The 56,543-nt window shown below is 69.0% G+C and carries 51 protein-coding genes and 3 pseudogenes (1 of these 54 running past the window's edge); 18 read left to right on the top strand and 36 right to left on the bottom strand.

The genetic code is table 11. The features are described 5' to 3' along the window. The 4 genes from OHA11_RS24950 to OHA11_RS24965 form a co-directional block, all read right to left on the bottom strand. Positions 1-502 carry the beginning of an FG-GAP and VCBS repeat-containing protein gene (locus OHA11_RS24950; protein ID WP_266499861.1) on the bottom strand. Its footprint begins 905 nt before the window's first position, so only the first 502 of its 1,407 coding nucleotides appear in the window; its start codon is at positions 500-502; the stop codon falls past the left edge of the window. A gap of 11 nt (positions 503-513) precedes the next feature. Then, complete coding sequence (locus OHA11_RS24955) at positions 514-1,971, bottom strand: FG-GAP-like repeat-containing protein (RefSeq protein WP_266499864.1); 1,458 nt, start codon at positions 1,969-1,971, stop codon at positions 514-516. Between the two features lie 98 nt (positions 1,972-2,069). After that, positions 2,070-3,548 carry a VCBS repeat-containing protein gene (locus OHA11_RS24960; protein WP_266499866.1) on the bottom strand — a complete coding sequence of 493 codons (1,479 nt, stop codon included), beginning with the start codon at positions 3,546-3,548 and terminating at the stop codon, positions 2,070-2,072. 554 nt (positions 3,549-4,102) lie between these two features. Then, complete coding sequence (locus OHA11_RS24965) at positions 4,103-4,396, bottom strand: hypothetical protein (RefSeq protein WP_266499868.1); 294 nt, start codon at positions 4,394-4,396, stop codon at positions 4,103-4,105. Positions 4,397-4,514: 118 nt separating this feature from the next. Here OHA11_RS24965 and OHA11_RS24970 point away from each other — a divergent pair. Then, a pseudogene (locus tag OHA11_RS24970) lies at positions 4,515-4,752 on the top strand (IS1380 family transposase); the annotation flags it as partial. A 97-nt stretch (positions 4,753-4,849) separates the two neighbouring features. On the opposite strand, the gene OHA11_RS24975 reads toward OHA11_RS24970, so the two are convergent. The 6 genes from OHA11_RS24975 to OHA11_RS25000 all read right to left on the bottom strand — a co-directional run bounded on the left by OHA11_RS24975 (position 4,850) and on the right by OHA11_RS25000 (position 11,865). Next, complete coding sequence (locus tag OHA11_RS24975) at positions 4,850-5,122, bottom strand: FG-GAP repeat protein (RefSeq protein WP_266499869.1); 273 nt, start codon at positions 5,120-5,122, stop codon at positions 4,850-4,852. Continuing rightward, complete coding sequence (locus tag OHA11_RS24980; protein ID WP_266499871.1) at positions 5,091-6,110, bottom strand: FG-GAP and VCBS repeat-containing protein; 1,020 nt, start codon at positions 6,108-6,110, stop codon at positions 5,091-5,093. The genes OHA11_RS24975 and OHA11_RS24980 overlap by 32 nt, the downstream gene beginning before the upstream one ends. After that, positions 6,110-7,426, bottom strand: coding sequence for a VCBS repeat-containing protein (locus OHA11_RS24985; RefSeq protein ID WP_266499872.1), 1,317 nt, complete (start codon positions 7,424-7,426; stop codon positions 6,110-6,112). The genes OHA11_RS24980 and OHA11_RS24985 overlap by 1 nt, the downstream gene beginning before the upstream one ends. Before the next feature lie 213 nt (positions 7,427-7,639). Beyond that, entirely contained in the window at positions 7,640-8,809 is a 1,170-nt protein-coding gene (locus OHA11_RS24990) for an RNA polymerase sigma factor (RefSeq protein WP_266507429.1), read from the bottom strand. 71 nt (positions 8,810-8,880) lie between these two features. Further along, positions 8,881-9,288 (bottom strand): YciI family protein, encoded by a 408-nt coding sequence (locus OHA11_RS24995; protein ID WP_266499873.1) that lies wholly within the window; start codon positions 9,286-9,288, stop codon positions 8,881-8,883. 261 nt (positions 9,289-9,549) lie between these two features. Continuing rightward, complete coding sequence (locus OHA11_RS25000; RefSeq protein WP_266499875.1) at positions 9,550-11,865, bottom strand: (Fe-S)-binding protein; 2,316 nt, start codon at positions 11,863-11,865, stop codon at positions 9,550-9,552. Between the two features lie 419 nt (positions 11,866-12,284). On the opposite strand from OHA11_RS25000, the gene dnaK reads away from it, so the two are divergent. The 4 genes from dnaK (at position 12,285) to OHA11_RS25020 (ending at position 16,595) form a co-directional block, all read left to right on the top strand. Further along, entirely contained in the window at positions 12,285-14,153 is a 1,869-nt protein-coding gene (gene dnaK, locus OHA11_RS25005) for a molecular chaperone DnaK (RefSeq protein WP_266499877.1), read from the top strand. Continuing rightward, positions 14,150-14,830 carry a nucleotide exchange factor GrpE gene (gene grpE / locus OHA11_RS25010; RefSeq protein ID WP_266499878.1) on the top strand — a complete coding sequence of 227 codons (681 nt, stop codon included), beginning with the start codon at positions 14,150-14,152 and terminating at the stop codon, positions 14,828-14,830. The genes dnaK and grpE overlap by 4 nt, the downstream gene beginning before the upstream one ends. Positions 14,831-14,917: 87 nt before the next feature. After that, on the top strand, positions 14,918-16,120 hold the full coding sequence (gene dnaJ, locus OHA11_RS25015; protein WP_266499880.1) for a molecular chaperone DnaJ: 1,203 nt from the start codon (positions 14,918-14,920) through the stop codon (positions 16,118-16,120). Between the two features lie 7 nt (positions 16,121-16,127). Next, complete coding sequence (locus OHA11_RS25020; protein ID WP_266499881.1) at positions 16,128-16,595, top strand: helix-turn-helix domain-containing protein; 468 nt, start codon at positions 16,128-16,130, stop codon at positions 16,593-16,595. 459 nt (positions 16,596-17,054) lie between these two features. On the opposite strand, the gene OHA11_RS25025 is transcribed toward OHA11_RS25020, so the two are convergent. The 3 genes from OHA11_RS25025 to OHA11_RS25035 form a co-directional block, all read right to left on the bottom strand. After that, positions 17,055-17,978, bottom strand: a complete 924-nt coding sequence (locus OHA11_RS25025) for a serine protease (protein WP_266499882.1) — start codon at positions 17,976-17,978, stop codon at positions 17,055-17,057. A 152-nt stretch (positions 17,979-18,130) separates the two neighbouring features. Next, positions 18,131-18,331, bottom strand: a complete 201-nt coding sequence (locus OHA11_RS25030; RefSeq protein ID WP_266499883.1) for a DUF397 domain-containing protein — start codon at positions 18,329-18,331, stop codon at positions 18,131-18,133. 9 nt (positions 18,332-18,340) lie between these two features. Beyond that, positions 18,341-19,222: a helix-turn-helix transcriptional regulator gene (locus OHA11_RS25035; protein ID WP_266499886.1), complete on the bottom strand. Its 882-nt coding sequence runs from the start codon at positions 19,220-19,222 to the stop codon at positions 18,341-18,343. A gap of 254 nt (positions 19,223-19,476) precedes the next feature. Here OHA11_RS25035 and OHA11_RS25040 point away from each other — a divergent pair, with 254 nt between their 5' ends. Together OHA11_RS25040 and OHA11_RS25045 are read left to right on the top strand one after the other, a co-directional pair. Further along, on the top strand, positions 19,477-19,908 hold the full coding sequence (locus OHA11_RS25040) for an ATP-binding protein (protein WP_266499889.1): 432 nt from the start codon (positions 19,477-19,479) through the stop codon (positions 19,906-19,908). Positions 19,909-20,038: 130 nt separating this feature from the next. Then, positions 20,039-20,704: a Uma2 family endonuclease gene (locus OHA11_RS25045; protein WP_266499890.1), complete on the top strand. Its 666-nt coding sequence runs from the start codon at positions 20,039-20,041 to the stop codon at positions 20,702-20,704. Positions 20,705-20,754: 50 nt separating this feature from the next. Here the strand turns inward: OHA11_RS25045 and OHA11_RS25050 are convergent, their stop codons facing one another. Then, entirely contained in the window at positions 20,755-21,009 is a 255-nt protein-coding gene (locus tag OHA11_RS25050; protein WP_266499892.1) for a hypothetical protein, read from the bottom strand. A 468-nt stretch (positions 21,010-21,477) separates the two neighbouring features. On the opposite strand from OHA11_RS25050, the gene OHA11_RS25055 reads away from it, so the two are divergent. Beyond that, entirely contained in the window at positions 21,478-22,011 is a 534-nt protein-coding gene (locus OHA11_RS25055) for a helix-turn-helix transcriptional regulator (RefSeq protein WP_266499894.1), read from the top strand. A 23-nt stretch (positions 22,012-22,034) separates the two neighbouring features. Next, positions 22,035-22,403, top strand: coding sequence for a hypothetical protein (locus OHA11_RS25060; RefSeq protein WP_266499896.1), 369 nt, complete (start codon positions 22,035-22,037; stop codon positions 22,401-22,403). A 164-nt stretch (positions 22,404-22,567) separates the two neighbouring features. Here the strand turns inward: OHA11_RS25060 and OHA11_RS25065 are convergent, their stop codons facing one another. Beyond that, entirely contained in the window at positions 22,568-23,065 is a 498-nt protein-coding gene (locus OHA11_RS25065) for a hypothetical protein (protein ID WP_266499898.1), read from the bottom strand. A gap of 425 nt (positions 23,066-23,490) precedes the next feature. Here OHA11_RS25065 and OHA11_RS25070 point away from each other — a divergent pair, with 425 nt between their 5' ends. After that, entirely contained in the window at positions 23,491-24,603 is a 1,113-nt protein-coding gene (locus tag OHA11_RS25070; RefSeq protein WP_266499901.1) for a sugar ABC transporter substrate-binding protein, read from the top strand. A gap of 58 nt (positions 24,604-24,661) precedes the next feature. Here OHA11_RS25070 and OHA11_RS25075 read toward each other — a convergent pair whose 3' ends face one another. The 8 genes and pseudogenes from OHA11_RS25075 to OHA11_RS25105 all read right to left on the bottom strand — a co-directional run bounded on the left by OHA11_RS25075 (position 24,662) and on the right by OHA11_RS25105 (position 34,887). After that, entirely contained in the window at positions 24,662-25,504 is an 843-nt protein-coding gene (locus OHA11_RS25075) for a transglutaminase family protein (protein WP_266507431.1), read from the bottom strand. A 56-nt stretch (positions 25,505-25,560) separates the two neighbouring features. Further along, on the bottom strand, positions 25,561-26,493 hold the full coding sequence (locus OHA11_RS25080) for an alpha-E domain-containing protein (RefSeq protein ID WP_266499903.1): 933 nt from the start codon (positions 26,491-26,493) through the stop codon (positions 25,561-25,563). Between the two features lie 101 nt (positions 26,494-26,594). After that, positions 26,595-28,139, bottom strand: a complete 1,545-nt coding sequence (locus tag OHA11_RS25085; protein WP_266499905.1) for a circularly permuted type 2 ATP-grasp protein — start codon at positions 28,137-28,139, stop codon at positions 26,595-26,597. Between the two features lie 217 nt (positions 28,140-28,356). Further along, a pseudogene (locus OHA11_RS48555) lies at positions 28,357-28,503 on the bottom strand (DUF418 domain-containing protein); the annotation flags it as partial. Positions 28,504-28,545: 42 nt separating this feature from the next. Next, entirely contained in the window at positions 28,546-31,416 is a 2,871-nt protein-coding gene (locus OHA11_RS25090) for an SGNH/GDSL hydrolase family protein (RefSeq protein WP_266507432.1), read from the bottom strand. Then, positions 31,316-32,992 (bottom strand): hypothetical protein, encoded by a 1,677-nt coding sequence (locus OHA11_RS25095; protein ID WP_266499906.1) that lies wholly within the window; start codon positions 32,990-32,992, stop codon positions 31,316-31,318. Before OHA11_RS25095 ends, OHA11_RS25090 begins: the two co-directional genes overlap by 101 nt. Before the next feature lie 483 nt (positions 32,993-33,475). Further along, complete coding sequence (locus tag OHA11_RS25100; RefSeq protein ID WP_266499908.1) at positions 33,476-34,162, bottom strand: hypothetical protein; 687 nt, start codon at positions 34,160-34,162, stop codon at positions 33,476-33,478. A gap of 248 nt (positions 34,163-34,410) precedes the next feature. Beyond that, positions 34,411-34,887, bottom strand: coding sequence for a hypothetical protein (locus OHA11_RS25105; protein WP_266499910.1), 477 nt, complete (start codon positions 34,885-34,887; stop codon positions 34,411-34,413). Positions 34,888-35,540: 653 nt separating this feature from the next. Between OHA11_RS25105 and OHA11_RS25110 the strand changes: the two genes are divergently transcribed. Beyond that, on the top strand, positions 35,541-36,584 hold the full coding sequence (locus tag OHA11_RS25110) for a helix-turn-helix transcriptional regulator (protein ID WP_266499912.1): 1,044 nt from the start codon (positions 35,541-35,543) through the stop codon (positions 36,582-36,584). Here OHA11_RS25110 and OHA11_RS25115 read toward each other — a convergent pair. Together OHA11_RS25115 and OHA11_RS25120 are read right to left on the bottom strand one after the other, a co-directional pair. After that, the gene (locus OHA11_RS25115; protein ID WP_266507434.1) at positions 36,538-37,470 is read right to left on the bottom strand and encodes a helix-turn-helix transcriptional regulator; all 933 of its coding nucleotides are present in this window, start codon (positions 37,468-37,470) and stop codon (positions 36,538-36,540) included. The genes OHA11_RS25110 and OHA11_RS25115 overlap by 47 nt on opposite strands. Positions 37,471-37,534: 64 nt before the next feature. Then, positions 37,535-38,515 (bottom strand): helix-turn-helix transcriptional regulator, encoded by a 981-nt coding sequence (locus OHA11_RS25120; protein ID WP_266499915.1) that lies wholly within the window; start codon positions 38,513-38,515, stop codon positions 37,535-37,537. A 363-nt stretch (positions 38,516-38,878) separates the two neighbouring features. On the opposite strand from OHA11_RS25120, the gene OHA11_RS25125 reads away from it, so the two are divergent. Continuing rightward, on the top strand, positions 38,879-39,214 hold the full coding sequence (locus OHA11_RS25125) for a hypothetical protein (protein WP_266499917.1): 336 nt from the start codon (positions 38,879-38,881) through the stop codon (positions 39,212-39,214). A 244-nt stretch (positions 39,215-39,458) separates the two neighbouring features. Here OHA11_RS25125 and OHA11_RS25130 read toward each other — a convergent pair whose 3' ends face one another. After that, the gene (locus tag OHA11_RS25130; RefSeq protein WP_266499920.1) at positions 39,459-39,872 is read right to left on the bottom strand and encodes a pyridoxamine 5'-phosphate oxidase family protein; all 414 of its coding nucleotides are present in this window, start codon (positions 39,870-39,872) and stop codon (positions 39,459-39,461) included. A gap of 137 nt (positions 39,873-40,009) precedes the next feature. On the opposite strand from OHA11_RS25130, the gene clpB reads away from it, so the two are divergent. Continuing rightward, positions 40,010-42,616, top strand: a complete 2,607-nt coding sequence (gene clpB, locus OHA11_RS25135) for an ATP-dependent chaperone ClpB (RefSeq protein WP_266507436.1) — start codon at positions 40,010-40,012, stop codon at positions 42,614-42,616. 170 nt (positions 42,617-42,786) lie between these two features. Here clpB and OHA11_RS25140 read toward each other — a convergent pair whose 3' ends face one another. Next, complete coding sequence (locus OHA11_RS25140; protein WP_266499923.1) at positions 42,787-43,305, bottom strand: DUF2617 family protein; 519 nt, start codon at positions 43,303-43,305, stop codon at positions 42,787-42,789. A gap of 966 nt (positions 43,306-44,271) precedes the next feature. Here OHA11_RS25140 and OHA11_RS25145 point away from each other — a divergent pair. Further along, the gene (locus OHA11_RS25145) at positions 44,272-45,489 is read left to right on the top strand and encodes a pyridoxal phosphate-dependent aminotransferase (RefSeq protein WP_266499924.1); all 1,218 of its coding nucleotides are present in this window, start codon (positions 44,272-44,274) and stop codon (positions 45,487-45,489) included. A gap of 85 nt (positions 45,490-45,574) precedes the next feature. Here OHA11_RS25145 and OHA11_RS25150 read toward each other — a convergent pair whose 3' ends face one another. From OHA11_RS25150 to OHA11_RS25175, 6 genes and pseudogenes are all read right to left on the bottom strand, one after another. Next, positions 45,575-45,829 carry a toxin-antitoxin system, toxin component, PIN family protein gene (locus tag OHA11_RS25150; protein WP_266499927.1) on the bottom strand — a complete coding sequence of 85 codons (255 nt, stop codon included), beginning with the start codon at positions 45,827-45,829 and terminating at the stop codon, positions 45,575-45,577. Between the two features lie 26 nt (positions 45,830-45,855). Next, a pseudogene (locus OHA11_RS25155) lies at positions 45,856-45,960 on the bottom strand (toxin-antitoxin system, toxin component, PIN family protein); the annotation flags it as partial. Further along, complete coding sequence (locus OHA11_RS25160) at positions 45,950-46,606, bottom strand: DUF433 domain-containing protein (protein ID WP_266499928.1); 657 nt, start codon at positions 46,604-46,606, stop codon at positions 45,950-45,952. The gene OHA11_RS25160 and the pseudogene OHA11_RS25155, both read right to left, overlap by 11 nt. An 85-nt stretch (positions 46,607-46,691) precedes the next feature. After that, complete coding sequence (locus OHA11_RS25165; RefSeq protein ID WP_266499929.1) at positions 46,692-47,588, bottom strand: hypothetical protein; 897 nt, start codon at positions 47,586-47,588, stop codon at positions 46,692-46,694. A gap of 281 nt (positions 47,589-47,869) precedes the next feature. After that, the gene (locus OHA11_RS25170) at positions 47,870-48,148 is read right to left on the bottom strand and encodes a DUF397 domain-containing protein (RefSeq protein WP_266507438.1); all 279 of its coding nucleotides are present in this window, start codon (positions 48,146-48,148) and stop codon (positions 47,870-47,872) included. Beyond that, complete coding sequence (locus OHA11_RS25175) at positions 48,045-48,962, bottom strand: helix-turn-helix transcriptional regulator (protein WP_266507440.1); 918 nt, start codon at positions 48,960-48,962, stop codon at positions 48,045-48,047. The genes OHA11_RS25170 and OHA11_RS25175 overlap by 104 nt, the downstream gene beginning before the upstream one ends. A gap of 193 nt (positions 48,963-49,155) precedes the next feature. Here OHA11_RS25175 and OHA11_RS25180 point away from each other — a divergent pair, with 193 nt between their 5' ends. Continuing rightward, positions 49,156-49,674 carry an ATP-binding protein gene (locus OHA11_RS25180; protein WP_266499931.1) on the top strand — a complete coding sequence of 173 codons (519 nt, stop codon included), beginning with the start codon at positions 49,156-49,158 and terminating at the stop codon, positions 49,672-49,674. A 178-nt stretch (positions 49,675-49,852) separates the two neighbouring features. Here the strand turns inward: OHA11_RS25180 and OHA11_RS25185 are convergent, their stop codons facing one another. Both OHA11_RS25185 and OHA11_RS25190 read right to left on the bottom strand, forming a co-directional pair. Further along, complete coding sequence (locus OHA11_RS25185; protein ID WP_266499933.1) at positions 49,853-50,500, bottom strand: dihydrofolate reductase family protein; 648 nt, start codon at positions 50,498-50,500, stop codon at positions 49,853-49,855. Between the two features lie 151 nt (positions 50,501-50,651). Further along, positions 50,652-51,206 (bottom strand): Uma2 family endonuclease, encoded by a 555-nt coding sequence (locus OHA11_RS25190; protein ID WP_266499935.1) that lies wholly within the window; start codon positions 51,204-51,206, stop codon positions 50,652-50,654. A gap of 284 nt (positions 51,207-51,490) precedes the next feature. Here OHA11_RS25190 and OHA11_RS25195 point away from each other — a divergent pair, with 284 nt between their 5' ends. After that, on the top strand, positions 51,491-52,591 hold the full coding sequence (locus OHA11_RS25195) for a hypothetical protein (RefSeq protein ID WP_266499937.1): 1,101 nt from the start codon (positions 51,491-51,493) through the stop codon (positions 52,589-52,591). Between the two features lie 122 nt (positions 52,592-52,713). Here OHA11_RS25195 and OHA11_RS25200 read toward each other — a convergent pair whose 3' ends face one another. Then, positions 52,714-53,241 carry a YbjN domain-containing protein gene (locus tag OHA11_RS25200; protein WP_266499939.1) on the bottom strand — a complete coding sequence of 176 codons (528 nt, stop codon included), beginning with the start codon at positions 53,239-53,241 and terminating at the stop codon, positions 52,714-52,716. 511 nt (positions 53,242-53,752) lie between these two features. Here OHA11_RS25200 and OHA11_RS25205 point away from each other — a divergent pair. Together OHA11_RS25205 and OHA11_RS25210 are read left to right on the top strand one after the other, a co-directional pair. Continuing rightward, entirely contained in the window at positions 53,753-55,384 is a 1,632-nt protein-coding gene (locus tag OHA11_RS25205; protein ID WP_266507442.1) for a polyamine aminopropyltransferase, read from the top strand. A gap of 132 nt (positions 55,385-55,516) precedes the next feature. Next, positions 55,517-56,533 carry an SRPBCC domain-containing protein gene (locus OHA11_RS25210; protein ID WP_266499940.1) on the top strand — a complete coding sequence of 339 codons (1,017 nt, stop codon included), beginning with the start codon at positions 55,517-55,519 and terminating at the stop codon, positions 56,531-56,533. The last annotated feature ends 10 nt before the right edge of the window (positions 56,534-56,543 follow it).

The raw sequence follows: 56,543 nt of genomic DNA on the forward strand, positions 1-56,543 counted from the left end.
CGTTGAAGTCGCCGACGGCGATGTCGAGCGCGAAGCCGCGGTCCCTGTACTGGGGGTTGTGGTACGAACTCCCCTTCTTCAGGCCGGACTTCGAGCCCCACAGGACGGTGAACGTGCCGTTGTAGGAACCGTCGTTCTCGCCGGGCGCGGTGGCGATCACGTCGGCGTAGCCGTCGGAGTTCAGGTCCACCGTGGTGATGTCCGTGCCGAAGTAGTCGTTCGTCTCCGCCGCGCCCGGGATGCCCGCGCTGCTCTGGGAGACGACCGTGCGGCTCGCGGGGGCGAGGCCGGTCGCCGAGCCCCAGATGACGACGACGGCGCCCGCCTTCTTCTTGCCGCCCACGGTGGCGCCGTCGTTGCCGATGGCCAGGTCCCGGTAGCCGTCTCCGTTGAAGTCGTCGTAGTGCTTGGCGGGCGCCGCGGCGGCGGGGGTGGTGAGGGTCAGCGGGGCGACGCCCGCCGCCAGGACGGCGGTGAGGGTCAGCATGGTGCGGATACGCATGTGACGTCCCGTCAGTCGGTGAGGCCGGCGCCGAACGCGCCGTACGTGTAAGGCAGGTTGAACGCGCCGGGGCCGAAGCCGCGGTCGCCGTCCGGGGAGATGCCCGTGCCGTCGGAGAGCATCGCGGTGACCGCGCCGACGCCCTCGCCCTCGAAGGTCGCGGAGACCGTGTAGTCGGCCTTGCCGTCGGCCGTGACGTCGGTCAGCAGGACGTCGGAGCCGAAGTAGTCCATGGCCTCGGCGCCGCCGGGGACACCGGCGGAGGCCTGGGAGAGGGTGCGGCCGCCGGTCTCGGAGACGCCGTCCGCCGAGCCCTGGAGGAGGACCGTGGAGCCGGTGTCCTCGATCGTCTCGATGTCCTCGAAGATGACGCCGATGGCCAGTTCGCCGTAGCCGTCGCCGTTCACGTCACCGATGGAGAGCGCGCTGCCGAAGCCGTCGCGCTCCTCGTCCGCGCCGGGCACGCCCGGGGAGTCCTGGGTGAGTTCGGCCATGGGAGCGTCGCCGTTGACCGGGCCGCCCGCCGAACCGCGGATGACCGTCACCTTGCCGCCGAGGCTGCCGGAGTGGTCGTCCTCCGCGGTGAAGACGTTGCCGAGGGCGATCTCGCCGTAGCCGTCCCCGTCGATGTCACCGATCGCGATGGAGGTGCCGCCGTTCAGGCCGCGCGGCACGGAGGTGTCCAGGCCGGCGGACGTGCCGAGATACGCGACCCCCTTGGACCAGCTGTTGGGACCGTCCCCGGTCAGCTCGGTCCGGTACGTCAGCACGAGGTCGGCCTTCCCGTCGCCGTTCGTGTCGCCGGCCTTGATCGCGTCGACACCGTACGGGGAGGTCTCGGGCAACGCGATCCGCTGGGCGGCGCCGGTCGTGCCGGAGCGGGTGAAGCCGCCCTTGACCACGTACGCGTGCGAGACGGTCGTGCCCGCGGCCAGGTCGGCCTTGCCGTCGCCGTCGAAGTCGCCCGCCGTCAGGACGCGGCCGAACTCGTCGTGCGTGGTGGCCGCCGGGTCCGCGACCGTCGTACCGCCCGCGAGGCCGCTCGCGCCGCCCCACAGGATGGCGACCGTGCCGCCGTCGACGTCGCTGCCGACGTCCTCGCCGGACGCGCCGACCGCGAGGTCGGCAAAGCCGTCACCGTCGAAGTCGGCGACCGCGAGTGCCGAGCCGAAGGCGTCCTCGGCCTCCGGGGTGCCGGGCACACCGGCCGAACTCTGGTCGATCACCGTGCGGTTGGCCGGGTCGAGGCCGGTGGCGCCGCCGTAGACGACGGCCACGTACCCGGCCATGACCTGGTCGCCGACCTTGGCGTACGGCGCGGCGAACGCCACGTCGCCGTAGCCGTCGCCGTTGAAGTCGCCCTTCAGGCCCGAGGGGGCGGCGGAGGCGGTGACGGGGAGCGCCACCAGGAGCCCGGTCGTGAGGGCGGTGGTGAGCGTCGTGGCGAGGAGGAGAGTGCGCTTGCGCAAGAGAGGTCTCCGGTAGTGGGGACGACGGGCCCCGCACCTGTGTGGTGCGGGGCCCGCCGGATGGTGAAAGAGGGAAGGGACGTGCTCGGTCGGCGAACTCAGTCGGCGAAGTTGACGCCGAACGACGGGGTGCCGGTCGTCGACACACCCGCGCTGCTCGGCGAGACGGACCGCGAGCCGGACGTGGTGATCTTCGTGCCGTTCGACGGCAGGTACAGCACCGCGCCGTTGCCCGCGTTCTCGTACGAGCCGACCAGCAGGTCGGCCCGGCCGTCGCCGTTGACGTCGTCGAGCTTCGCGTCCGAGCCGAGCTTGTCGTTCTTCTCGTCGCTGCCGGGCACACCCGCCGTGCTCTGCGCGAAGTACTGGGTGCCGGAAGCGGTGTTGAGGCCGTTCGCCGAGCCGTACAGGACGGTGACCGCGCCCGTGTCCGTGATGCTGTTCAGGTCCTCGCCGGCGGAGCTGACCACGATGTCCTGGTAGCCGTCGCCGTTGATGTCGCCGAGGTCCAGCTCGTAACCGAAGAGGTCGTTCTTCTCCGAGGAGCCGGGGACGTTGCCGGTGTTCTGGGTGATGCCCGCGGTGGCGCCCGGGCCGTCGGCGGTGCCGTAGGTGACGTTCACCTTGCCGCCGAAGGCCGAGTCCGGGACCGTCGTGCCGTCGCTCAACGTGCTGTCCCAGTACGCGCCGGAGACGATGTCGCCGAAGCCGTCGCCGTTGACGTCGCCGATCGCGGTGATCGCGCCGGCCTTCACGATCTGCGCCGACGAGATGGCGAGGCCGCTCGCGGCGCCGGGCACGAAGTAGTTCCTGGCCCAGCCGTATTCGGTCCCGGTCTCGAAGCCGTCGATGACCAGGTCGGTCTTCTTGTCGCCGTTGACGTCGCCCGCGGTGAGGTTGATCGGGCCACGGGCGTCGCCGCCCGACTGGATCGGGGGCTTGAGCGTGTACCGGCCGCCCACGGCGGTGCCGGACGCGCTGATGCCGCCCTTGTAGACGTAGACCGTGCTGGAGGAGTTGCCGACGGCCAGGTCGGCCGTGCCGTCGCCGTCGAAGTCGCCGGCGGCAAGGTTCTTGCCCCAGTAGTCGTGCGCGGAGACGGCCGGGTCGGCGACGGTGACGCCCTTGCCGGTCAGGCCGCTCGCGGAGCCCCACAGCACGGCGAGAGTGCCGCCGTTGGTGTCGCTGCCGACCTTCTCCCCCGGGGAGGACACGGCGAGGTCGTCGTACCCGTCGCCGTTGAAGTCGGCGTACGCGGTCTCCGCGCTGAAGGCGTCACCGGCCTCCGCGGTGCCGGGGACCCCGGCGCTGTTCTGGCTGAGCGTGGACCGCTTGGCGGAGGACACTCCGGTGGCGGTGCCGTAGAGGGTGACGAGCTGGCCGGCGGTCGCGCGGCCGTTCACGTAGGCGCCCGCGGCCGAGAAGGCCACGTCGCCGACGCCGTCGCCGTTGAAGTCGGCGTGCGGCACGGTCGTCGAGTCGGCGGCCGTTGCCGTCACCGCCGAGAAGGTGAGCAGACCGCCCGTCAGCGCGGCAACGGACGCCGTCGCGAGGGTGAGTCGCAGATGCTTGTGCATGCGGGATTCTCCTGCTGCATGCGGGGACGCCTGGCGGGCGCCCGCAGTCAATGGGGTGCGTTCCGCTCGCGTTCGCCCGGAGTTCTCCTGGGCTTTACGGGCGGTTGGCGATCAGAAGACCCGTGGGGAGGGGGCAGGGTTGTACGGGGGTCGAGAGTTTTTGCAGAAGACTTCTGAGGTCAGAGGGCTAATTGGGGCATACGGGGAGGGATCGGTCCCTTTGGAGGCCCACAACGACCGCACCACGCAACCACAGAGTCCCCGTCAGTGAACTGACGAGGACTCATGAGCGATCGGGGCCGGCGGCCAGCCGCCGGCCCCGCGCAAGCGTGCCGTGCAAACCCGGGGGTTGCTATCCGTTTGCCGGAGGGGGAGCAACCGGATTGGCGTCTGGCGGAGGAGGGGCGACCGGATCGGCACCAGGGGCGCCAGAAACGGCGTTCTGAGTCACAATGTCGAAACCCGCTATGACGTCACCTCCACTGCCATCGAGGTGCTCTTCTTGGAACGGCTTCATGTAAACTGTCCGCCATATCGCGGGCGCTCCGTTGAATTTATAGATCACCCGGATGTAGTTGTTGCCCGAGTGGATGCTTACTGCGTTTGTCCCATCCCCGGTTGATGCTGCCATCACCGGTTAAGCATGCGTACGAATTGGCCATCGCGACTTGGCCGATGCCGCTCCTTATTCCGTTGTACCCGATGGTGACATGTCCGTCATTGGCCGAGTAATCCGTGTCCACCATGCCGTCTGCCTGCGCGGATGGCATGAAGATCACCGCAGAGCCCAGCCCGATCACGGCCCCCAATGCCATCACTGGCATCCGCACTCGCTTACCCTTTGACATGTTGCTCACCTCTCTGGGTCGAAATTAACTACGCAGCTACTTCGGACTCGCCTTTCATTGGATCTGTCGGCATTGACAGTGTCGCCAATCGTCCAGACCGTGGAAACGGTGCTGCAAATCGGCGGCACTCACGCCGTGGCGCAAGCCGCGGGCCGGACACGATCCAGGCAAGATCCTGCTGGATGTGGCCCTGGCCGTCGCACTCGGCGGAGACTGCCTGGCCGACATCGGCATGCCGCGGGCCGAGCCGGATGTGTTCGGCCCGGGGGCTTCCGATCCGGACGGTCTCCCGTCTTGTCGACACACTCGCCGCCTTCGGCCCGAATGCCCTTGCGGCGATCCGGGACGCACGTTCCCAAACGCGCGGGCGGCTCTGCCGCCTGGGCGCGACAGCCACAACCGGTCCGCAGCCAACACACGACCTCCGCCATGGCTCCCGTCCGGTCGGTCCGCTCAGGACAACCGCAGCGGCACCCCAAGCTCCCCCGGCGTAAGGAGCTGTACCTTCTCCGCATCGAACCCGCCATCCGTCCCCCGCAACACCAGGAACGCCCCCGCCCGCTTCTCCCACAACGGCGCGAACGCCACCGCATCGTCATGCCCGTCACCATCCACATCCAGCAACGGCGGCTGATAACCGAACTCGTTCCACTTGTACGGGTTGGGCGTCCCCGGCAACCCGTCGGTCAGGGGATCAACGGCCTGCTCCCCGTCCGCGGACGGCACCCCCGACGCCCCGCCCGGCAGCAACGTCGTGCCCCCGATAGCCCGGCGTGTTCACGACGGCATCCGGCTTCCCGTCGCCGTCGACGTCCCCGACGGCCGGCGACGACCCGAAGTCGATCCGCCGCTTCTCTCCGCCCCTGCCCTCGATGACGGACTCCGAACGCCCGTTCCCGAGCCCGGACTTGGCCCCGTACAGGATGGTCAGCGCACCACCCTCCGCGGGCATGTCGGCGGGCGCCACGGTGAGCTGCGTGGGCAGCAGCAGGTCGTCGACGCCGTCGCCGTCCGCGTCACCGGCGGCAGGCGTACGCGGCCCCTCGAAGGTGCCCACGGCCTTGCTGATGCGCGGTTCGAGCGCGGTGTCGCGTACGAGCCCGTCCGCGCCGCCCTCGTAGGAGCCGACCATGTACAGGCTCTCGGGCGCGCTCTCGTCCTCCTCCGCGTCGAAGTCGTACGTGAACACCACCTCCGCCTTCCCGTCGGCGGCGGCGCGCGGCTGGAAGCCGTCGGGCAGGGCCAGCTCGGTGGCCTTGCCCAGACCGCGGGGGCCGCCGAAGAGGGCGAGGGTCCCGAGCGGGGCGCCGGCGTTCCCGCGGGCGACGACCAGGTCGGTGAAGCCGTCGCCGTCGAGGTCGGTGCGCAGCGGGCCCGAGACGAAGCCCGTGCCCTTCTCGCTCGCCTTCCGGCCCGCCGAAGCCCGTTGAGCCGAGGCCTTGTTGAGGCCGTCGGTGGAGCCGTAGACCACCGTGAGTGTCTCGGCGTACCGCTTCTTGTCCTTGGACTCCGAGTACACGACGGTCGCGAAGTCGTCGTATCCGTCGCCGTTGAAGTCCCCGGGGTCCGGGTTGTCGGACGGCTTTCCGGCGGCGGGCCCCTTCTGTCCGCTGCCTGGCCGGTCCGGGGAGCCGTCGCCGCCGCACGCCACGGCGAGGCTCGCGACCAGGGCGACGGCCACCGCCGCCTGCCCGGTCCTCGAAGGGCGTCCCATCAGCTGTCCATACCCAGGAACCCCGAGGTGGAGAAGGTGAGGGTGGGCTCGCGTGCGAGCAGGCCCTTCTTCTCGCCCGGGTACACGGCGATCGTGTCCTTCGTGTCCCCGCGATACGTGCGGACCACCAGATCCGCCCGCCCGTCTCCGTCGAAGTCGGCCACCTTCAGCACCCGGGTGGTGCCCCGGGCGGGCGGCGGCACGGTCACCATCCCGGCCTCGGACAGACCCGCCGTACGACCCTTCAGGACCCGCAACTCCGAACCGCTGGACACGAGTTCGCTCACCCCGTCCCCGTCGAAGTCCCCGGCGTCCAGGACCGTACCCGCGACGTCGAGTTCGGCGCGCCCGGTGCCCGGGACGTCGTACCGCAGCGCGGTTCCGCTCATCGAACCGATCGCCGCGTCGAGCCCCTTGCCCTTCCCGAACCGGCCGAAGGCGACGTCGACTCCGCGCGGGAGGGCGACCGCTGCGCCGGTGGGCCCGGCCGGTCCGCCCAGAACGAGGGAGGCGGGGGACGCCGCGGCGGCGGAGGCCTCGGCGGTACGGACGAGCAGGTCGTCGTAGCCGTCACCGTCGACGTCAGCGGCCGGCGGTGTGGGCACGTTTCCGGGCGAGGCGATCGGCGCGCCGGCCGCCTTCGGGGCGCCCTTGCGCGTGAACGGGCCGCGCAGATAGCTGAGTCGGCCGTCGGAGGCGTGGACGACGAGATCCTCGGCCTTGTCACCGTCGAAGTCCCCGCACACCGGCTGGTCGGGCCAGTCGTTGCCGAAGCGGGCCTGCGCGGGAACCATCAGCTTCACCGCCTTGCCGGTCAGGCCCCGGGCCGAGCCGAAGAGGAGCTGCAGCGGGACGGGCGGCTGGCCCTGTCCGTCGTACGGCGGATCGGTCGAGACGACGAGGTCCGTGAAGCCGTCCTTGTCGAGGTCGCAGCTCGCCTCGGCGTCGAAGACGGCGGGCAACTGCCCTTCGGTGTCAGCGGCGTTCCGCGCGGGGCTCAGCAACTGCCGGGCTCCGGGGGCGAGTCCGCGCTCCGACCCGTAGACGACGCCGATTCCGGCGTCGTCCTCGTGGCTGCCGCGCTTGACGAGGTTGTTGAGTACGAGGTCCGGGTGCCCGTCGCCGTTGAAGTCGTCGGCGGTGCGGCTGCCCCTGCCGAGCGGGACGGGGAGCTGGGCGGGGGCGTTGGCGATGGTGACGGGTTCGCGGTTTCCCGCCGAGTCTCCGTCGCTCCGGTCGGCGGTGGGGCCGCATCCGACGGCGAGGCCGCCGCCGAGGACGCATCCGGTCAGGGCCGCCGCTATCCGCGTACTCATTCTTCGCCCGCGCACCGTGAACCTCATCCGACCCGAAAACAACAACGCGGTCATCATGCACGTGTTCGAGCTGGGGGTAAATGGTGGTAACGCGGTGAAGTGTGTGTACTGAATTCTTTACCTTCGGCGATTCGGGCATCCGCCCCAACCTTCCGAATAGCTAAGAAAATTTCCTTTCGGTGGCCGCGGATTTCGAATATTCCCATCCGGATTTTAGCTTTTGGGCTGTCCGTCACTTTTGGGCTGTCCGGCGGCGTTGAGCCGGGCGGCCTGGCGCGTCAGGTGGTCGCGCTCGGCGAGGTTGGGTGCCTTCTGCGCCGCCTCGGCGTACAGCCGTGCCGCCGTCGCCAGGTCGCCGTCGCGCTCGTGGAGGTACGCCGCCACCGCCGTGTGGCGGGGCAGTGAGTCGTCCAGCGCCGCGAGTGCCGCGAGGCCCGCCCGCGGTCCGTCGGCCTCGCCGACCGCCACCGCGCGGTTGAGCCGGACGACCGGACTGTCCGTCAGGCGCGCGAGCTCGTCGTACCACTCGACGATCTGCACCCAGTCGGTCTCCTCGGCGGCGGGTGCGTCGGCGTGCAGGGCCGCGATGGCGGCCTGGGCCTGGTACTCGCCCAGCCGGTCGCGGGAGAGGGCCATCTGCAGGATCCCGACGCCCTCGGCGATCACCTTCGTGTCCCAGCGGCCGCGGTCCTGCTCGGCGAGCGGTACCAGGCTGCCGTCGCGCGCGGTCCGGGCGGCGCGCCGGGCGTGGTGGAGCAGCATGAGGGCGAGCAGCCCCGCCACCTCGGGATGGTCGATCGCGCCCGCGAGCTGCCGGGTGAGCCGGATGGCCTCGGCGGCGAGGTCGACATCGCCGGAGTAGCCCTCGTTGAAGACCAGGTAGAGGACGCGCAGCACGGTCGCGACATCACCGGGCCGGTCGAACCGCACCTCGGAGACGGTGCGCTTGGCCCGGCTGATGCGCTGCGCCATGGTCGCCTCGGGCACCAGGTAGGCCTGGGCGATCTGGCGGGTGGTCAGCCCGCCGACGGCCCGCAGCGTGAGCGCGACCGCCGACGACGGCGTCAACGACGGGTGGGCGCACAGGAAGTAGAGCTGGAGCGTGTCGTCCGCGGAGGGCGCGGGCCCCGGCGCCGGTTCCTCGTCGACGAGGTCCTCCCGTCGGCGGCGGGCGGTGTCCGCCCGGGTCGCGTCGAGGAACTTGCGCCAGGCCACGGTGACCAGCCAGCCCTTCGCATCCCGCGGAGGGTCGGCCGGCCAGACACGGACCGCCTCGACCAGCGCGTCCTGCACGGCGTCCTCGGCCGCCGCGAAGTCGGCTCCGCGGCGGACGAGGATGCCGAGCACACCCGGCGTGAGGCTCCGGAGCAGGGCCTCGTTCACCTCGTCCACCTCAGGTGCCTTCGGTGTCCCTGGCATCTCCGGTGGCCCTGGTGTCGCTGATGTCACTGGTGTTACTCCGTGATGGTGGGCGACTCGCCGTAGAACGGGCGCAGCTCCAGCCACTCGTGGATCGGCTTCCCGCCCGCCCCGGGGGCTGCCGACAGTTCCCCGGCCAGCTCGACGGCGCGCTCGTACGTATCGACGTCGATGATCATCCAGCCGGCGATGAGGTCCTTGGTCTCCGCGAACGGGCCGTCGGTGACCGGCGGGCGGCCCTCGCCGTCGTACCGGACCCATGCCCCCTCGGGAGCGAGCGCCTGACCGTCGACGAACTCGCCGGTCTCCTCCAGCCGGGCCGCGAAGTCGTTCATGTACTGGATGTGGGCCGAGATCTCCTCGGGCGTCCACTTGTCCATGGGGACGTCGTTGACCGGGGTCGGGGCGCCTCGGTAGTGCTTCAGCAGCAGGTACTTGGCCATGGTGTGTCTCCTCGGTACTGGTGCGAGTGCGGCCCATTGTGGTCGCGTTCACAGCGGGGACGGAGCGAGGCACGGGTTCTCGACATCACCGGCAGATTTTCTTCCGGCTTTTTTTCCGGACCTCACTCTTCCGGACCTCCGGAGACGACAGCACCCCACTTGACCTCGTACGACGACAGCACCCCATGTCCCTGGCGTGAACCTGGACATGGGGTGCTTCGTTCGTTACGGGCATGCGGCCCTACGCCGCCGGTGGCGCCGTCACTTCACCGGCTGGGGCTCCGGTGCGCTCTCGGCCGTCGCCTCGCCCGCCGGGGGCTCGTCGTCCACCGGGGTCTTGACGGACTCCAGGAGCAGCTGGGCCACGTCCACGACCTGGATGGACTCCTTGGCCTTGCCGTCGTTCTTCTTGCCGTTGACCGAGTCGGTCAGCATGACCAGGCAGAACGGGCAGGCGGTGGAGACGATGTCCGGGTTGAGGGAGAGGGCCTCGTCCACGCGCTCGTTGTTGATGCGCTTGCCGATCCGCTCCTCCATCCACATCCGCGCACCACCGGCGCCGCAGCAGAAGCCGCGCTCCTTGTGGCGGTGCATCTCCTGCTGACGCAGGCCCGGGACGGCGGTCATGATCTCGCGCGGAGGCGTGTAGATCTTGTTGTGCCGCCCCAGGTAGCAGGGGTCGTGGTAGGTGATGAGGCCCTCGACCGGGGTCACCGGGATCAGCTTGCCCTCGTCGATCAGGTGCTGGAGCAGCTGGGTGTGGTGGATGACCTCGTAGTCGCCGCCGAGCTGCGGGTACTCGTTGCCGAGGGTGTTGAGGCAGTGCGGGCAGGTCGCGACGATCTTCTTCGCGGACTTGGGCTTCCTCGACTCCGCGGGGAAGTTGCCCTCGTCGTCCATCTCCTCGCCGAACGCCATGTTCAGCGCGGAGACGTTCTCCATGCCGAGCTCCTGGAAGAGGGGCTCGTTGCCCAGGCGGCGGGCGGAGTCACCGGTGCACTTCTCGTCGCCGCCCATGATCGCGAACTTGACGCCCGCGATGTGCAGCAGCTCGGCGAAGGCCTTGGTGGTCTTCTTGGCGCGGTCCTCAAGGGCGCCCGCGCAGCCGACCCAGTACAGGTAGTCGACCTCGGACAGGTCCTCGATGTCCTTGCCGACGACCGGGATCTCGAAGTCGACCTCCTTGGTCCACTCCAGGCGCTGCTTCTTCGCCAGACCCCAGGGGTTGCCCTTCTTCTCCAGGTTCTTGAGCATCGTCCCGGCCTCGGACGGAAAGGCGCTCTCGATCATCACCTGGTAGCGGCGCATGTCGACGATGTGGTCGACGTGCTCGATGTCGACGGGGCACTGCTCGACACAGGCGCCGCAGGTGGTGCAGGACCACAGCACGTCGGGGTCGATGACGCCGTTCTCTTCGAGGGTCCCGATGAGCGGGCGCTCGGCCTCCGCGAGGGCGGCGGCGGGTACGTCCTTGAGCGCCTCGGCCGAAGCCTTCTCATTGCCCGACCCCGCGCCGCCAGGCGCTGATGGATCCAGTTTGCCGCCACCGGCGAGCAGGTACGGGGCCTTGGCGTGCGCGTGGTCCCTCAGGGACATGATCAGCAGCTTCGGGGAGAGCGGCTTCCCGGTGTTCCAGGCGGGGCACTGCGACTGGCAGCGCCCGCACTCCGTACACGTCGAGAAGTCGAGGATGCCCTTCCAGGAGAACTGCTCGACCTGGGAGACACCGAAGACGTCGTCCTCGCCGGGGTCGGTGAAGTCGATCGGCTTGCCGCCGGAGGTCATCGGCAGCAGGGCGCCCAGGGCGGTGCCGCCCTCGGCGTTCCGCTTGAACCAGATGTTCGGGAAGCCGAGGAAGCGGTGCCAGGCGACACCCATGTTGGTGTTCAGCGCGACGGTGATCATCCAGATCAGCGAGGTGCCGATCTTGATCATCGCGACGAGGTAGACGAGGTTCTGGAGCACGCCGAGGGAGAGCCCCTTGAAGGCGAGGACCAGGGGGTACGAGGCGAAGTACGCGGCCTCGTAGTGCTCGACGTGGTGGATCGCGCCCTCAAGACCGCGCAGGGCGTAGATCGCGAGGCCGATGGTGAGGATGACGTACTCGACGAAGTACGCCTGCCAGGCCTTGGAGCCCGCGAAACGGGACTTGCGGCCGGCGCGGGAGGGCAGGTTCAGCAGCCGGATCGCGATGAGCACGGCGATGCCGAGGATCGTCATCACGCCGATGAACTCGGTGTACATCTCGAACGGCAGGAAGCCGCCGATGACCGGCAGGGTCCAGTCCGCCTCGAAGAGCTGTCCGTACGCCTGCGCGAGGGTCGGCGGCAGCGTCAGGAAGCCGATCGCGACGAACCAGTGGGCGAAGCCGACGATGCCCCACCGGTTCATCCGGGTGTGGCCCAGGAACTCCTTGGCCAGGGTGATCGTGCGTGCCTTGGGGTTGTCGGTGCGGCTGCCCGCGGGCACCGGCTGGCCGAGCTTCACGAACCGGTAGATCTGCGCGACGGCTCGGGCGATGAGCGCAACACCGATCACGGTCAGGACCAGCGACACGATGATCGCGGCGAGTTGCATTTCGGGGCTCCTCGGGCCTGCGAGGTTCTCTTCGGGGCGGGTCTCCCTGGTTCCCCGAAGATTGATTACTAAGCGGTAACTTATGTAGTCCTCTGAGACTACCCACTCCTGTGTCCGCACTGTAGTCAGGGGCGCGGTGATCTGCGTCGCTGAGGCTTGCCTGAGCGGGTCGCGCCCCTTCGGGGGGAGTGTGGGGCAGGGACATTATGCGGCTCCGTCGCGTGGGCGCGACCGGTCCTGGGGCTGCTCTCGCCGACCCCGACCGGCCCGCAGGCGTCCGCCGATCCGCAGGTCAAGGCCTCATTGCGCGTAAGGGTGAGATAAGAGTTGAGCCCCTGCGACTCACCTCTGTTGACCGAGCGGGGAGCGTCGTGCACACTTGAGTCCGTTCCACTCAAGTCATTGCTGGAGGAATTGAAATGGCACGTGCGGTCGGCATCGACCTGGGCACGACTAACTCCGTCGTCAGCGTTCTGGAGGGCGGTGAGCCCACCGTCATCACCAACGCCGAGGGCGCCAGGACCACGCCGTCCGTCGTCGCCTTCGCCAAGAACGGCGAGGTGCTCGTCGGCGAGGTCGCCAAGCGCCAGGCTGTCACCAACGTCGACAGGACGATCCGTTCGGTCAAGCGCCACATGGGCACTGACTGGAAGGTCGCGATCGACGGCAAGGACTTCAACCCGCAGCAGATGAGCGCCTTCATCCTGCAGAAGCTGAAGCGTGACGCCGAGGCCTACCTGGGCGAGAAGGTCGTGGACGCGGTCATCACCGTGCCCGCGTACTTCAACGACTCGGAGCGTCAGGCCACCAAGGAGGCCGGCGAGATCGCGGGCCTGAACGTCCTGCGCATCGTGAACGAGCCCACCGCGGCGGCGCTCGCGTACGGCCTCGACAAGGACGACCAGACGATCCTCGTCTTCGACCTCGGTGGCGGCACCTTCGACGTGTCCCTCCTGGAGATCGGCGACGGCGTCGTCGAGGTGAAGGCCACGAACGGCGACAACCACCTCGGTGGTGACGACTGGGACCAGCGGGTCGTCGACTACCTGGTCAAGCAGTTCAACAGCGGCCACGGTGTGGACCTCGGCAAGGACAAGATGGCGCTCCAGCGCCTGCGCGAGGCCGCCGAGAAGGCCAAGATCGAGCTGTCCAGCTCCACCGAGACCTCGATCAACCTGCCCTACATCACCGCCTCCGCCGAGGGCCCGCTGCACCTGGACGAGAAGCTCACCCGGGCTCAGTTCCAGCAGCTGACGGCTGACCTCCTGGAGCGCTGCAAGACGCCGTTCCACAACGTCATCAAGGACGCGGGCATCCAGCTCAGCGAGATCGACCACGTCGTTCTCGTCGGTGGCTCGACCCGTATGCCCGCCGTCGCCGAGCTCGTCAAGGAGCTGACCGGCGGCCAGGACGCCAACAAGGGTGTGAACCCGGACGAGGTCGTCGCCATCGGCGCCGCCCTCCAGGCCGGTGTCCTCAAGGGCGAGGTCAAGGACGTCCTGCTCCTCGACGTGACCCCGCTGTCCCTCGGTATCGAGACCAAGGGAGGGATCATGACCAAGCTCATCGAGCGCAACACCACGATCCCGACCAAGCGGTCCGAGATCTTCACGACGGCCGAGGACAACCAGCCCTCCGTGCAGATCCAGGTCTACCAGGGCGAGCGCGAGATCGCGGCGTACAACAAGAAGCTCGGGATGTTCGAGCTGACCGGTCTGCCGCCGGCCCCGCGTGGGGTCCCGCAGATCGAGGTCGCCTTCGACATCGACGCCAACGGCATCATGCACGTGACCGCGAAGGACCTGGGCACGGGCAAGGAGCAGAAGATGACCGTCACCGGCGGCTCCTCGCTGCCGAAGGACGAGGTCGACCGGATGCGCCAGGAGGCCGAGCAGTACGCGGACGAGGACCACCGTCGCCGCGAGGCCGCCGAGTCCCGCAACCAGGGCGAGCAGCTCGTCTACCAGACGGAGAAGTTCCTCAAGGACAACGAGGACAAGGTCCCCGGCGACGTCAAGACCGAGGTCGAGACGAGCATCGAGGAGCTGAAGACCGCGCTCAAGGGCGAGGACACCACCGAGATCCGTACGGCCACCGAGAAGGTCGCCGCCGTCTCCCAGAAGCTCGGCCAGGCGATGTACGCCGACGCCCAGGCCGCGCAGAACGCCGCGGGCGGCGCCGAGGCCCCGGGTGCCGACGCGGGCGCCGGTGCCAAGGCCGCCGACGACGACGTCGTGGACGCCGAGATCGTGGACGAGGACCGTGACCGCAAGGACGGTGCCGCGTGACGGAGGAGACCCCGGGCTTCGACGAGCAGCAGTCGCAGCAGCCCGACGTTCCCTCCGGCGCCACCCCTGAAGACGCCGAGCCGAAGGCTGCCCCCTCCGCGGAGGAGGGGGCGCCCTCGGCCGGGGACGCGGCAGCAGCAGCGCAGATCGCGGCCCTCACCGCCCAGCTGGACCAGGTGCGCATGGCGCTCAACGAGCGCACGGCGGACGTCCAGCGGCTCCAGGCCGAGTACCAGAACTACCGCCGCCGGGTCGAGCGCGACCGGATCGCGGTCAAGGAGGTCGCCGTCGCGAGCCTCCTGACCGAGCTCCTGCCCGTGCTCGACGACATCGGCCGCGCGCGGGAACACAGCGAGCTGGTCGGTGGTTTCAAGTCGGTGGCCGAGTCGCTGGAGAGCGTCGCGGCGAAGATGGGTCTGCAGCAGTTCGGCAAGGAGGGCGAGCCCTTCGACCCGACGATCCACGAGGCCCTGATGCACTCGTACGCGCCGGACGTCACCGAGACGATGTGCGTGGCGATTCTGCAGCCGGGGTATCGCTTCGGCGAGCGCACCATCCGCCCCGCGCGGGTGGCGGTCGCCGAGCCGCAGCCGGGCGCGCAGCCGCTCAAGGGCGACGAGACGGACGGGACCCAGTCTGCCGACGACAAGGAGAGCGGTGGCCCGGAAGAGGGCTGACGTGAAACAGGGCGTACGCGCGCCCGTATGCACCACGAAGACCAAGCGCGTACGTGACGGTGACGTACGGAAGGAGGGGCGTCGAGGATGAGCACCAAGGACTTCATCGAGAAGGACTACTACAAGGTCCTCGGCGTCCCCAAGGACGCCACCGAGGCCGAGATCAAGAAGGCGTACCGGAAGCTCGCCCGCGAGAACCACCCGGACGCCAACAAGGGGAACGCGAAGGCAGAGGAGCGCTTCAAGGAGATCTCCGAGGCGAACGACGTCCTCGGGGACCCCAAGAAGCGCAAGGAGTACGACGAGGCCCGCACCCTCTTCGGCAACGGCGGGTTCCGGCCCGGACCGGGCGCCGGAGGCGGCAACTTCAACTTCGACCTGGGCGACCTCTTCGGAGGCGGCCCCCAGGGCGGAGCGGGCGGCGCCGGTGGCGCGGGCGGGGCCGGCGGCTTCGGCGGCGGTATCGGTGACGTCTTCGGCGGCCTGTTCAACCGCGGCGGCACGGGCCCCGGCACGCGTACGCAGCCGCGGCGCGGCCAGGACATCGACACCGAGGTCACGCTCAGCTTCACGGAGGCGGTGGACGGCGCGACCGTTCCGCTCCGCATGACCTCGCAGTCCCCCTGCAAGGCCTGTTCGGGCACCGGCGACAAGAACGGCACACCGCGCGTGTGCCCGACCTGCGTCGGCACCGGCCAGGTGGCGCGGGGCTCGGGCGGCGGCTTCTCGCTCACCGACCCGTGCCCCGACTGCAAGGGCCGCGGCCTGATCGCGGAGCACGCGTGCCTGGTCTGCAACGGCTCGGGGCGCGCCAAGTCGTCCCGCACCATGCAGGTCCGTATCCCGGCCGGGGTGTCGGACAGCCAGCGCATCCGGCTCCGCGGCAAGGGCGCACCGGGCGAGCGGGGCGGACCGGCCGGCGACCTGTACGTGACCGTGCACGTGGACGCCCACCCGGTCTTCGGCCGCAAGGGCGACAACCTCACCGTCACCGTGCCCGTCACCTTCACGGAGGCGGCGCTCGGCGGCGAGATCCGGGTGCCCACGCTCGGGGGACCTCCGGTCACCCTGAAACTGCCCCCGGGCACGCCCAACGGCCGTACGATGCGCGCCCGGGGCAAGGGCGCGGTCCGCAAGGACGGCACCCGCGGGGACCTGTTGGTCACCGTCGAGGTGAGTGTCCCCACGGACGTGACGGGGAAGGCTCGTGACGCGCTTGAGGCGTATCGCGAAGCCACCGCGGACGAGGACCCGCGGGCGGAGCTGTTCCAGGCCGCGAAGGGAGCATGAGGACACCATGGACGCAACCGGACGCCGTCGACAGGGTTCTTATTCCGCATATGAGTTGACGGAAGAAACACCGGTGTACGTCATCTCGGTGGCCGCCCAGCTCTCCGGCCTGCACCCGCAGACCCTGCGCCAGTACGACCGCCTCGGCCTGGTCTCCCCGGACCGCACGGCCGGGCGCGGCCGCCGCTACTCGGCCCGCGACATCGAACTGCTGCGCACCGTCCAGCAGTTGTCGCAGGACGAGGGCATCAACCTCGCGGGCATCAAGCGCATCATCGAACTGGAGAACCAGGTCGCCGCGCTCCAGTCCCGCGTCGCGGAGATGGAAGCGGCCCTGGACGGCGCGGCAGCGGCGATGCAACAGCGCGAGGCCGCGGTCCACGCCTCGTACCGCCGCGACCTGGTCCCGTACCAGGAGGTCCAGCAGACGAGCGCGCTGGTGGTGTGGCGCCCCAAGCGCCAGCAGTCGGACTGACGGCCTGGCGGACTGACGGCCTGGCGGCCTGACGGACTTGGCGGACCGACACCACGCCAACTGTGTGAAGGGGCCCGGGGGTTGAGACAGCGATGCTGTTGGCGAACCCCGCTGGATGAGGGCAAGTGGGTTCTGCGTCCCAGCGACACGCCGTAAACCCGGCGTGTCGCTGGGACTCTCCCGACATTTACTTCGCCCGGCGGATTCGGCAACAGCATCGTTGAGATGGCTGACGCGCCCCGAACTCCTCCGTGACGCGGACGTACGCGTCGAGGTCGCCGTGATCGGGGTCTCCGCGATCGGGGTCGCCGTGATCGGGGTCGCCGTGATCGGGGTCGCCGTGATCGGGGTCGCCGTGATCGGGGTCGCCGTGATCGGGGTCGCCGTGATCGGGGTCGAGCGGGTCGAGCGGGTCGTGGAGCGCGGCGAGCCGAGGATGCCGGAACGCCTCGCTCGCCGTCAGCTGTTCTGGGCCCGGTCGTACACCTTCTTGGCCGTGGCTCCCCACACCTCTCCCTGCATCTCGGTCGGGGTCAGGCCGTCCAGTGAGGCGTTGACCGAGACGATGGTGCCCTTGCCCGTGGTGGCGTTGAAGTCGGCCAGCCAGGGGCCGCCGCTGGCGCCGCCGGTCATGTCACAGGGGATGGCCTGCGAGCCGTCGCTCTTCTTCTTCGCCGTACCGACGCAGCGCAGGAGTTGCTCGCCGAGCTGTGGGTTGGTTGCGGAGTATCCGAGGGCGGAGATGGTGCCGCCGACGGCGCGGTTGAAGGCGATGGCCTGGCCGCCCACCACGTCGGTGAGTTTACGGCCGCTCATGTCGGCGTCGACGGTCAGCGCGGACATGTCGTTGGTGGAGTCTTCCTCCCAGCTGCGCGGGGCCGCGGCGCTACGGACCGCGAACATGCCGTACGGCTTCTGGCCCTTGAGGTAGCCGGGGACGAACACCATCGAGCTGCTGGTGTTCACGGGCGAGGAGCCCAGGCGCACGCAGTGCGCCGCGGTCATCACGGCGGAGCGGTTGGCGCTCTTCACGGCCGTGGCCGTGCACCAGGTGTCGGAGCCCCGGGCGTTGACGAAGAAGAGCCGACCCACGGTCTTCAGAGCGGTGCCCTCCCACGGTTTGGCCTTCGGCCCGGTCGGGCCGAGGTCCACCGACTTCCCGACGGCCTTGATACGGGCCGACGTCCAGTAGGCGAGGGCGTCCTTGCGTTCCTTGGCGGTGAAATTCACGACGGAGACCGGGTCGGGCGCGGCGGCCTGTGCCTGGCCCGCCATCGCCATCGCCGCGAGCGGGGCGGCGACGGCGAGGGCCGTGGTGGCCGCGGCGAGTCCCATGCCCCGGCGACGAAGACGCCGGACGAAGGAAGTGGAGGTCTCGGGCATGGCGGATATCTCCTCGGTCGGTGCAGGCAGCGGCAGCGGACGGGTGCCGTCCGAACGCCCTGCAAGAGGAGGTACCCGTCTGTCCGGTTCGGGCTGTCGATGATCTGTGACACAAGGGTGCGCGTGGGGCCGGGGGTGCCACCGGCCCGACCTCAGGAGTCGTGAGTCGGGCGCCCGGCTGTACGGGCGTGATGCAGCAGCCCCGCGAGGCCCTGCGGGGCGGTGGACACGATGACCTCCGGGGTGTCGCTCTCGCGGAGGCGGAGGGTGCCGTCGAGGGCGGTGGCTATGTAGAGGCAGTTCTGGTCGGGGGCTCCACTGAACGAAGACTTCTGCCAGTGCAGTTCGGACATCAGGGCCTCCTAGAGGGTGTAGAGCAAGTGCTGGATGAGAGAAAGCGAGTCCTTCACCGAGTGTGCATCGGGGGCCAACGATACGTCGACAGGACCGAGGGCGTTCTCGGCGAGCCGGTCGAACAACGTGCCGTACTGAACGAGTTGTGCTGGCTCGCGCAGGTAGTCGGTGGCCGTCGCGCGGTCGAGGACCACGGTGCCCAGCCGTGGAGCATGGGGGATGACATGGACGAAGTTCCCGCTGAGGGCCGCGTACGCCTGTGCGCTGAACGGATAGACCTGGATCGTCACGTTCGGCTGTCGGGCCAGCTCGATGAGCCGCACCAGCTGCTCGCGTACGACTTGGGCGCTGCCGAACCGCATGTGCAGAGCGGCTTCGTGGATCACGGCATGGACGGAAGGCGGGTTCTTGCCGGTGAGGATGTGCTGCCGTTCCATACGGAACTTCAGGGCCTCGTTGATGTTCTCGAAGCCCAGCTTGGGGCTGTTGAAGATGGCCCGCGCGTAGTCGGCGGTCTGGAAGAGCCCCGGAATGAACAGCGACTCGTGTACCCGCAGTGATGCGGCCTGGGCCTCCAGTTCAGCGAGGTTGAGTGCACCAGACCCCAGATGCTTCTTGTGCGCGCTCCACCATCCTTTGCCGGTTGCCTCGGACAGGGACACCAGCGCGTCAATATAGGGCTTGTCTGTGCAACCGTACGTGTCGCACAACTCCAGGAGCCGCTCAGTCAGGATCGATGTCCGACCCAGCTCGATATGACTGAGCTGCGCTCGGCTCATGCCGATGCGCTGAGCGGCGTCAGCTGCGCTTAACCCCGCCTGTTCGCGCAGTTGTTTGAGTTCGAAGCCCAGACGGTGCTGGCGTTCACTGATGGTGGTGCGTAGTCCCACGGTCGCTCCTTGGAAGCTCCCTCGGAGTCTGCACTGTGCGGGGGAGGGTGGTCCAACGGGTTTGGTGAATGGGTTGAGATGTCTATCCCTGTGACGCTACGGTGAGTGCGGTTTCAGTCACGCAATGAAACCGTTCAACTCCCCCTGCCCACAAGCCGACAGAGCACCCGCCCCTCCATCCAGGAGCGCGCGGGCATCGCCATCGCCGGGCGCGGGGTCGGCCATCCCTCCACCCCCGACTGGAGCCGACGCCCATGAACCCTGCCCGCCGTGCCGCCCACCGTCCCGCTCAACTCACCCACGAATACAGCCTGTTCGCCCCCGCCGACGCCACCGCGCCCCGCGTCTGCCGGGACTTCGTACGCGCCGTCCTGTTCACGCACGACAGGGAATCCCTCGTCATGCCCGCCGCACTCTGCACCTCGGAACTCGTCACGAACGTCCATCTGCACACCAAGGGCGCCGCCATGCTCCGTGTCCGGCTGAACCCGGCCCGCCTCCATGTGAGCGTCTTCGACGAGAGCCCCGATCCACCGGTCGTGGCGCACCCGGCCGCGGGGGTTGCCGCCTGCTGGGGGCGAGGGCTTGCCCTGGTCGAGGAGGTGGCGGACGGGTGGGGCGTCGCCTACGGGAGGGCGGGGCGGTACGCGAAGGGGGTGTGGTTCGAGCTGTGGCTGGCGGGGTGAGTCGTTTCTGCTTCATCTGTTCGAGTGAACAGCGAACGTTTCCGCAGGTGAGCCCATGTGGCTGCCTACCGTGATGGCGTTGCTTGTGCCACAAGCACGCCCAGCCCACACTTGAGGAGGTGACGCCGCTATGACCGCTCTTGCGCACGAGAGGCCCGAGACCATGACCGAGATCAGGACCGAGCCTCAGTACCGACCCGAGAACGGGCCCAGCCTCGACGAGGTCGTGTGGCAGGCATGGGAGGCCATGGAACTCCCCGAGGGCTACCGCGCTGAGATCATCGAGGGAGCTATCGAGGTGTCGCCCACCGGTCGTTTTTCGCACGGCCAGATCATCAACCTGCTCCGGGATGACCTGGTGGTCTTCCTGAAGGACGGGGACTTCGCCGCGCGGAGCGACTTCAACGTCATCCATAAGGGGAGCGCCTGGATTCCCGACCTCTTCATCGTCCCCAGAGACACGGAGCGGTACATCACCGCCGATGGCGTGGGGATCTCCGCAGCCGCTGTCCGTCTGGTGGTGGAGGTCGTCTCCCCGGGCAAACGCAACCAGGACCGCGACCGCGTCAAGAAACGCCGCGAATACGCCCGTGCCGCCATCCCCGTATACGTCCTTATCGACGACTACGACGATGAGGGCACGGTAACCGTCCTCACCGAACCCCGTCCCGAGAAGGCCGACTGGGTGGGCGTTCACCGCGTGCCCTACGGCACCGAGGTCACCATCCCCGAAGGTCCCGCCAAGGGTTTCGTCGTCACGGAGGCGATCACGGGACCTGCGCGAGTCAGGAAGTAGAGCGCGGTAGAGCGCGACTTCCCCCCTTCCCGGTAACCGGAACAACAGGGTTACCGGCCCATCGTCTGCCAGACCGTCAGTGCCAGTGCCAGGCACGACGTGGCCGCCGCCAGTGACGGCAGGGGCCAGCGGGTGCGCTCCAGGGCCTCGATACGGGTCTCGTGTTCGTCGAGGGTCTTGTCGGTCTGGTCGGCGCGCTGGAGGAGGAGCGCGAGGTCTCCCCGGGTGGTGGCGAACCCGACGTCGACCGACCGGCGCAGGCGTTCCAGCTCCAGGACGACTTCCTCTGCCTCGGTCGAGGTCATCGGTGGCCTCCCGGTGTGGTCGGACCGCCGATTAACGGCTGCGTGGATCGCGTGGATTGCGCGGTGCGCGAGGTGTGCGAGGTGTGCGCGATGCGCGCGGCCTGCGTGGTCTGCCTGGCGTTCATGGGGGAGTTCGGTGCGGTGTTCATGAATCGGTGGCCTTCGTTTCGAGGTCTTCGGGGCACCGGCCGCAGTGCGAGCCGTTCGCTTTCGGCTGCACCCCCATCCCCAGGTATGGGAACATGTGTTCGATAGTGATGAACGAGCGAACAGAGTGGCATGGTGCGAGCGCGTGCGCAAGTTGATTCGCCCGGGAGGGTTGGCGTGATGGCCGAGCTACGGATGGTGCCTGAACAGGCTTTTGTGGAGCACTCATTGCCGAATCTCCACGGTTACGTGCGAGCGCGCACACATACCGGCACCGGTGCGATCGATACCCTCTCCCCGCGACGACAGGAGAGCGGACACATGGGTTCCAGCTCACGGGCAGGGGCCCGTACAGACCAGACCTACCGAGCCGCCGGTCTTGAGGACTTCGCCGGCTGGATCGAGGATCTGCTGCGCAGCCGCGACTACGACATCGACAGCCCGCGCGGTGGCGGCCGTTCGAAGCTCGCCGACGACGCCGGGGTGCACCGGGCCGCCGTGAGCCGGTTGCTGCAACGGCAGTCCATGCCCGACCTGGAGACGATGCGGCGCATCGCGGCCGTACTGGGCGTGCCCCTGCGGGAGATGCTCATCCGCTCGGGCCGGCTCACCGAGGACGACCTGCCGCTGACCGGCGGGGGCCGCCCGGCGGACGGGACCGGCAACGCGACCGGCAACGGGACCGGGAATGCGACCCGGGCCGGGGTCGGAAACGGGGGCGCGGTCGGGAGCGGAGACGGTGAGGTCCGGCTTCCGCTCAGCCCGGAGGAGGCCGCTTGCCGCATGGGCGTTCCGCCCGAACTCCATGGTCTGTTCGCCAAGGTGGCGCGGCAGTTCCTGCCGGAGGGCGGTTGACGGCGAAGGGGTCGGATCGCGGAATGGCGAATCCAGGGGACCCGGGCGACGAGGCGGGACGCGTCGCCAGGCTCGCGGGCGAACTGCTCGCCGTACTAGCCGAGAAGGTGCGGGCAGCCGGTCCCGAGTCCGTACGTGTCCTCACGGAGGAGGAGCTTCAGCGGCACCAGTTGAACTGGTTCCGCGCGGGCTGGGAGGAACACGCTCGCGCGACCGGCCTGGAAGGGCAGGCCCGACCCGGGGGCGGCGCCGCCGGGCATCCCGACAGCGAGGACTTCCCGGTACCGCCCTCCGCCCGCCTCCTCCATTTCCCTCTCCCTCAGCGCCCGCTGGATGACGAGGGCGGAGACGGAGACGGAGACGGGCACGGGGGCGGGGGCGGGAGGGCCTGATCGGGGGAGGGGCAGCCCCCCGAACCCCCCGCTCCTCAAACGCCGGAGGGGCTAACCAGTAGCCCGTCCGGCGTTTGAGGACGAGGCCGTTCAGGCCGACAGCGGGGGTCTGGGGCGGCAGCCCCCAGGGACGGGAAGGGCAGGGGCGGCGGGCGGGGGCGAGGTCACCGAGTCGGGCGACACACCGTCGGCTCGTCGAAGATCTCGGCGAGGTCGCAGGCCAACTCGGCCTCCCAGTCGGCAGCGTCGGCACCGGTCAAGTCCTCCACGGCCGTCACACCCGTACCCGTGGCCATACCCGCACCAGTACCCGCAGGGGTCAGTATGGGCGGCGGCGTCGGCGACGGCGTCAGCGCCGCCTGGAGCCAGGAGTCGAGATCGCGTTCCGTGTAGCTCTCGACGCAGGCGACGATCGCCTCGCGGAGGGTGGCGGTATCGGTGAGCCCGGCGAGCTCGGGCCAGTCGACGTCGCACGGGTCGGGGACGAGGACGGGCGCGGACACGGGCGCGAGGACGGACGCGGGCGTGAGGACGGGCGCGTACCGCGATACGCCACCGCTATCGGCCGTCGAGGCCGTCGCGGGCGTAGCGGCCGTCATGGCCGTCACGGCCAGGCAGCCCGCCGCCAGGAGCGGTATGAGGCATCGGGAGAGCGTGCGCATGAGGACTCCAGAGTGAAGGGAGACATGAGGGAGGGACGAGCCGCCGGTTCCGGCAACTCCTCCTGGCAACTCCTCCCAGCAACTTCCGAGAACCGCGCCACCGCAATCCGTACGCGGCCGAACAGGTGCCCGCGCTGACCCGACGGTGTGTTTCCGGCCACTTCCGCCCCAGGCGCGCCCCACCCTCGCCCAAGCCCTGGCCTGCACCCTCGTCCCTCTTGTCCTCCTCGTGTGCCTTGCCCCGCCCCAGGTGCGACGAGTCTGTGCACTCCCACGCGATGGATTTCCCCCACATCACCCCGGTCTCTCCACAGGTTTCTGTTGCTATCTCGTTAGCGGGTACTCCTTGACGCCCCGGAAACCCCAGCGTTGGCTTTTGGACACTGGGTACGCACAGTTGCGCCCTCGTCCGGAAGGCACCCCAAGTGAACACCGCAATACGCCGTACCGCCGTAGCCGTCACGGCTTCCACACTCAGCCTCACGCTCGCCGCGTGCGGGGCGCTGGGCGGGAGTGGTGACGGCAGCGACGCGAGCCCGACCAAGGGCGACGACATCACGGTGGGGCTGCTGCTGCCGGAGAAGGCGAACTCGCGCTATGAGAAGTTCGACTACCCCATCATCAAGAAGAAGGTCGACACCATCACCAACGGCAAGGGGAAGGTCGTCTACGCGAACGCCGAGCAGGACGCGGACCAGCAGAACCAGCAGCTCGCGCAGATGGTGGACGACAAGGTCGACGTACTCCTCGTGGACGCGGTGGACTCCAAGGCCATCGCCTCCGGGGTGACGAAGGCCAAGGAAGCGGGCATTCCCGTCATCGCGTACGACCGGCTGGCCGAGGGGCCCATCGATGCGTACGTCTCGTTCGACAACGAGGCGGTCGGCCAGGTGCAGGGCCGGGCCCTCGCCGACGAGCTCAACGGCGGCAAGACGCAGAAGATCATCATGATGAACGGCGCGGTGACGGACCCGAACGCCGCCCAGTTCAAGAAGGGCGCCCTCGGCGAACTCAGCGGCAAGGTGACCATCGCCAAGTCCTACGACACCAAGGACTGGAAGCCGTCGAACGCGCGCGCCAACATGATGGCGGCGATCTCCTCCGTCGGCGCCGGCAACATCGCCGGGGTGTACTCCGCCAACGACGGCATGGCCGGAGGCATCATCTCCGCGCTGAAGGCGGCCGGAGTCACCGAGTTGCCGCCGATCACCGGTCAGGACGCGGAGCTGGACGCGGTGCAGCGCGTCGTCATCGGCGATCAGTTCATGAGCGTCTACAAGCCCTACCCGCAGGAGGCCGAGACCGCCGCCGAGATGGCCGTGGCCCGGGTCCGCGGCTTCGGCATCGAGTTCGACTCCCTCACCCCCGACAAGGCCACCAGCCCCACGAACAAGAACATCCCGGCCAACCTCCTCCAGGTCTCCGCGCTGACCAAGGACACCATCGAGTCGACGGTCCTCCGGGACGGCATCTACACGGCCGACCAGATCTGCACGGCCAAGTACAAGGCGGCCTGCGACTCCCTCGGCATCAAGTAACGCCTCGGCAGCGTCACTGTTCCGGTCGACGCGCGTAACCGGGGCGGTTCAGGCGCTCTCACGCCACCCGCGTGAACTCCACCGTCACCTCCGGCGGTCCTCCGGCCACCCCCCGGTACACGCCCTTGTGCGGGGTCACGTCGTCGTAGTCGCGGCCGCGGCCGACCACGACGTGGGACTCGTTGGCGCGGGTGCGGTTGGTGGGGTCGTGGCCGGTCCAGTCGCCCGCCCAGTACTCGATCCAGGCGTGGCTCTGCCCGGCGACGGGCCGGTGCAGTTCCGCGTCCCGCTCGGGGTGCAGGTAGCCGGACACGTACCGGGTCGGCAGCCCCAGGGCCCGGAGCAGTCCGGCCGTGAGGTGGGCGATGTCCTGGCAGACGCCCGCGCCCTGTTCCCAGGCCTCGGCGGCGCTGGTGTTCACGCCGGTGGAGCCCGGGATGTACGAGACCCGGTCGGCGACCAGGTCCGAGACCGCGACCGCCGTCTCGTGCGGGTCCAGGCCCGCCGCCGCCGTGCGGGCCCGCTCGATCAGCTCCTCGGGGACGGCCGTACGGGACGTCTGCACCGCCTGCTCCAACAGGCGGGAGTTCGCCACCCGTTCGGCCACTTCGGCCCAGGTCGGGGTGGTCGGCAGGGCGGCCGGCGGGGCCGTCTCCACCAGGCTCACCGCAGTGATCGTCAGGTCCTCGTGCGGCTCCATCAGGTCGAAACCGGTGACCTGGGTGCCCCAGTAGTCCCAGTACGACCAGGTCGGCGTGGACGGGTTGACCAGGACACGGGCGTCCAGCGTCGTCTGGCCCGGCAGCGTCAGCGGGGTCATACGGACCTCGTTGTGGGAGCGGACCGCGGCCTGCGCGTACGAGACGCGGGTGATGTGCCGGATGCGGAGCCGACGAGTCATCGCCGCGCTCGTGTGGGAGTCCATACTCATGTTCGCGTTCATGTTCTCGCTCATGCTCATGCTCCTTCCTGGGCCCACTCGACCGGCCCCTGGTACGGGAAGAACCTCTCCGCGACCGCCTCGGCCGATGCCATGCAGGACGTCTGCAACTCCCGTAGGAGGGACGGGAGTACGTCCTCCAGGGCCGTCGAGTCCAGGTATTCGAGGCGGGTGCGCATTCTGCCGATCGGGCGGCGCGCCGGGTCCTGGCGCGGGCGGCCGAGCGCCGCCAGGCACTCCTCCGCCGTGGTCAGCGCGTGCAGCACCGAACGCGGGAACTCCCGGTCCATGATGAGGAATTCGGCCACCCGGGCCGTGTCCCCGAAACCGCCGTACACCCGCGCGTACGCCTCGTCCGCCCCGCTCGCGCTGAGCAGCGTCGGCCAGTCGGGCGCGTGCGCCGCGTCCAACACCCGTACGGACAGCAGTCGTACGGTCATGTCCACCCGCTCCAGGCTCCTGCCGAGGACCACGAAACGCCAGCTGTCGTCCCGGCTCATCGTCGAGTCGGCGAGCCCGCAGAAGAGCGCGGCCCGCCGGCGGACCAGCTCCAGATAGGCGTACGGGCCGGTGCGGCGGGCGGCGAGACGCTGGTCGGCGAGGGCGTGCCAGGTGGAGTTGAGGCACTCCCACATCTCGGAGGACACCGCCTCGCGGGCGCTGCGCGCGTTCAGCCGGGCGGCGCCCAGCGCGCCCTCGATGGAACAGGTCGAGCGGGCGTCGAAGGCCAGCTGGTCCAGGACCTGTTGCATGTCGACGGGGTCGGTGCCCGCGTCGACGCCGAGGATCGCGTACAACGAGCGGCAGGCCACGTCCTCGTCCCGCCAGGGGTCTTCGAGGAGCCGGTGCAGATACGCGTCGAGGATGCGGCCGGTGGCGTCGGCCCGTTCGACATAGCGGCCCGTCCAGGTCAGCGCCTCGGCGATGCGGGAGAGGATCACGTCGTTCACGGCCGTACCTCCTGCTGCGTGTGCGGCTTGAGCGGGCTGAGCGGCTATAGCGGCTTGAGCGGCTTGAGCGGCTTGAGTTGCGGACGCTCCGTGCGGGGGTGTCATTGCTGCTGCGCCCCTTCCTGAGGGACGAGGCGGTCGCCGTCGGGGCCGAGCTGGCGCGGGGCGACCTCGGGCAGGGCGCCCGTGGGCTCCGCCGACGGTCCCTCCGCCGGTCCCTCCGCGAGGACCCAGGTGTCCTTGGAACCGCCGCCCTGGCTGGAGTTGACGATGAGGTTGCCCTCCTGGAGCGCGACCCGGGTGAGCCCGCCGGGCAGCACCCACACGTCGCTGCCGTCGTTCACGGCGAACGGCCGGAGGTCGATGTGGCGCGGAGCCATCCGCTCGCCCGCGAGGGTGGGGGAGGTGGACAGGGCGACCGGCCGCTGGGCGATCCACCCGCGAGGATCGGCGGCAACCTCTTTGCGTACGCGATCCAGGGTCTGCCGGTCGGCGTGCGGTCCGATGACGATGCCCTGTCCGCCGGCGCCGTCGACCGGCTTCACGACGAGCTGGTCGAGCTGGTCGAGGACGGCCTCCAACTGCCCCGGCTCGTCGGGGCGAAACGATTCGACATTGGGGAGGACCGGTTCCTCGGACAGGTAGTACCGGATGAGATCGGGAACGTACGTGTAGAGCAGCTTGTCGTCCGCGATGCCGTTGCCCACGGCGTTCGCGAGTGTGATGTTCCCGGCCTGGGCGGCGTTCATGATGCCGGGGCAGCCGATCACCGAGTCGGGCCGGAAGTGCAGCGGGTCGAGGAAGTCGTCGTCGAGCCGCCGGTATACGACATGGACGGGCATCTCGCCCCGCGTGGTCCGCATCCACACCCGGTTCCCACGGCAGACCAGATCGTGCCCCTCGACCAGCTGCACGCCCATCAGCCGTGCCAGCAGGGCGTGTTCGAAGTAGGCGGCGTTGTTCGGACCGGGGGTGAGCACGACGACGCGCGGGTCGCCGACCCCGTCGGGCGCGGACGCGCGCAGCGCCGCGAGCAGCCGCTGCCCGTACCCGTCGACCGGCAGCACATGCTGCTCGGCGAAGAGCGAGGGGAAGATCCGGGTCATCGCCCGCCGGTTCTCGATGACGTACGAGACCCCGGACGGCACCCGGACGTTGTCCTCCAGAACCCGGAAGTCACCGGCCTCGTCCCGTACGAGATCGATGCCGGCGACGTGGATGCGTACGCCGCCCGGGGGCTCCACCCCGTGCGCGGCCCGGTGGAAGTGGGGGGAGTTGAGGAGGAGCCGCCAGGGCACGACCCCGTCCTCGAAGGCCCGGCACGGCCCGTACGCGTCGGCGAGGTAGGCCTCAAGGGCCCTGACCCGTTGAGAAACCCCGCGCTGAATGAGATCCCACTCCATCGCGTCCAGCACGCGCGGCACGAGGTCCAGCGGCCAGGGCCGCTCCTCCCCCGCGAACGCGTACGTCACGCCCCGGTCCGTGAACGACCGGGCCATCTGATCGGCCCTGAACCGAAGTTCGGCCGGTTCCATCGGTTGAAGCGCCGCCAGCACCGGCTCATAGGCGGCCCTGACCTCACCCGGCCGCTCAAACATCTCGTCCCACGCGTCGGCCAACGCGTATGCGTCAAATATGTCCGCCATGGCCTGACGTTAAGTGTGGTATGTAACGCGCCGATCACTCGGTTATTTCGGGGAGCTCACGGGAGGCGGGGTTCCCAGTGGCGCGGCGAGCGCGCTGTCTGTTGCAGGTGGGCACGCTTTCCCGGGGGCCCGCCAGGGTGAGCGTCCGGAGCAGCCACTCGACGGGGCGGTATCGCAATCGGGCCGGCCACGCTGTGCTCACGGCAAGTTGAAGGCCTTACACGGCGCAGGCGAGCACAGTCACCGCGGTCGCGCCGATGTGCCCATGGAGCGAGAAACCGTACGCGGCGGCCGGCACGGTCGTGATCACAGACTGTGTCAGAAAGTTCGTGAGTGCCAAACGGCCGACCGGGGCGAGCAGCCGGACTGAGGAGGTCGGGCGCTGTCGGAGCCCGAGATCACGCGTTCACGACCGGTGTTGTCCCGCCGCCACGTCCGTGCAGGACGCATTGGCACTGTGAGGGGTGATCTGTGCCTGTCGCTCTTGGCCAGAGTTCTGGAAGGTGATGGTGAAACAGCGGCCCACCGTGGCATCGGCCGGACCGAAGACGGCAAGGGAGCGCTGGTAGCTGTTGGAGAACTGAATGCTGACGCGTGTGCTGTCGTTGGCGGAATCGATCCCGAACAGCAGACCGGTGTGCAGGCCCGTGACCGATGACAGGGCACTGTTGACGTCCTGGCGGTTGACCGGGTGAGCGCTGCCCTGGGCGACGATGGCATCCGCGAAGCGTTGCGCGCTGTTCCGGGTCGCCTCGAAGGCAGCGTCCTTGCGTGATGCTTCGCGGGCACTGCCGATCCCGTACGCCACCAGGACCACTGCCAGAAAGCACAGCAGGACCGCTCCCAGGGCCTTCGCCCAGGGAGCGGTCCTTCCTATCTGATCCGTTGTCATCGCTGCCCAGAGGTTGCTCACCGCACGCCGGAAGGCCTCAGAGTACGCGGTGGTGCCGACGCCGGTGGGGGTGAAAGCCCTCGTGGCTGACGCACCAGGTGCCACCGATGGTGCAGCGGAAGTCCCCTTCGCCTTGAGAGCTTTCACGATCTTGTTGATGCCCTCGGGGTCGTCGCAGGCGCGCTTGCCCTCGAAGTCGCCGTCTGGGGATTCGAAGGTGACCGGCAGCTGCTGTGCCTTGAGTGTCTGGACCAGTTGCCTCTGCTTGGCCTCCATGTACTGGGCCATGGAGTTGATCCTGTTCATGCCTGCCCCGCCGACGCCGCTCACGCAGAGGGTCGCATCTGCGTTGAAGAGTCTCGGATACCCGAGCAGGACGATCTTGGCGTTGGGCGCCTGCCCATGGATCTGCCGCAGCACCTCCTCGACTCTCGGCATCGTGTCGTCGATGTCGCGCTGGACGTCTGCCTCTGCCGGGCACCCGGACGTGGCGCACATCTGCAGGACGAAGGGGAAGCGTGCGTCGTTGCCGCCGATGGTGAGGGCGGCCAGGGTGGTGTCACTGCTGAGGACGCCGGAGTCGATCTGAGAAATTTCACGGAAGTTGCCGTCCCAGCCCCAGTGCACGTTCCCGTCCTGGCCTGTGGGGAGACCTTGTCTGACCTGCCCCTGCCAGGTGTTGGCGCCGGAACACGATACGTCCTGAAAGTCCAGTGTCCCCGAGTAGGAGTCGGCCAACTGCCCGACGCTGGATGAGAAGCCGGGCAGCGTGGTCTTGCGCGCCCAGGAGTTCTTGCTGCGGCGGCAGGCGTTCCACTGAGACGTGTCGATGTCCTTGTTGCTCTCCGGGGAGTAGGAGCCGGCGCCTTCCCCGGAGGTGTAGGAGTCGCCGAGTATCGCGACAACTTGCTTGGGTTTGGCGCCGACCGGCTGGAACGCGACCGCGTCCCAGGCGATGTCCTCGTCACCGGTGCCTTCCATGGTCTGGCTGGTCAGCTGCACGCGGGGCTTGCCGTTGATCTGGTAGACGCCCAGGGACACCCAGGTGTTGGCTTTGTGCTTCTGGCCGATGGTGCGGTGCCGGGAGACCTGGCCGCTGCCGGTGTCGATGTCGTACCTGGCCTGCTGGGTGTGGGCGCCGTGGTCGGGAACGTGGACCATGATGCGGACCCATTCGTTCAGGTTGCGACCGAGTGTCCAGGTGCCGGTTGTCTTGAGCCGGGTGCCGTCGGTGTTGGCGGCCTGGCGGGTGTGGGTGAACCAGAAGTGGTCGCCGTATCCGGCGCCGATCTGATGCAGATCGATCTTTCCGGGGTAGGTGCCGTTCGAGTTCGCGAAGGTGAACTCGAATTCTCCGGCGGAGGTTGAGGCACCGCAGGTGTGTCCTGGCTGGCCGGTTGGCGTGGTGCCCTGCTTGATGTCGTCGACGACGAGGCTGCCTGCGGGCAGGCGGGGGGTGTCGGACGAACAGCGGGGCGGGTAGGAGGAGTTCTCGTTGGGCTGCTCTGGGTAGTCGGCGTTGTTGAAGCGGTGGACGGGGTTGCCGCACTGGGCGGCGGAGCCGCAGTCCTTCCACTTCACGTTGTCGTGCCACCAGCACTTGAGGTACAGCGGGTCGGACTCGTTCGGGTCCCCGGGCAGTGTGCACGGGCCCTGCCCCGTCTGGTTCGATGTCCCCTCGTTGATCTTGTCGTTGTCGCAGTCGTTCGCCTCGGTGCAGAACAGGGCGATCGGAGGCTTGGCCGCGGTGCGGTCCTGGTTGCTGTTCCACCAGGCGGCCCGGTATCCCGCCTGCATGCTGCCCGGTTTGAACAGGGCGGAGATCGGCCGAGCGGCCCACCCGATGACCTTCTCCTGGTACGGCCAGTCCTGGGGATGCGCGGCGTGCGAGTAGTCGTCACCGCCGGTCGAGTTCTCCAGGAAGGGGGTGCGGTTCTCCTTCCACAACGGGTTGGCGGGGTTGTTCGTCCAGCCCACGCCCCACTTGCCCCCGTTGTTGCCCGCTTCGGACTGAGGGTAGAAACCGGAGTTGTAGGCCCACAGGGCGAAGAACCAGTTCTCGATGTACTTCGGCTTGCCGTCGTTGACGGTCATGCCGGCCTTGCGGGTCTGGTTCCACTTCGAGGCGAGGATGTCCGCGCCGTAGGCGATGTTCGCCGTGTAGTCGAGTGCCGCGGCCTCCTTCTGCACGCTCGTCAGGGTGGTGTCGGCCTTGCACATGTCGTCGGTGACCTGGGTGATGCCGTAACCGCAGTCGGCCTTGGCCCAGTTGATGCCCCACGGGTCACCCTGGTTGCCGTCGGCGGCGTACTTGATCCCGTAGTAGTTGCCGATCAGCGGGTTGCCGGTCAGGCCCGGCACCACGGTTCGTGCGGCCTGCCACATGTTGGATTCCTGGGCGGTGATCCCGAGCAGGATCTGGGACGGGATGTGCCACTCGTCCGGGCGGTCGGGGACCCCGTTCGGGTCGCCCTCCAGCGCGCGCAGCGGGAACAGGACCTGCGGCGAATAGGCACTCATACCGGTGCCGTTCCAGTTCGAGGGCCGGGTGATCCAGGTGTCCAGGCCGTCGATGACCGCCTGGTTCACGGCCCACTCGGCCTGCCGGGGGGGTCGGCTGCAGGGCCTGCTTGACGACGCTGCCGCGCGGGACGGCACAGGTGCGCTCGTCCTCGACGGGGTCGTTCGGCGAGGCCGCGGCCGCGCTCCGCTGCGCCTTCGGCGTGCCGGCCCCGGCCGTGAGGGCGGGCGAGGTGTTCTTGCCCTGCGGCATCCGCGCGTCGGAAACCGGAATGTCTCCCGGCGACGCAGTGAGCTTCGCGGTGCGGCCGGTGGCAAGGGTGAGGATGCTCGTTGACACCGGGCGGATCGACAACGCGTCCGCGCCCTGCGGCGGCTTCTTGGTGTCCTGCCAGCGGGAGACGATGACTGCCTGGCCGCGAGTGCTGGCGGTCGCGTCCTTCGCGACACCGGGGTTCTTGACCGCGCCGGGCAGCGTACGGGACGTCTTCGCCTTGCCGGTGATGAACACGGTGCCCGCGGCCGAGGCACTCAGATCCATGTCCGCGAGCCGGCCCGTAGCCAATGCCGAGGTTCTCCCGGCATGGAAGCGCTTGACCGTACCGCGGTCCTTGCCCGTGCGGTCGAGGAACACCACGCAGCCGTCGCGGTCTGTACGGAGTTGGAACGGCACCCCGGATGTCGTGGCCAGCGGTGTGCGCTTCCCGTTCGCGCCGATCTTCACCACCTGGTAGCCGGCCGCCGCCGCGATGCCGTCCCGGTACGGGACCGCGGAGGTCACCTGGCCCTTCAGACTGAGCGGCTTGCCGGCCTTGCCGGCCTTGCCCGCCTGGGCGTCGACGGTGACCAGCCGGGTCCCGCTCTGCTTGGCACTGTCATCGGTGAACTGCGACACCACCGCCGCCTCGCCTTGTCCGCAGCCGGGCGAGAAGTACGCGAGGGACGACTGCAGCAGCAGTTTGGTCACCTTGCCGGTGGTGAGGTCGACGACTGCGGTGAAGGCGCCCCGCGTCATCAGCTCGGGCTTGTTGGTGAAGGTGCGAGGCGCGTAGACGGCGACGGCGTGTTTGCCGGAAGCCGTGACGCAGGCGTTGCCGATCCACGCGTCCGCGTCGAAGCCCGGCTCGGAGAGCGATGCGGCGGTCTTCCAGCTGTAGCCGTCGTCCTTGTCGGCGGTGAGGATGTGAAAGCCTTGCGCGTCGGAGCTGGTCGTCCATGCGCGGTCCGCCGACGCGCGCCACTCCTTGCCGAGCAACCGGGACCGCCCTTCCGCGGGGACCGCCGCAGGAGCCGGTGGCGCGGTCGCCGCCTTCTCCGGCGGCTGCTTGGCGGGCTGGGGGGCGGGTTCGTCGGCGACAGCGACGGTCTGGATGAGTCCGGTGAGGACCGCGGTGGCTGCGAGGCCCGCAATCCCGGAGCGGACAGGTCTGAGCTTTCTCAACGGGACAACTCCCCTTCGTGTCGGTGGATTTGGGCAGGGCGCAAGAGACCGCCGCAGCTCCGTACGGGTGGCGGTGCTGCGGCGGTCGGCCGGAAGGCGGTGCGCGGTCAGTTCTGGCAGCGGTGACACCGCTGGGTCTGGACAGGTTCCGGGCTGTCCGTGCGGGCGATCAGGTCGGCTGCCGTGGGTTTGTCGGGTCTTCGAAGTTGAGCGGTGCGCAGCGGCGAGGCCGCTGGTCCGCACCTGCCGCCAGGGCGACGTTTGGAAGGTTCGGGACAGTTCTGACGGCTGCCACCAGGCCTTACGGAGGCCGCGAGTGTCCCAAATCTTCCAGTTACCCGACGGGGGCCCACCGCTCAACTTCGAAGACCCGGTTTGTCGCGGCGGTTGTTCGCGCATGCGGGACGTACCGCTCGCTTCGGCGATGGCGGAGCGTCGCCTTCGCCTGCTTCTGGCCGCGTTGCAGGAGTCGCACGCCGGAAGTTACCCCTGTGCGGCGTACGCCTTCGCTTGGGTGACCGAAGCCTGGGTGGTGTCCTTGATCTTGTCCAGGGCGGCCTGGTTCTCCTTGATGGCAGCCTGCTGGAGATCAACCTCCGCGTCGAACCAGGTCTTTTCGACCTTGTGTTCGTCGCGGCAGGCGACGTCTGTGGTCGCGGTGGCGACCTCCGCGGCCGTGATGGTGTTCGGGTCGGAGAACTGAGGATCGTCGTTGGCATCCATGGGCTTGGTGTACGAGTAGCCCTTGTCCTTCATGCACGACGACCACTTGGTGAAGGCGGCGACCACAGCCGGGTCTTCCATGGCGGCGCGGTAGGTGTCACCGTCGATCTGCGCCACAAGGTCGGCCGTTTGCACGGTCGGGACGTCGCCGCTGGCCTGCTGGGCGCACTGGCGCACCTGGCCATCGTCAGCCCCGGACTCGTCCACCGCGCCCTCAGCCATGGCCGCGTCGTATGCCTCCTGCTCTGCGGGGGCAGGGTGGTACCCGTTCTTGGCGGCCAGTGCGGCGTCGTGGATGCCGTAGCGCCAGTCGGTCAGGGTCTTGCCGCCGATGCTGGGAAGGTCAGGGGCGGGGGCCCATTGCGTGAATCCCGCGTCCTTCATGCAGGCGTCGATGAGTTCGTCCCGGAGCTCGGCGACCATTCGGGTCTGGGCCGTGGTGGGCATGTATGCCGCGATGGGAAGTTGCCACGTCGCCGGGTTGTCCGGGTCTGCTGCAGGCGCATTCGGGGCCTGAGGCTGCTTGGCTGCGGACGCCGACGCGGGGCTGTCTTTGCGGACGGCCGGGTCAGAGGATAAACCGATCACTGCGACGGTGCTCACAGCCCCGGCCGCAAGGAACGGAATTCCCACCCGCGCTACCGCTCTCCTGGAAGTCACTGATTTTCCCCCTTGCTTGAATGAAGCCTACGTTTCTATACCCGCCGGAACGAGGCGTTCTCGTTGTAGACGTATCGGAAGCGGTCGATGTGCTGATACGGGGCCATCTTGTCCCGGACGCCCTTGTAGCCGCTGTTGAAGCAGACTTCCGCCGTGTACTTGTAGTGGTCGTTCTCGCCCGAGGTGGCGTTGTTCTTGACCCGTAGCCCGGAACCGGGCCAATAGCCGCTGGCGCCCGCAATGATGCAGAATTTCAGCGGCTGGGCATTGGGGTCGTCTCCGCCCACACGGAGGGCGTTGAAGTCGTACACGCTGTATCCGACGTTTCTGTACGCCCCTCCCTGACCCGAGTTGTACCAGAGGTGTAATTTGAACCCTGAAGCTGAGGGACGCTTGCATACCTCCATGCTCATCAGATTTTGTTCATCCGACGCCTGCGCGTTCGGTGCGGCGACGATGGGCACGACGAGTAGCGCGGCAACGGCGGCCAGCACACCAAATTTCTTCTGCATCTCTCTCCTTTTCTGGAGAATGTCAGGTCCATGTCAGGAGAAAAATCCTGAATGGAAATCAGGGTGATGCGCTATCAATCTGGGGCGCAGAAAAACTCATACGGTCTGCCTGGAATGGCTCGATGAATCAGAGATATTGAGCCCTGATGCTGTGCTGAGCGCCCCGGCTTTGGTGCTGAGAATTTCTTCGTCAATCTCATCGAGTGCATCGATAAATCCCGGTTGCGTGAATCTCGCCCGTATTCCCGCGAGCATCAACGATCGCATCAGTGCCTACGAGAGCACCACCCTCTATCTTGTTGCGTGAGGAGGGGGTGCATACGTCAATCAACTGAAGAATAGGGACATGTAGGTCGCTGTGGCGTGTTCCGTAGCGCATGGAGTTGCGGCTGGAAGAGCAGTTCGGCCCGGATGTCCTCGTGGTCATCTCGCGGCTATCGAGAGCGCAGCTGGCTGGTGCAGCGTCAAGGGCCTGCTGGGCAGGTGTGCCGCTCCCGTCCATCAACTTGTTGCAATGAGCCAAGCTGGGGTGGGGGCAAATCGGGATTCAACGGGGCGATGGGGGGCGTGGACGCGTCGGAGCCGTGTTGCGGAGGCGTGGGCAGCCGCGCATAGTTGCGCTCCGGAAGAAGCCGGAACCGGGGGTTGAGGAGATGGCCGGGCACGGGGAGGAAGCGCATCCGCACGGTGCTGACCGCCTGTGCGATGCGGGGGATCGGGTGTACTCCCGGGCGGTACGACGTGGCCGGGTGTCCCGCGAGGACGCCGAAGTCGTGCCCTGCCTGGTCGAGTTGGCGCTGTTGCATCCCGACCCCGACGACATGCGCTGGCTGGTGCCGACCTCGCCGCAGGAGGTCATGACGCGGCTGCTGCGGGAGATGCACGAGCACGTCGTCGCGACCCAGTCACGCATGGGCTCGGCGGTGACCGCCTTCGAGTGGTACGCGGCCCTGGGCGGCGACGCGCGGTCGCCCGCCGAGGGCGTGGCGATCCGGGTACTCGACGGACTGCCCCGGATCCAGGCCGCGATGGACGGGGCGACCGAGGCCTGCACGGCCGAGGTGCTGGCCGTCCAGCCGGGCGGCATCCGCCGCGAGGACGAACTCTCCGAGGGCCTGCCCCGGGCGATGGCGCTGCGCCGCCGGGGCGTGCGCATGCGGGACCTGTACACACACGTGGCCCGGCACGGGCAGGGCCTGCTCAACTACATGGAGTTGATGGGCGACGCGGCCGAGGCCCGCACCCTCGACGAGGTCACCGAGCGGCTCATCATCTTCGACCGCACGGTCGCCTTCATCCCGGCGAGTGTCGACCGCACGATCGCGCTGGAGCTGCGCCACCCGGCGCTGGTGGACTACTTGGTCACCGTCTTCGAACGGCTCTGGCGCCTCGCGATCCCGCTCACCGCGCCCCTCCCGGACACGGGCATCGAGGGCATCACGCACCGGGAGCGTTCGATCGCGGCGCTCCTCGCCGAGGGCCACCAGGACGCGGTCGTCGCCGAGCGGTTGGGCATAAGCGTCCGTACGTGCCGCGCCCACATCGCCCGCCTCTCGGAGACACTGGGCGCGGCCAGCCGTACGCAGTTGGGCGTACGCATAGCCCAGGCCGGCCTCGACGGCCCGCACCGCGACCCGGAACTCCAGCCCCTCACTGCTCCCGGTCCCGGGATTCCAGAATCCCCGACTGACCGATGAGGTAACCGAGTTGGGCCCGGCTCTCGCTGCCGAGGGCGGCGGCGAGTTTGGCGATGTGGACGCGGGCGGTGCGGATGTTGAGGCCGAGGCGGTCGGCTATGGCCGCGTCGGTTTGGCCTTCGACGAGGAGTCCGGCGATGGCTTGTTGGCGAGGGGTGATGCCGTTGAGGGACGGGCGGTGTGCCGCTTCGGGGTGCATGGGGGTGGCCAGGCGCCAGAGGCGGTCGAAGGTGGTGACGAAGAAGGTGAGCAGGGCCGGAGTGCGGACTTCAAGTGCGGCCGTACGGTCTTTGCTTGCCGCGACGAACGCCACCGTGCGGTCGATGACGAGCAGCCGCTCGGTGACTTCATCGAGGGTGCGCGCTTCCACATCGCCCTGGAGCAGCTCGTAGCGGGCGATCACCGGAGGCGTATGGCGGACGGGGTGCTGGTAGAGGGTGCGGATACGGGCACCCCGGTCCAGCAGTGCTTGGTCGCGGTCCAGGGCGGCACCCAGAGTTTTGGAGGCCAGGCCGTTGTGCGGCTGGATCGCGAGGAGTTCCTCGCTCGCCTTGGCCAGGGACTCCGCAATGGCCAGGTCGATCCGTCCTTTGCCGTGGAGAACCCTGATCGTGGGAGTGTCTGCCACTGCTGTATGGCTGCCCTCGATCCGCATCAGCGGTTCGAACGCCTTGGCCAGCCGAGCTTCCCGCCGCCGTTCCTCCGCGATCCGCTCGTCGAACGCCTGAAGGAGCCGGGGCAGTGCCACGGTCGGCGCTGTGGGCAGCAGGCGCTTCTCGTCGTTCATGTCGGGGTGCAGCAGCCCGAAGTCGAGGAGACAGGGAGCTGCTTCGCCGTCAACCGTGCGCACACTGCCCTCGCGCAGGGCCCGCGCGTACAGGTCCATGCCTGCTTCGCACAGCTCCTCGGCTCCGTGCGCGTGGAGGTTGCGGCTCTCTCCGGAGGACACGTCAGTGATCCTGCTCCAGGATCCCCGACTGCGCGATGAGGAAGCCGAGTTGGGCCCGGCTGCCGCTGCCCAGGGCGGTGGCCAGCTTCGCTATGTGGGCGCGGCAGGTGCGTACGTTCATGCCTAGGCGGCGGGCTATGGCCTCGTCGACGTGGCCCTCGACGAGGAGCTTGGCGATGGAGTGCTGGATGTTCGTGATGCCGTCGGGGGCGGTTTCGTACGGGGCGCCGGCACTCAGCGGGACGGATCGGCCCCACATGAACTCGAAGACCTTGATCAAGTAACGGACGAGTCCGGGGTGCCGAAGCTCCAGAGCGACCTGTTGGTCGTCTCGCGTGGGGATGAAGGCAACCGTCTCGTCGCAGATGATGACGCGCTCGACCAACTCGTCGATGGTGCGGTACTCCACCTTGCCGTTGGAGAGCTGTTCCACATAGGCCAGCCTCTCAAGGTCGTACCTGACCGTGTGTTGGTACAGGGTCCGTATGCGCACGCCACGTTCGATCAAGGGCCTGTCGCGTTCGAGGCCCTGAAGGATGCTGCGCTCCGAGAAACGGTTGGTTGGCTGGATAGTGAGCATCTCTGTCTGGCATTGGGCTGTGGCCAGGTCGAGCGCTGCGTTGATGCGGTCGTTGCCCTCCAGTACCGAGATCGAGTGAGTGGACGCCGTCGATTGCGCGCTGAGAGTCATGAACGGCTCGAAAGCATCGGACAGCTCGATCGACCAGCGCCTGCGCTCGGCGATCTCGCGCTCAAGGGGGTTGAGCCGTTGAGCCAGGGCGATCGCGGGGGGTACGGGTCGCAACCAGTCGGGATCGTCAGGATCGGGGTGAAGCAGGGCCAATTCCGTCAAGCAGGGAGCGGGTGCCGCGTCCGCCCGGGCAATACGTCCCGTGCGCAGAGCGTTCGCGTAAAGTCGGCCACCTTCCTCGCACAGCTCGGTCACCGCATGGGGATGTGTCTCTTTTGTTTGATTTGTCACTAAATCTCCACCCCCCAGGGTCCTGAACGTGCAGGAACATGATGCATCGATTGTGTGGCCATGACGTGCCCGAATGAGCCATCGTCGTATGCGACGGGGGAAGAGGGGACCTTCAAGTGAGGACGAAGCCGATTATGCGTAACAAAATGCTTCGCTCGGTGCTTGTCGCCGCCTTCTCCACCGTTGTGGCCTTCGGGGCTCTGAGTGGCTTCTCCGGTGCGAAGAGCGACGCTCGGGCGGACAGCAAGTGGCCGTCGTCGGCCGCGTCTGTCCAGGCTGCGGATAGCGTCAGTGACCCCGCCCTGGTTGTCGGTGACAGTAAGTGGCCGGTGTCCCCGGACGACAGCGGCAGCGGGAGCTGACATGACCACTCCGCCCGACGACCGCTCCTTCCGGAGAGAAATGGCCACCGCATACCGCTCAGGCTGGCACTTCATCGACCTGGCCACCGCTGTCCCCCACAGTGGTGACTCGTTGATGGTGACCGTCTTCGGGGAGCCGGTCGTGGTGACCCGGGACGACGACGATGAACTGCGGGCGTATCGGTGTCTGCGGCGGCCTCGGGGGGCGCCACAGCCGGTACGGTGCGCCATTCGGTACGGAATGATCTTTGTGAACCTTGACCGGCGCGACCATCGGCTGGCCGAGCCGGAAGCCCCGGACGTGCGAGCCATCTCAGCCACCCCCCGCAGTGCCTGACGCGATTCCCCCGTCGTTGTAAATCGCTCAGGTGCTTCCCCCCGCAGCGGCGTCACCGTGACCTGAACACGGTGACGCCGCTGCAGTTTCCAGGGATATTTCAGGTCATCCACCAGTTTTCGCAAGGGCTGAAATCGGCCTGGTACCGGACTCGTGTCCCGTTGTGCTCCCGCCTCGCACCAGTTTCCCCTCCGTCGCTTGCCTGTCAGTTGCCTGCCTTGCGGCCAGCTTCCTCTCAGTCGCGTCAGCCGCGCCCCATCGCCGACGTCAGTCGCACCTCGATGACCACCCGGGACGGGTTGGGAGACGGGGTCCGGCCGTAGCGCTCGGCGTACCGTCGTTCCGCCTCCGTGACCCGCGCCGGATCCGTGGAAACCGTCGCGCGCCCCTCCAGTGTCGCCCACCGCCGCCCGTCCACCTGGCAGACCGAGGCCGGGACGCCGTCGGGCCCGGCGGCCAGTACGTTCCGTACCTTCGCGCTGGACTTGTCCGCGATCACCCGAGCGATACCGGCCTCCGGATCGTATGTAACTCCGACCGGCACCACATGCGGCGTGCCGTCGGGGCGGAGGGTGGTCAGGGTGCACAGGTGACGTTCCCGCCAGAAGCCGAGGTACGAGTCGCCGGGATCGCGTGGGTTCACGGGGTACGAAGCCATGTACCGGAACCTAGCTCCTGCCCCTCTCCCGCATCGCCTTGAGTGGAATAGACTCAACTTTGTGTACGTTGGTTGGGTCAGTCAACCCGAAACACACGCACGCGTATGTGCAGGAGCACGAGGAGGAGAACGGACACGTGGACGCCGAGCTGACCAACAGGAGCCGGGACGCGATCAACGCGGCCAGCAATCGGGCCGTGACCGGGGGTCACGCGGATCTCACTCCCGCGCACCTGCTCCTCGCGCTGCTGGAGGGGCAGGAGAACGAGAACATCACCGACCTGCTGGCCGCGGTCGAGGCCGACCAGGCCGGCGTACGGACCGGCGCGGAGCGCGTACTGAGCGCGTTGCCCAGCGTGACCGGCTCCACCGTCGCCCCGCCGCAGCCCAACCGTGAGCTGCTCGCCGTGATCGCCGACGCCGCCGAGCGGGCGAAGGAACTGGGCGACGACTACCTCTCCACCGAGCACCTGCTCATCGGGATCGCCGCGAAGGGCGGCCGGAGCGGGGACGTACTCTCCCAGCAGGGGGCCAGTGCGAAAAAGCTGCTTGAGGCCTTTCAGAAGAGCAGGGGAGGGCGCCGGGTGACCACCCCGGATCCCGAGGGCCAGTACAAGGCACTCGAAAAGTTCGGTACGGACTTCACCGCGGCTGCGCGTGAGGGCAAGCTCGATCCCGTCATCGGACGGGACCAGGAAATTCGTCGGGTCGTGCAGGTGCTGTCCCGCCGCACGAAGAACAACCCCGTCCTCATCGGCGAGCCCGGCGTCGGCAAGACCGCCGTCGTCGAGGGGCTCGCCCAGCGGATCGTGAAGGGCGATGTGCCCGAGTCGCTCAAGAACAAGCGGCTCGTCTCGCTGGACCTGGGCGCGATGGTGGCCGGGGCCAAGTACCGCGGTGAGTTCGAGGAGCGCCTGAAGACCGTCCTGGCCGAGATCAAGGACTCCGACGGGCAGATCATCACCTTCATCGACGAACTGCACACCGTCGTGGGCGCGGGTGCCGGTGGCGATTCCTCCATGGACGCCGGCAACATGCTGAAGCCGATGCTCGCCCGCGGTGAGCTGCGCATGGTCGGTGCGACGACCCTGGACGAGTACCGGGAGCGGATCGAGAAGGACCCCGCCCTCGAACGCCGCTTCCAGCAGGTGCTGGTCGCCGAGCCGACCGTCGAGGACACCATCGCGATCCTGCGCGGCCTCAAGGGACGGTACGAGGCCCACCACAAGGTCGTGATCGCGGACAGCGCGCTCGTCGCCGCCGCGACCCTCTCCGACCGGTACATCACCTCCCGCTTCCTGCCCGACAAGGCCATCGACCTCGTCGACGAGTCCGCGTCCCGGCTGCGCATGGAGATCGACTCGTCCCCGCTGGAGATCGACGAACTCCAGCGCGCCGTCGACCGGTTGCGCATGGAGGAGCTCGCGCTCGACAAGGAGACCGACCCCGCCTCCAAGCAGCGCCTGGAGAAGCTGCGCCGCGACCTCGCCGACAAGGAGGAGGAGCTGCGCGGCCTCACCGCCCGCTGGGAGAAGGAGAAGCAGTCCCTCAACCGCGTCGGTGAGCTGAAGGAGAAGCTCGACGAACTGCGCGGCCAGGCCGAACGGGCCCAGCGCGACGGCGACTTCGACACCGCCTCCAAGCTCCTGTACGGCGAGATCCCCACCCTGGAAAGGGACTTGGAGGAGGCCTCCGAGGCCGAGGAGGAAGCCGCCAAGGGCACGATGGTGAAGGAGGAGGTCGGCCCCGACGACATCGCGGACGTGGTCGGCGCCTGGACCGGCATCCCCGCCGGCCGCCTCCTGGAGGGCGAGACCCAGAAACTCCTGCGCATGGAGGAGGAGTTGGGCCGCAGGCTGATCGGCCAGACGGAGGCGGTGCAGGCCGTCTCGGACGCCGTACGCCGCACCCGCGCGGGCATCGCCGACCCGGACCGCCCGACCGGCTCCTTCCTCTTCCTCGGCCCGACCGGCGTCGGTAAGACCGAACTCGCCAAGGCCCTCGCGGACTTCCTCTTCGACGACGAGCGGGCCATGGTCCGTATCGACATGAGCGAGTACGGGGAGAAGCACAGCGTGGCCCGGCTGGTCGGCGCGCCGCCCGGCTACATCGGGTACGAGGAGGGCGGCCAGCTGACCGAGGCGGTCCGCCGCCGCCCGTACAGCGTCGTGCTCCTCGACGAGGTGGAGAAGGCGCACCCGGAGGTCTTCGACATCCTGCTCCAGGTGCTGGACGACGGCCGCCTGACGGACGGTCAGGGGCGCACGGTCGACTTCCGCAACACCATCCTGATCCTCACCTCGAACCTCGGCAGCCAGTACCTGGTCGAGCCGCTGACGTCCGAGGAGGAGAAGAAGCAGCAGGTCCTCGAAGTCGTACGGGCCTCCTTCAAGCCGGAGTTCCTCAACCGCCTCGACGACCTGGTCGTCTTCTCGGCGCTCGACCGTACGGAGTTGGAGCGGATCGCCAGGCTCCAGGTCGACCGGCTCGCGAAGCGGCTCGCCGAGCGGCGGCTGACCCTGGAGGTCACCGACGCGGCGCTGGCCTGGCTCGCGGACGAGGGCAACGACCCGGCGTACGGGGCCCGGCCGCTGCGGCGGCTCGTCCAGACCGCCATCGGTGACCGGCTCGCCAAGGAGATCCTCTCGGGGGAGGTCGCGGACGGCGACACGGTCCGCGTCGACGCGTTCGGCGACGGCCTGATCGTCGGCCCGGCGCCGACTGCCTCCGGCAAGGAGCTGTAGGGAGGCCGGAGTTCGCCTGCGGGCGCGCGGGCGCGTGGGGGCTGGTCGCGCAGTCCCCCGCGCCCCTGAAGACGAAAGGCGGAGGCGCAGCCCCGCCTTTCGGGGGCGCGGGGAACTGCGCACTCAGCCCAGAACAACCCGCACCCGCACAACCAAACCTCACCCACCCCTCACGCAGGCGCAGTCACCCGCACCCCCACCCTCGTACGCGTAGCCACCAGTTGCCCGTCCTGCGGATACGCGTGCCACGTACGCCAGTGCATTTGCCCCTGGTGCCGCTGGGCGAGCATCGCCGTGAACGCGTGCGGGCTGCCGGGGAAAACCCCCGCCAGACCGTTCGGATGGTCGGCCACCAGCGCGAGCAACTCCTGCGCGCGCCCCGCGAACGAGCCCCGCGACAGCGTCTCCACCCGCGCGGCGAACTCGTACTCCCAGTCGCCCATCCGCTTGGCGACGCCGAGCGGCAACGGCGTGCTGCTGCCCGGGATGCAGGCGACGGTCTCCGAACAGCTGCCCCGCGCCTCCTCCAGCAGCACCTGGTGGGACGCCCCGAGCAGTCTCAACTGAAGCTTCGAACCCGAGAGTTCGAGATCGAGCGTGGCCAGCGCGGGCAGCGGTTCGCGACCAAGGGTCCAGGCGAGATCGGCCGCGCGCGTGTCGGTATAGGCGGTGTTGAGGGTCGTGAGCATGGGTCGGCTCCGCTGCACGCAAAAGGGTGGGGTTGGTGTCTGTGAAGAGTGAGGGCGAGTCGGTCCGTCGCACCCCGGTCGGCGCCGGGCGGGGATTGGGCCCGGGCGGCCAGGTCAGAAAGATGTTCCGGGGTCTGCGTCGGCGATTACGAGGGAATCATGAACGGCGCGTCCGCCACAGCGTTTTTACCCAACTTCGTAGGGTTTCCATCCCCCCGAGGGCTCCACAGCTCAACTGTTCAAGCAGGAGGTGCGCCATTGGCTCACACGTGCGCCTTCACGCCCCCCGCGCTCTCAACGCCCCTCAACGCCCCTCAACATTCCTCAACACTCCCGACAACAGTCCTGACGACATTCCCGGCACTCCTCCGCCTCCCCTGCCCTCCCCGCCCGTCCCCGCTGGTCCCCGCCTCCCCTGCCCTCCCCGCCCGTCCCCGCTGGTCCCCGCCTCCCCCTCGGCTCCCTTCTGACGCGCCCTCAACAGGGAAGCGTCCGCCGGGAGATGACTCCCGGCGGACGCCGGTGGTGCCGGACGGTCCGGACGCGGTTCCCCGTCCGGAGCTCAGCTGCCCCGTGTCAGCTGCCTCCGCCGCATCCGCCCCCACCGCCCCCGCAGGACGACGACCCGCCTCCGCAGGACGAGCCGCCACCGCACGAAGAACCTCCCGTTGAGCAGGCGGCGCCCCCGCCCGAGTTCGAACCCGAGCCGCCCGCCCACCAACTGTGCCTGGACCGGCGCGAACGCTGCCTGCTGCCACCCGTTGCGCGGGACACGAGTGCCACGACGATCACGACGACGAACACCGCCAGGATGATGCCTACGATCATGGCGCCACCCTCCTTCCGTTCCCCCGAAGCGGCCCCCCGTGGGCTCAGCTTCTCGTTCTGCTTCTTTTGTGAAAGGGGGATGCCCCCGCGCCTCACGGACCAAAGCAGAGTTGAGCAAGTCCAGAGGTTGAGCGCAGGATGGCGGTCATGACCTCCAACGCGCGCCGCCCCTTCCTCAACCGCCGCCTGGCCGAGTTCGGCACGACGATCTTCGCCGAGATGTCGACCCTGGCCCTGAGCACCGGTTCGATCAACCTCGGCCAGGGTTTCCCCGACACCGACGGCCCCGAGGAAATCCGCGAGGCGGCGGTACGGGCGCTGCGCGACGGGCGCGGCAACCAGTACCCACCGGGCCCGGGCGTCCCCGAGCTGCGTACGGCGATCACCGCGCACCAGGAGCACCGGTACGGCCTCACGTTCGACCCCGACACCGAGGTACTGGTCACCGCGGGCGCCACGGAGGCCATCGCCGCCACCCTGTTGGCCCTCCTCGAACCGGGCGACGAGGTCATCGCCCTGGAGCCGTACTACGACTCGTACGCGGCCTGCATCGCGATGGCGGGCGGTACGCGCGTCCCGGTCACCCTGCGCCCGCAAGAGGACACCCACGACGGGGTCGTACACCGGCGCTTCCGCCTGGACCTGGACGAGCTGCGCGACGCGGTCACGGACAACACCCGGCTGCTGCTGATCAACACCCCGCACAACCCGACCGGCACGGTCCTCACCCGCGAGGAGCTCACCGCGATCGCCGAACTGGCCGTCGAGCGGGACCTGTTGGTCGTCACCGACGAGGTGTACGAGCACCTGGTCTTCGGCGGGGCCGAGCACATCCCGCTCGCGACGCTGCCCGGGATGCGCGGTCGTACGGTCACCATCGGAAGCGCGGGCAAGAGCTTCTCGTTCACCGGCTGGAAGGTGGGCTGGGTGACGGCCGCGCCCGACCTGGTGACGGCGGTGCGCTCGGCCAAGCAGTTCCTGACGTACGTGGCCTCGGGGCCGTTCCAGTACGCGGTCGCCGAGGCGCTGGCGCTGCCCGACTCGTACTTCGAGGCGTTCCGCGCGGACATGCGGGCCAAGCGGGACCTGCTCGGCGCGGGGCTCACGGAGGCGGGCTTCGAGGTGTTCGAGCCGGCCGGGACGTACTTCATCACCACCGACATCCGGCCGCTCGGCGAGAGCGACGGGTTCGCGTTCTGCCGTGCCCTGCCCGAGCGGGCGGGCGTGGTCGCCATCCCGAACGCCGTCTTCTACGACCACCGCGACGCCGGAGCGCCCTTCGTCCGTTTCGCGTTCTGCAAGCAGATGCCGGTCCTGGAGGAGGCGGTCGGCCGCCTCAAGACGCTGGGCGGGTAACAGCCGTACGGCACGGCCGCGCTGTGGGCGCCCGCAGCGAAGTGGCTCCGGCCGTGGGCGGGCTGCCCCGAGGGGCGCCCGCCCGTCAGGGCCAGGTGCGCTCGATGCGGTCGAGCCGCACTGCGTACGCCGCCGGACCGCCCTTTTCGACGGCCCGGTGGATCGCGTCACAGCGTGCGACGAGCCGTTCGACCATCTCGGCGCTGCGAAGCTGCTGGTTGTCCAGGTAGAACAGCACCGCCTCGCGCTCCAGGACGGGCCGGATTTCCAGGTCCCGGGTCTTGATCCGACCGTCCTTCGACAGCGGACCCAGGACCTGTCGAGACCGTGAGTGATCCACTCCTCGTCGGGAACGTTGTGGCCGTCGTCCGGGAAGACGTCCCCGATTCGGTGAACCGTCCACCCGCAGGCTCTCAGCCCCTCGGAGACACGACGACCGAGATTCCGGTCGAGGAAGAACTCAGGCGACAAGGTGCACCACTGCCTGGCAGAGCGCGTCCACCTGCTCAGGCGTCATGTCGTAGTCGTACGCGATGTCCTCGACGGTCTCCCCGGCCTCCCACAGGTCGGTGATGGCCTGGACCGTGACTCGGTTGGCGGCGACCACGGGGAGACCGTGGCCGAACCTCGGATCGATCACGACGGGGACGGAGGCCGGGTATTGCCTCAGTCGCAGGCTGGAGGGGAAGTCGTCGCCCGGCTCCCAGGTGAGGTACCGGAGATAGTCGGAGACCACTTCGTGGATGGGGACCTGGCCGTCGCGGGCTCTGCGGAGATCTCCCCAACCGTGCTCGATGAAGATGTCCACGCCGTCCGTCGCGATCCGCTTGGACACGAGGCCATAGGGAGTGTCGAAGGCGTCCCGGACAGCGGCAGCAGCCTCCCTGATCTCGCTCATGCGGAGCCCCAGGGAACGCAGAGAACGAAGGACGTGCGCCTCGGCCACCGCGATGAACGGCACCGAAGGCTGCCCCTTCCGTACCGGCCCTACCTGGTGGACCAGTGGTGCTCCGGCGGCCTTGCCCTTCAGCCACGAGGTGAGAGTCGACTGGGGAATCTCAAGGTAGGAGGCCGTTTCTGTGGGCGTCAGAAGCCCGTCCTGGAATCTGTCGACCATGCCCGACCTCCTCCTGATACCGGGTTTCGCATCGTCGCACATCAAGATTCCCACCTGAGGGTGGACCGCACACCCAGCCACCGGCTCAGCCGGCCGCACGAAGACGGTCCCCGGACCTGCAGTCCCGGCAACGGCCGGGTTCCGCCGCGCGGAACCCCCGGTCGCAGCCGTCGCAGTTCCGCATGGGCGCGACTGCTGGACGTACTGCGGGTTCTGCACCTCTGGCCGGGGCGGACAGGGGCGTCTCCTTGAGTCGGTAGGCGAGGATGCCGGCCGGGCGGACCAGGAGGTTGCCCGGGAGTCCTGCGGTGAGGTGGTCGGTGATCTGCGTGGGCAGGAGGCCTGCCGCGAGCCACCGGGTGACGGCCGGGGCGAGGCGGACGGCGTCCTGCGCCGACAGGACGAGGCGAGGGTCGACCCGGCGCAGGGCAGCGAGTACGGCGATGGCCCGCGGGTCGGCGTCGGCGAGCGGGACCGGTGTCTCTGCCTCGGCCTGTACGGGCGTGGCCGCCGTTTCCTCCGCAGGCACGGACGTGGGTGTGACCGCAGCGGCGGCGGCCTGCTTCCGGGTCCGACGCGGCTTCGGCGGCTTCGGTGGCTTGGGAGGCCCGTCCGGATCCGGATCCGGATCGCCGCCGGGTACGTCGTAGAAGTACGTCCGAGTACGGACCTGCCCGGTGGGTGTTCGCTCGCGGCGGCGCTCCAGGTATCCGGCCGCTTCGAGTTCCCTGAGCGCCCGCGAGATCAGGATCTCGCCCTCGGTGAAGTGCTCACACAGGGCGGCGATGGTCACGGGTGTGCCGGTGGGCAGGGAGAGGATGTACACCGCGACGCCGACCGTGACCGCGCTGCCGCGCCGCTGGGCGAGGGCATTGGCGATCACGGTGAAGTCGGCCGTGAGGCGGGTGCGTACGTGGATCACGCCGGAGGTGGGAGCTCCGGCGTCGGCGCGCAGGCGCGCGTTAGACTGCGGCTCAGCCATCGGGAAGGTGCTACTTCCTGGTTGGTCAGGCCCTCGTTCGGGACGGGAATCCCGGCCGGGGGCCGTTTCTGTTTGCGGTTGTCGCGGCGAACGTAACCGTCCGTGTCCCGCCCCTGCAAGCCGGTCACTCGGACGGGTGACGCAGGCTTCGCGGCCGGGGAGGGTGGGTGGGCGGGTAGTTCTTTCCCCCGGTTCTTTGGGGAGGTCAGTGGCCCGCCGGACCCTCGCGGACAAGGGCCCGGCGGGCCCGGAAGACGGACGGCGGCCGGGGCCCGGCCGCCTCAGGGACGGTGGTGCCCGGCCTTCAACTCGCCTATGAAGGCGGCCCAGACGGCGGTTTCGAAGCACAGCGCCGGACCGTGCGGGACCTTGCTGTCACGGACGGGGACGACGGCCCTTCCGAACCGGTCGGCCACCTCCACGCAATCGCCCCCCGCCTGATTGCTGTAGCTGCTCTTACGCCAGGCGGCGCCGTTCAGGCGGAACCCGTCGGCCACCTCCACGCAGTTGCCGCCCTCCTGATTGCTGTAGCTGCTCTTGCGCCACGCGGCGCCGCTCAGATCGGGACGGGACCTTCGCTCCACGGTGGTTGTCCTCCATCACGGATCGGATCATGTCGAGTGACATGAGCGGGGGCAGAGCTGCCGCCCGCAGCCGATCGTAAGTCAGCGCGAAACTCCTGACTTCGTCCGGATCCTCGATGAGTTGGCCGTAGTGCGCGCCTTCCGTGTAGGCGGTCTCCGAGCCGTCCGGCATGGTGAGAACCGTGAGCGAGCCGCCCATGACGTCGTGCTCGCCCTGGTCGAACGGCAGTACCTGCACGGTGATGTGAGGTTCCGCCGTGGTCCCGAGCAACCGCGCCAACTGCTCACGCATCACCGCCTGGCCGCCGACCGGACGCCGGAGCACCGCCTCGTCGAGGACCACCCACAGCTCGGGACGATCGGGCGTACCGAGACGCTCCTGTCGTCCCATGCGAAGGGCGACCCGCTCTTCCAACTGCTCCTCGCTGCCGAGCGTTCGACCGACACTCAGCACCGCCCGCGCGTAGTCCTCCGTCTGCAACAAGCCAGGCACCACATGAGCCGCGTACTCACGGATGGTCACCGCCCGCGCCGAGTACTCCATGAACTTCCGCGACCAGTCCGGAAACGCCTCCCGGTACACGTACGGCCACAGGTCGATCAGCAGGTCGTCCGCGCCGAGGGCGGTGTCCAGCGCACGCGCCAGTTCCAGCGTGGGCTTCGCTCCGGAAGCTCGCTCGATCTGCGTGATCCGCGAGCCCACCACGTGCGTTCGGGCGCCGAGTTCGGTCTGGGTCAGTCCGGCCGCCATACGGAGTCTGCGCACCCGCGAACCGAACAGCGCCGCCATCGACGTACTGGGGTCAATTCCGTTGGCCAAAGCGTCACTTCCGTTCCTTACGGGCTGAAAAGTAAGGCTGTGTCATCTGTCGAGCGTAGGGCGATCGGACGACTCTTGAGCACGGAACGTGACGACTCGTGTACGTCACGGAATGTCGCCCAACTCGACATACAAGACAAGACAAGACAAGGACGGACGAGCCGTGCTGACAGGAACGACCATCCCGGGAGACGAGCCACGGCGGAGTGCCGCGCCCGTTGCGGCGGAAACCGTCGCGCTCGCCGACACGGCCCGCGAACTCCCCTCATTCGCCGAGCAGTTCGTCTCCTCGCCGCGAGGTGCGCGGCTCGCCCGGCGTCTCGCTGTCCGGTGTATGGAGGAGTGGGGCCACCCGCCGGCGTCGGAGGCGTCGTGCACGGTCGCCCTCGTCGTCGGCGAACTCGCCGCGAACGCCGTGCAGCACGGCCGGGTCCCCGGGCGTGACTTCGGCCTCCGGCTCGTCCTCGACGCGGCTGCGGGCCTGGTGCGTATCGAGGTCGCGGACGCCGCTTCCGCGAAGCGGCCGCCCATGGCCCCGCCCTCCTCGTACCCCGAGGACGAGTCGGGCCGAGGGCTGCTCCTGGTGGATGTCCTGGCCGTGCGCTGGGGGTCCGAGCCTCGTCGACCCGTGGGCAAGACCGTATGGGCGGAGGTGCCCATCGAGGCATCAACTGTCGTCTAGCCGCTCTGGCCGCTCTGGCCGGGAAGGTTCGCCGGGTTGGCGGTGGGAGCAGTTGTGTTCACGCCGACCTGCACTGCTACCTGCGTCGGCGCAACGCCAACGCCCGCCACCCCGCCGCACTCGCCGCACTCGCCGCACCAGCCCCAATTGCGCCGGCATCCCCGAGTGGGCCCTCGCGTCACCTTCGCCAGAACAGGTGGTGCGTCACTCCGCTCGGGCTGGGCACGACCTCCAGGTGGAAGCGGTCGAGCAGCTCATCGGGGGTCTCCCAGAGTCGTAGTCCGGACCCGAGCTCTACCGGCGAGACCGCCACATGCATGGTGTCGACGAGGTCGGCGTCAAGGAACTCCCGGATGGTGGTGACCCCGCCGCCGAGCCGGACGTCCTTGCCCTGCGCCGCCTCCCGTGCCTGTTCGAGGACCGTGGCCGGGTCGCCGTCGACGAAGTGGAACGTGGTGTCGGAGAGCGTGAACGACGGACGCTTGTGGTGAGTCATGACGAACACCGGGGTACGGAACGGGGGCTCGTCACCCCACCAGCCGCGCCACTCATGGTCGTGCCAGGGCCCGCGCTGGTGCCCGAACTTGTTGCGGCCCATGATCTCGGCACCGATGTTGCGCTCGTAGTCTCGCGTGAAGTAGTCGTCGAGGCCCCGGCTCCCCCCGGGATCGGTGCGCATGGGCCAGCTCGCCGTGGCGCCTGCCCACGCGAACAGCTTCTGGGGACTGATGGGAAGGCCGAACGGATTCTCGAAGCTCTGGTTCTCACCGGCAGCGATGCCGTCGCTCGAGACGACGAAGTTCATGACTCTCAGCAGTTGATCCACGTGTTTCCTCGTCAGGTCCTGTCGCGTCATCGTGCGGCGAGGCGCCGCACATCATGATGTCGAACGAGACGTGGCCCTTTCGACAGCGCCCCGTAACTTTTTCCAGGGCGCGTCGGGAAGCGGACCCGCCGGCGGTGAGGCCGCGGCTTCGTCAGCGGACGTCCGTCTCGGGCTCCGGGCGCGGGAGCTCGTCGAGGTCGAGGGTGAAGGTGCGGCCGTCGGCCAGGGAGATGGGGAGCTTGCCCGTGCCGTACTTGTGGGTGTGTGCCGCGATGTAGCCGGTGGCGGTCGGCTGGGTGTGAAGGACGACTTCCTGGGCGTAGGGGTCCACGACCAGGTAGACGGGGATGCCGTAGCGGCCGTACTTCGCGGTGCAGTCGTCGTAGTCCTTGCGTGCGGAGGAGGTCGAGACGACCTCGGAGATCAGCAGGACGTCTTCGAAGCTGTAGCGCTTGCCCTCCCGGCGGGCATCCTCGCGAAGGATCGCCAGATCGGGGGCGGAGTTCTCGTCGGCGGGGAAGTCGATGTAGACGTCGGAGGTGACCTTCGAGTGACGGCCGAGGGCGAGAGCGGAGTCGATCTGCATCGACCTGATGGTGCTGGAGTGCTCTTCGCTCTGCGGAGTCATGATCACCTTTCCGTCGGCCCCGAACAGGACCGTGTACCCCTTGGGGAACTCGGTGTGCACGATCGCGTCGACGCTCATGGACGGCTCCTTCCCGTGTGTGGTCAGGATACGACGGGCAATGCCGCGTCACCGCGCTCGACCTGGTGGCGGCGGCTCGCCGGAACGGCGGAGAAGTAGGGAAAGCAGAGAAGCGGGGGAATTCGCACTCGCTCAGCCGCGCGTTGCTGGCAAATGGTAGGAATTGCCAGCAATCTTCGGGTGTGACCCAAGTAAGTACCCGCGCACCCGCGCCCCCGCCACCCGTCGTCACGGAGACTGCCGCCGGGGGCCGTGCCCGTCCGCATCCGTCCCCGCGGGCGGCGATGGGTACCGTTCTCGGGCTGTTCGTCGCCACCCGGCTGCTGGGCAGCGCGGCGGTGGCCGTGACCGCCTGGGCGACCGGCGGGCATCCGGTGCTCCTGCTCGGCCGGTCCTGGGACTCCACCTGGTATCTGCGGATCGCCGGCGACGGCTACGTGGGCAACCTGCGCTTCGGCCACACCGTCCACAGCGACCTGGCGTTCTTCCCGCTCTATCCGGCGCTGCTGCGAGCCGTCACCGAGCTGACCCCGCTCAGCGGTCCCGCCGCCGGCCTGCTCATCTCGTGGACGGCCGCCGCGGTCGCCGCCTGCGGGATCTACGCGATCGGCGCCCGGCTGCACGACCGCGCCGTCGCCACCGCCCTGGTCCTCCTGTGGGGCCTGCTGCCCCACTCCGTCGTGCTGTCGATGGCGTACACGGAACCGGTGCTGACCGCCTTCGCCGCCTGGTCCCTCCACGCAGTCCTCACCGGCCGCTGGGTGTGGGCGGGCGCCCTCGCGGCGGGCGCGGGACTGGCCCGGCCGAACGGCTTCGCCGTGGCGGCGGCCGTGCTCGCGGCGGCGGCGTACGAGATCTTCAGGCGGCGCGGAAAAGTTTCCCACAGGCTGTGGACGGGCGTGGCGCTCGCACCGCTCGGGTGGACGGCGTACGTCCTGTGGGTGGGGCGGCGCCAGGGCGATCTGCTCGGCGGATACTTCGAGGTGCAGCGGCTGTGGGGCTCGCGCTTCGACTTCGGCCTGGGCGCGCTGCGCTTCGTCAAGCATCTGCTGCTGCACGGCGACCGGCTGGTCTTCCCCATGTCGATGGTGATCGTGGCGGCGGGCCTGCTGCTGTACGGGCTGCTGATCGTGGACCGCGCGCCCCTGCCGCTGCTGGTCTACGCGGGCGCACTGGTACTCGTCGCGGTCGGCGGCGCCGGCTTCTTCGAGTGCAAGCCGAGGTTCCTGCTGCCCGCGTTCCCGCTGCTGCTGCCGATGGCGTGCGCGCTGGTGCGGACGGCGAAAGCCCGACCGTGGCACGCGACCCTGGTGGTCGGCGCCCTGGCCGGGCTCTCGTTCGCGTACGGGGCGTATCTGGTCGTACTCGCCCACAAGCCGCTGTGAGCAGCGGCGTGGCCGTGAGCCGCCGCGCAGCTTTGAACAGCAGCGTGGCCGTGAGCCGCCGCGCGGCCGTGGCCCGCGGGACTCGTGCTCCGGTGAGGACTAATCGTCCGCTCGGGTGAGGACTACTCGTCCTCTTCGGGCTTCTCGGCCTCGTCGATCTCCTGCTCCAGGCCGAGCTGCTCGACGAGCCACTTGTCGAACTCGATGGCGGCCCGCACCCAGCTGACCGTGGACGACACGAAGTGCTCCAGGCTGACGCCGGTGCCGATCAGCATCTGCGCCTCGCCGATCAGGCGGACGGTGCCGTCGTCGTGCGTGTGGCTGTAGACCTTGGGCCACAGTGTGCGCCGGTTCCAGTCGTCGATCGACTCGAGGAGCTGGGGCTTCTCTTCGATCTGGTGCGGCCGGTCGTAGAACGTCCGCACCGAGAAGACCTGCTGGTCACCCTCGCCGCGGAACATGAAATACGTGCGGAACTGCTCCCACGGCGCCGCGAGGTCACCCTCGTCGTCGACGACATACTTCAGCTCCATCTGGTCGAGGAGCTGCTTCACAAGGTCCTGATCAGGGACGACAGGGCCCGCCGGTCCGCCGGGGTTCGGCTCGGGCTGGCCCCCGAAGTTCGGAATCGAGGACGGGTCGATAGACATTCGGTGGGTACTCCTGAGGATTGCGCGTGGTTTCCTGACTTCGACCCTAGCTCTGATCGGCGTTCAGTAGTCCGGTGGCCCCAGGAGATTCCTCACGCCGCCCCGCTCCCGGCGGAAAAAGAGTCCCGCACCGATCCCGCATCGAATCCCATTAGTGCATCCATAGCCATTCCCGCACCGGTTCGTTCGACGGCCGGACCGACTGCTCACGCCCCGTGCCCGTCCTGGCCAAAGTATGCGTCGAGGGCTGAGTTTCCACACGTGTGGGTGACAGGACGCAGTTGTTCGGTGACGTACCGTTCGCTGGGTGATCGAGCCGCACGCCCCCGCCCAGCCCGGCACGGCCACGGACCAGCCCGGCACGGAAAGGGACCAGTCCACCAGAGATTCGGATCAGTCCGGCAGGGAACCGGACCGGTCCGGTACGGAATCGGACGGCTCCGGCGCGGAATCGGACCGGTCCGGTACGGAAACGGTCCCGCCGCCGCGGAGCGGCCAGGGCCCGGCGCGTCTGCCGGTCAGACCGGCCACCGGGCGGTTCCTCGTCCTCGCCGGTGTCTTCATCTGCGCGGCCTGCGGACTCGTCTACGAACTCGAACTCGTCGCCCTCGCCTCGTACTTGATCGGCGACTCGGTCACCCAGGCCTCCGTCGTCCTGTCCGTGATGGTCTTCGCGATGGGCCTCGGCTCGCTCGTCGCGAAGCGCCTGCGCTGGCGCGCCGCGGCCGGTTTCGGCGCGGTCGAGGCCCTGCTCGCGCTCGTCGGCGGCTCCAGCGCGATGGCCCTGTACGCCGTCTTCGCCTGGACCGGCGACTGGGGAGGCGCCTGGGAGAGCGGCTCCAGCTACCTCCTCGTCGGCTTCTCCCTCGCCATCGGCCTGCTCATCGGCGCCGAGGTCCCCCTGCTGATGGAGCTGATCCAGCGCGTCCGCAGACAGGACGCGGGCGGCGCGGTCGCGGACCTGTTCGCCGCGGACTACGTGGGCGCGCTGGTCGGCGGCCTCGCCTTCCCCTTCCTTCTGCTGCCCCTGCTCGGCCAGTTGACCGCGACGCTGATCACCGGAACCGTCAACGCGGTCGCGGGCGGCGCCCTCGTCCTCGGCCTGTTCCGGCAGGACCTGACCCGGCGCTGCCGCTGGCTGCTCGTCGTCGCCAACCTCGTCGTGCTCGCGCTGCTCGCCACGGCCGCCGTCCTGGTGGACGACTTCGAACGGGCCGCGCGGCACGCGGTGTACGGCAAGGACGTCCGCGTGGCGATACACACCGACGTCCAGGAGATCGTCCTCACCGGCGGCACGGACGGCCGCCCCCTCGCCCTCTACCTCGACGGACGTCTGCGGGTCAGCGCCGGAGACGAGCGCCGCTACCACGAGGCCCTCGTCCACCCCGCGATGAACGGCCCGCACGCGCGCGTGCTCGTCCTCGGCGGCGGCGACGGGCTCGCCGTACGCGAGGTGCTGCGGCATGACGGCGTACGACGGGTCGACGTCGTCGAACTCGACACGCGGCTCGTGGAGTTGGCACGCACCGACCGGGCGCTGTCCGAGCTGAACGGACACGTCTACGGGGATCCGAGGGTGCGGGTCGTCGCCGCGGACGCGTTCGGCTGGCTGCGGCGGGCTCCGTGGGGCGCGTACGACGTGGTGGTCTCCGATCTGCCGGATCCCGGGATCACATCCAGTACGAAGCTGTACTCGCAGGAGTTCTACGGGCTGGCCCGAGGCATCCTCGCGAGCGGCGGGCGGCTCGTCGTGCACGCGGGGCCGCTGGCGTCGCGGCCACGGACGTTCTGGACGGTCGACGCGACGGTACGGGCGGCTGGGCTGCGGACCGCTCCGTACTCGGCGGCCGGAGACGACTCCGGGGGCGGTGGTGACTCTGCGGCCGGTGGCGACTCCGGGGGTGGTGGTGACGCTGCGACCCGTGGCGATTCAGCGGGCGATGGCGACTCTGCGGCCCGTGGCGATTCTGCGGGCGGTGGTGACTGGGGGTTCGTTCTCGCCTCCCGTGAGTGGCCGCAGCTGTGCACGCCGTCGGGCGCGCCGTACGTACCGTCCCTGTGCGCGGGCGTGCGGGCCGTGGGAGGCAGGCGGCCCACCGACCTCCCGCCGTCCACGCTGGTGCACCCGAGGTATGCGGACTGACTCCCACCATCTCCCTCCTCTTTGACTCCGATGGGCGCCGATGACTCCGACCGAGTCGCTCTGCCGACGGATCCGGGGGAATCCCCTCATACACGCGTGCGGTGCGGGCGGTGCTGGGTAGGCTCGGCCGACATGGAGCATGAGGTGTTCGTTCCGGTTTCCGTCGAGTCTCTGCGCGAGGCTCTCGCCGATCCCGCGCGGGTGGCCCGGGCCGTGCCCGGACTCCAGCAGGACGCGGGGACACCGCCCGTCTCCGGCCGCCTGAAGGTACGTGTCGGCGGGCACACCATCACGTATCGCGGGGCGCTCACCGTCTCCCCGCAGGACGACGGAACGTACGCCGTCGAGGCCGACGCCACGGAGGCCCGCGGCAGCGGCACGGTGAAACTGGCCCTCACGTTGTCGCTGCGCTCGCGGGAGGACGACCTGAGCGGCTCGACCGTCACCTTCACCGGTACGGCGTCGGCCGACGGCCGGGTCACGGAGCTCCCGGCGGACGCGGTGAAGTCGGCGACGACGCGCCTGCTGAGCCGGTTCGTGGAGGGGTTGGGATTGGGGTTGGGGGCGGCGGACGCGGGTGCCTCCGGCGGTGGGACGAGGCCGACGGAGTCGGCCCCCGCGCCCGAGGCGGCGGCCCCGGAGCCGCCCCCGGCCGAGGAGCCTTCGCCTGCGGAGCAGCCGCCTGCGGCAGAGGAACCTCCAGCCGCAGAGGAAACCCCTGCCGTAGAAGAAACCCCTGCGGCCGAGGAGCCCCCTGCCGCGGAGGAGCCTCCTGCCGCGGAGGAAACCCCTGCGGCGGAGGAGCCCCCGGCCCAGGAGTCGCCCTCCGAGGAGACCTCTTCGATCCACGAGGCCGACGTTCCGCCTTCCTCTCCCGTGCCCTTCTCCGAGGGCGACTTCGAGGGCGGTTTCGAGGACGACGCGATCCCGGTGCCGGAGGCTCCCGCCGAGGCGGCGCACGCCCGGCGCACGATGATCGGCCGCAGTGCGGAGGAGGTGGACCACGCGCCTCCGCGGGGCCGGTACGCCCCGGTCCCCGCGCCCGAGGCGGCGGGGCCCGGCGCGGCGCTCCGCTGGGCTGCCCCCGCGGCGGCGCTGCTCCTGGCCTCGGCGGTCGTGGTGGGCAGAGCCCTCCGCAAGCGCCGCTAGACGCTCCGCT

Source organism: Streptomyces sp. NBC_00878 (assembly GCF_026341515.1).
Taxonomy (GTDB): Bacteria; Actinomycetota; Actinomycetes; order Streptomycetales; family Streptomycetaceae; genus Streptomyces.

What these genes read in the sequence shown, in the direction of transcription:
- OHA11_RS24960 (WP_266499866.1), bottom strand. Translation starts at nt 3,548, where the DNA reads ATGCACAAGCATCTGCGACTCACCCTCGCGACGGCGTCCGTTGCCGCG.
- OHA11_RS24965 (WP_266499868.1), bottom strand. Translation starts at nt 4,396, where the DNA reads ATGTCAAAGGGTAAGCGAGTGCGGATGCCAGTGATGGCATTGGGGGCC.
- OHA11_RS24980 (WP_266499871.1), bottom strand. Translation starts at nt 6,110, where the DNA reads ATGGGACGCCCTTCGAGGACCGGGCAGGCGGCGGTGGCCGTCGCCCTG.
- OHA11_RS24985 (WP_266499872.1), bottom strand. Translation starts at nt 7,426, where the DNA reads ATGAGTACGCGGATAGCGGCGGCCCTGACCGGATGCGTCCTCGGCGGC.
- OHA11_RS24995 (WP_266499873.1), bottom strand. Translation starts at nt 9,288, where the DNA reads ATGGCCAAGTACCTGCTGCTGAAGCACTACCGAGGCGCCCCGACCCCG.
- OHA11_RS25000 (WP_266499875.1), bottom strand. Translation starts at nt 11,865, where the DNA reads ATGCAACTCGCCGCGATCATCGTGTCGCTGGTCCTGACCGTGATCGGT.
- dnaK (WP_266499877.1), top strand. Translation starts at nt 12,285, where the DNA reads ATGGCACGTGCGGTCGGCATCGACCTGGGCACGACTAACTCCGTCGTC.
- dnaJ (WP_266499880.1), top strand. Translation starts at nt 14,918, where the DNA reads ATGAGCACCAAGGACTTCATCGAGAAGGACTACTACAAGGTCCTCGGC.
- OHA11_RS25020 (WP_266499881.1), top strand. Translation starts at nt 16,128, where the DNA reads ATGGACGCAACCGGACGCCGTCGACAGGGTTCTTATTCCGCATATGAG.
- OHA11_RS25025 (WP_266499882.1), bottom strand. Translation starts at nt 17,978, where the DNA reads ATGCCCGAGACCTCCACTTCCTTCGTCCGGCGTCTTCGTCGCCGGGGC.
- OHA11_RS25030 (WP_266499883.1), bottom strand. Translation starts at nt 18,331, where the DNA reads ATGTCCGAACTGCACTGGCAGAAGTCTTCGTTCAGTGGAGCCCCCGAC.
- OHA11_RS25040 (WP_266499889.1), top strand. Translation starts at nt 19,477, where the DNA reads ATGAACCCTGCCCGCCGTGCCGCCCACCGTCCCGCTCAACTCACCCAC.
- OHA11_RS25045 (WP_266499890.1), top strand. Translation starts at nt 20,039, where the DNA reads ATGACCGCTCTTGCGCACGAGAGGCCCGAGACCATGACCGAGATCAGG.
- OHA11_RS25050 (WP_266499892.1), bottom strand. Translation starts at nt 21,009, where the DNA reads ATGACCTCGACCGAGGCAGAGGAAGTCGTCCTGGAGCTGGAACGCCTG.
- OHA11_RS25055 (WP_266499894.1), top strand. Translation starts at nt 21,478, where the DNA reads ATGGGTTCCAGCTCACGGGCAGGGGCCCGTACAGACCAGACCTACCGA.
- OHA11_RS25060 (WP_266499896.1), top strand. Translation starts at nt 22,035, where the DNA reads ATGGCGAATCCAGGGGACCCGGGCGACGAGGCGGGACGCGTCGCCAGG.
- OHA11_RS25065 (WP_266499898.1), bottom strand. Translation starts at nt 23,065, where the DNA reads ATGCGCACGCTCTCCCGATGCCTCATACCGCTCCTGGCGGCGGGCTGC.
- OHA11_RS25075 (WP_266507431.1), bottom strand. Translation starts at nt 25,504, where the DNA reads ATGACTCGTCGGCTCCGCATCCGGCACATCACCCGCGTCTCGTACGCG.
- OHA11_RS25085 (WP_266499905.1), bottom strand. Translation starts at nt 28,139, where the DNA reads ATGGCGGACATATTTGACGCATACGCGTTGGCCGACGCGTGGGACGAG.
- OHA11_RS25090 (WP_266507432.1), bottom strand. Translation starts at nt 31,416, where the DNA reads ATGTGGCAGGCCGCACGAACCGTGGTGCCGGGCCTGACCGGCAACCCG.
- OHA11_RS25100 (WP_266499908.1), bottom strand. Translation starts at nt 34,162, where the DNA reads ATGCCCACCACGGCCCAGACCCGAATGGTCGCCGAGCTCCGGGACGAA.
- OHA11_RS25105 (WP_266499910.1), bottom strand. Translation starts at nt 34,887, where the DNA reads ATGCAGAAGAAATTTGGTGTGCTGGCCGCCGTTGCCGCGCTACTCGTC.
- OHA11_RS25110 (WP_266499912.1), top strand. Translation starts at nt 35,541, where the DNA reads ATGGCCGGGCACGGGGAGGAAGCGCATCCGCACGGTGCTGACCGCCTG.
- OHA11_RS25115 (WP_266507434.1), bottom strand. Translation starts at nt 37,470, where the DNA reads ATGGACCTGTACGCGCGGGCCCTGCGCGAGGGCAGTGTGCGCACGGTT.
- OHA11_RS25125 (WP_266499917.1), top strand. Translation starts at nt 38,879, where the DNA reads ATGACCACTCCGCCCGACGACCGCTCCTTCCGGAGAGAAATGGCCACC.
- OHA11_RS25130 (WP_266499920.1), bottom strand. Translation starts at nt 39,872, where the DNA reads ATGGCTTCGTACCCCGTGAACCCACGCGATCCCGGCGACTCGTACCTC.
- OHA11_RS25140 (WP_266499923.1), bottom strand. Translation starts at nt 43,305, where the DNA reads ATGCTCACGACCCTCAACACCGCCTATACCGACACGCGCGCGGCCGAT.
- OHA11_RS25145 (WP_266499924.1), top strand. Translation starts at nt 44,272, where the DNA reads ATGGCGGTCATGACCTCCAACGCGCGCCGCCCCTTCCTCAACCGCCGC.
- OHA11_RS25160 (WP_266499928.1), bottom strand. Translation starts at nt 46,606, where the DNA reads ATGGTCGACAGATTCCAGGACGGGCTTCTGACGCCCACAGAAACGGCC.
- OHA11_RS25165 (WP_266499929.1), bottom strand. Translation starts at nt 47,588, where the DNA reads ATGGCTGAGCCGCAGTCTAACGCGCGCCTGCGCGCCGACGCCGGAGCT.
- OHA11_RS25175 (WP_266507440.1), bottom strand. Translation starts at nt 48,962, where the DNA reads ATGGCGGCGCTGTTCGGTTCGCGGGTGCGCAGACTCCGTATGGCGGCC.
- OHA11_RS25190 (WP_266499935.1), bottom strand. Translation starts at nt 51,206, where the DNA reads ATGAGCGTCGACGCGATCGTGCACACCGAGTTCCCCAAGGGGTACACG.
- OHA11_RS25195 (WP_266499937.1), top strand. Translation starts at nt 51,491, where the DNA reads ATGGGTACCGTTCTCGGGCTGTTCGTCGCCACCCGGCTGCTGGGCAGC.
- OHA11_RS25200 (WP_266499939.1), bottom strand. Translation starts at nt 53,241, where the DNA reads ATGTCTATCGACCCGTCCTCGATTCCGAACTTCGGGGGCCAGCCCGAG.
- OHA11_RS25210 (WP_266499940.1), top strand. Translation starts at nt 55,517, where the DNA reads ATGGAGCATGAGGTGTTCGTTCCGGTTTCCGTCGAGTCTCTGCGCGAG.